Source organism: Nesterenkonia sedimenti, assembly GCF_012641515.1.
In the GTDB taxonomy this organism is placed as follows: Bacteria; Actinomycetota; Actinomycetes; order Actinomycetales; family Micrococcaceae; genus Nesterenkonia; species Nesterenkonia sedimenti.
The window spans coordinates 1-57,671 of the sequence record NZ_JABAHY010000013.1; the positions used below are offsets into that span (position 1 = coordinate 1).

Here is a 57,671-nt window from a genome sequence, read left to right on the forward strand (position 1 = left end):
CCCAGCGGGGTGGAAGACGAAGTCTGGTTCCACGAACTCGACGAACCAGGTGCCTACGACGGGGTCGCCACCGGCTGGGACGTTGGCCCACCACCTGACTGGGCAGTAGACGATGCCGCCTAACCCCTGCTTGCCCACCCTCCACCGCTCGGCTCCCCCCTCAACGGAGCCGGGGATGGAGGAAGGCAGTGGTGGCCGGACGTGCCACAAGAACTTCACTACCTGGCCCCGGAAACGGACTGGCCGCTGTAGCTTGAAAATTCCATAGTGACCCCGAAATGGGCCGGTGTGATTCACCTGGCGTTCACCCAGTAGACTGGTGATATGCCTTCTTCGACGCAGCGCCGTCAGGTGAGCGTTCGCACCACCCCCAAACTCGTTCCGTTCTTGGTAGGTGCCCTCGCACTTGCCTTCACTGTGGCCGTCATCGTGGTCTATACGACTCCACAGGACCCCAATTACGGCACCGGTGCCTCGATCGGTTACATGACTTTCATCTTCACCATGCCGGCACTGGCCCTGGCCGCCACCGCATGGTTGATACTGGAAAAGGTTCTGCGCAAACGGCGCACCACCTATGACATCGAACCGCTAGGAGAGCGCTGAGTATGGCCCGTGGTGACGGACGCCTGAACCATAACCTCCTGGATGAGGATCCACTCCCGCAGGATGAATGCGGCGTATTCGGAGTTTGGGCGCCCGGCGAGGAGGTCGCCAAGCTCAGCTTCTACGGGCTCTTCGCCCTCCAGCACCGCGGACAGGAATCCGCCGGTATCGCCGCAAGCGACGGCAACCACATCCAGGTCTACAAGGACGTGGGGCTCGTCTCCCAGGTCTTCGACGAAGCCACACTCAACGCGCTGCGCGGACATATTGCCGTCGGCCACTGCCGGTACTCAACCACCGGTGGCAACCAGTGGTCCAATGCCCAGCCCACCCTCGGTGACACCCCGCATGGGACCGTCGCACTGGGCCATAACGGCAACCTCACCAATTCCGCGGACCTCCACGAGCAGATCGTCGCCCGCCACGGTGCAGCCAAATTCGGCGAACTCGCCCAGGGCAACACCACCGACACCGCGCTTGTCACCGCACTGCTGAAGGACCAGCCCGGAAACTCCCTGGAAGAACAGGCCCTGGCCCTGCTGCCCACCCTCAAAGGCGCGTTCTGCCTGGTGTTCATGGACGAGAACACCCTCTACGCCGCCCGCGACCCCCAGGGCGTACGCCCCCTGGTCCTGGGCCGGCTCAACAGCGGATGGGTAGTCGCCTCCGAACAGTCCGCACTGGCCACCGTGGGTGCCTCCATCATTCGGGAAGTCGAACCCGGAGAGTTCATCGCTATCGACGCCGACGGCGTCCGCTCCCACCAGTTCGCTGAATCGGCACCGGCCCGCTGCGTCTTCGAATACGTCTACCTCGCCCGGCCTGATGCCAATATCAACGGCCGAAGCGTCTACGAATCCCGCGTGGAGATGGGCCGGCAGCTGGCCCGGGAAGACACCCACGACGCCGATATCGTCATCCCCGTTCCCGAATCCGGCACCCCAGCAGCAGTCGGCTACGCAGAAGCCTCCGGACTGCCCTTCGCCCAAGGATTCATCAAGAACGCCTATGTGGGACGAACCTTCATCCAGCCCAGCCAGACGCTGCGTCAGCTGGGCATCCGGCTGAAGCTCAACGTCCAGGAGCATGTGGTTGCCGGGAAGAAAGTCGTCGTCGTCGATGACTCCATCGTCCGCGGTAACACCCAGCGAGCCATTGTGCGGATGCTCAAGGAGGCCGGTGCCGCGGAGGTCCACGTGAAGATCTCCTCCCCGCCGATCAAATGGCCCTGCTTCTATGGCATCGACTTCGCCACCCGTGCCGAGCTCATCGCCAACGGAGCGACCATCGATGAGATCACCCAAGCTGTGGGGGCTGACTCCCTGGCCTATATCTCCGAAGAGGGCATGATCGCCGCCACCGGACAGCCCCGCTCCAGCCTGTGCACCGCCTGCTTCTCCGGGGAATACCCCATTGAACTGCCCCCGGCGGATAAGCGCGGCAAACTGCTGCTCGAGCAGCCCTCCCTGCCGGGGATGCCGCAGCGACGCCCCCAGACCGGCTGCGAGCCCGGCCCCGATGCCGAGTTCGAGCTGGACTCCGATTGGGATGAAGAAACCCCACTGCGCGAGGAGGTCCTCCAGTGAGCAAGGCCGGTGCCGGAGCCCCGGAGAACCAGACCGCGGAAAACTCCGCTCCGATCACCTACGCCTCCTCCGGTGTGGACACCGAGGCCGGTGACCGCGCCGTGGAGCTGATGAAGGCTCATATCGAGGCCACCCACACCCCACAGGTAGTAGGCGGCTTCGGCGGGTTCGCCGGACTCTACGACGCCTCCGAGCTGAAGCGGCTGCCCCGGCCCCTGCTGGCCACCTCCACCGACGGTGTCGGCACCAAAGTGGCCATCGCTCAGGCGATGGATATCCACGACACCATCGGATACGACCTGGTCGGCATGGTCGTCGACGACATTGTGGTCGCCGGCGCCAAGCCCCTTTTCATGACCGACTACATCGCCTGCGGGAAGGTGGAACCGGCACGTATCGCCGCCATCGTCTCCGGAATCGCCAAGGCCACCGCCGAGGCGCAGACCGCCCTAGTCGGCGGGGAAACCGCAGAACACCCGGGACTGCTGGGTGAGCATGAGTACGACGTCGCAGGTGCCGCAACCGGTGTGGTCGACGCCAGCGCAGTTCTGGGCCCCGAGCGGGTCAAAGCCGGTGACGTGATCATCGGTATGGCCTCCTCCGGCATCCACTCCAACGGCTACTCACTGGTCCGCCGGATTGTTCGGGAAGCAGGCTGGGCCTTCAGTCGGGAAGTCCCCGAATTCGGCCGGACCCTCGGGGAGGAACTGTTGGAGCCCACCAAGCTCTACACCGCCCCCTGCCTGGATCTGGTGCAGAGCTTCAACGGGGATCCTGCAGAGACCGAGATCTCCCCCGATGCGCCCATCCGCGGGTTCAGCCACGTCACCGGCGGTGGCATGGCCGCGAACCTCGCCCGAGTGCTGCCCGCGGGCCTCATGGCCACAGTCGACCGGTCCACCTGGTCCTGGCCGTCAGTATTCAAGGTCATGGCAGACCTCGGCCGCGTCCCGCAGGCTGACCTCGAACGCACCCTCAACCTCGGTGTCGGCATGATCGCCGTGGTCGCCCCGGAGAAGGCCGATGCCGCGGTGGCTCACCTCAACAGCGCCGGGCAGAAAGCGTGGATCATGGGTGAGGTCAGCGAATACACACCGGAGGATGTCGCCGAGGCCGGGCAGGACTTCGTCCAGGGCGCCAAAGGCGTCGACGGCGGCGGCGTACTTCTCACCGGCAGCTACCACGACTGAGCCCAGCCGTCCCGTAGGTCAGGGCCGGGCAGGCTCACACCTCAGTCCTCAACACCTACGGCTTCAGCCCAGGCATCCACCAAAGCGGGCCCCGCCTCACCGAGTGGACCCACCACATACTCCAACTGTTCATCGGAGAGCGGCTCAGCGTCCTCCACTGCGGTCAGCACCTCATCCACGGTGGAAGCCATATCCCCGGTGGTGGTGAGGTAGTCCGGGATATCCAATTCGGGGTCCACTGTCCCCACCAGCGGGGTGCCCACCGCGGCGATCCTCGGGAACACGCTGCCGGGGATTCCCACGGCCACCTCAGCCCGGGCTGATGCCTCTACCGAACCTTCCTCGGCGATCTCGAACTCATCCCAGAGGGATTCGTCCTCACGGGGGTGCAGGCCCACCAGGATCTCGTAGCCCTCCTCATCCAGGGCATGGGCTGCATCCAGCAGCAGTTCTGCCCCCGGTGCGGCGCCGCCGGTCTCATCGGGGTGGGTGACACTGGTCAGGATCAGCACGGTGTCCGCCTCAGGCTCCCACTCAGGGGTCTCATCCATTTCAGGAACCCCCACCACCTCGATTTCTTCCTCCTCCACACCGAGGTAGACGGCGAAGGTCTCCTGTTCGGCATAGGAACTGGCCGTCACCCCAATGAGCCGGTCACGGATCTCCTCAGCATGTGGGGCCTCCTCCGGACGGAGATAGGCGGTGCTGCTGGCCATCAGCGGGAGATCCTCGAAGGCCTCGGCGACCTCTGCCGGCCACTCCTCAGCGCCGTTAACCACCAAGAGGTCATAGTCCTCAGGGTCAGCCTCATTCAGTGGGACGGAAGGGACCGAGGCCTCCTCATCCACTTCAGACATATCCGGCACGATGAGCTCAATAGTTCCGCCGCGTGCCTCAACATCATCGGCCACATGCTCTACGTGATAAGCACCCCAGGGCTCATTGGTGGCCACGGCAACCCGGAGCCCTTCCCCCTCATCACCCTCGTCAACCTCGTCGTCGCTACCCTCATCCTCAGCAGCCTCATCAGAATCAGCGGTCTCCTCCGTTGAGGCCTCCGCAGTGTTCTCCTCCTCGGTGGTCTGATCAGCCCCGTCATCGCAGGCTGTCAACAGCAGAAGCAGGGTCGGCAGGGTGATCAGAGTCGGGATCTGTGTCGAAAGGCGCTTAGTTGAGGTCATGAGCATTGATCCTGGTCCAGTTGTATGAACCGGATATGAACCAGTTCCAAGCGAAGTGTGAACACCCAGCCCCTGGTCAGCCCCAGCCGGAGGCCTTCTGCGGGGACCAGGCAGAATAGTGGGTGATGATTCCGCTTTTTCTGGACTGTGATCCCGGTATCGACGACGCCGTCGCCATCAGCTATCTGCTGTGTCAGGAGGATGTCGACGTCGTCGGTATTGCTGCCACCGGTGGGAATGTGCCCACCGGTCAGACAGTGCGCAATGCCCTGGGCTGGCTGGAACTGGCAGGGCGCAGGGATATCCCCGTACATCCCGGGGCCGAGGTTCCGCTCAAACAGCTCCAGGAGGGTGGGCTGCCGCTCTACGCCGATGACACGCACGGGCCCCAGGGCGCCGGGCACGCCCAACTGCCCGAGCCCCAAACCGCAGCCTCCCCGATCCCCTCAGCTGAGGCATGGGTCCAGGCCGCAAAGGCCCACCCCGGGGAACTGATCGGGGTCCTGACCGGCCCCTCCACCAACCTCGCCCTGGCCCTGCAACAGGAGCCGGAGCTGCCGCGGCTGATCAAACGACTCTTCGTCATGGGTGGGGCCTTCAACTACCGGGGGAATACAAAACCCACCACAGAGTGGAATATCGACCACGATCCCGAGGCTGCCCGGGAGGTCTTCGCGGCCTTCGGTGTGGCCGAGCACCTGCCGCTGATCGGCCCCATTGAGGCCACCGAGGCCGTGGTCATGACACCAGATCGACTGAGCCGGACCCTCAGCGGGGCGCCCCGGGACCAGTGGCACCAGCTTCTGGAGCAGCTGGGTGAGGCCCTGCGGTTCTACTTCGAGTTCCACGAGTTCGACGGTCACGGCTACCTCGCCCAGATCCACGATCCCTTTGTGCTCGCGGTGGCCCTGGAATGGGCCCGAGGGAGGCGCCCCGGGAGCCTGCCCTGGTGTGAGACGGCCGTCACCGCAGTGGATGTGGAGACCACCGGAACTCTGACGCGCGGGGAGACTGTGGCAGACTGGCTTGGCCGTTGGGGACGCCAACCCAATGCCGAGCTCATCCGGCGGATCGACGCCGAGAGCTTCCTGAATCACCTAGAGACCACCTTGATGAGAGGACCCGAGTATGTCCGAACCCGATAACGGATCTGGGCAGGGGTCCGCGCCAGCCGCGGCCCCCGGAGAAACCCCGAAAGTTCGTTTTGCCAGTACCGGCAGCCAGTACTTCGCAGTGCTGGTCTCCCTTCTTGCCGCCTTCTACCTGATCTCCAATATCGCCGCCACCAAACAGATGGACTTCGGCGGTTGGGTGGTCGACGGCGGTGTCTTCCTCTTCCCGCTGACCTATCTCATCGGCGGGATCATTTCAGAGGTCTACGGATTCAAAGCCGCCATGCGCGCGGTGCTCATCGGATTCGCGGTCATGGTTATCGGCGCCATCGTCTTCGGCCTGGTGACCATCTCCCCGGCAGTCAGCGACTCCCATAACCAGGAGGCCTTCGAGGTGCTCTTCGGCTGGGACGGGGTCTATATCCGGATCCTGGTGGCCTCCCTGATCGGTTTTCTGCTGGGCCAACTGCTGAACTCTGTGGTGATCGTGCAGATCAAGCGCCGCTTCGGTGAATCCAATCTCTGGGCGCGGATCATGTCATCGACAGTCTTCGGCCAGGTGGTCGATACCTTCATCTTCGGGCTCATCGCCTTCACCACCTTCCCGATGTTTCTCAACGCAGTACCGGGGGTGGATCTGTTCCCGATGATGACCTGGTCAGCATTCGCCAGCTACTTCCTCTTCGGCGTGCTCTACAAATGTCTCGTAGAGTTCGCCCTCTTCCCCGTCACCTACACCGTGGTGCGGATGCTGAAGAAGCGCGAACCCAGCTACCGGCACTGAATCACCCGCTCGGAAACCACCCCAAGAAGGAGAACACCCCCTGATGACAACCCCTGAACACGCCTCTGGGCAGGGGTCCGCGGCAGCCGCGGCCCCCGGAAAAACCCCCAATAAGATTCCCGCCCCGTGGTGGACCAATGCAGTCATTGCCGCCGGCGCCCTCGTCATCATCGCCACCTACATCGTGGTGCTGATGACCCAACCGGCCACCCTGGGCGAAGACTTCGGCTTCACGACCCTATGGGTGATGCTGGGATACCTCGCTGGCGGCATCCTGATCCTGATCGGCACCCTGCCGCGGATTCCGCGCAGCATTCTGGGCCTGATCCCGCTGGCCATCGCCATCAACATCACCACCGGTCAGATCGTGGGCACGATGACGGCCATCCCCCTCTATCTCGACGCCCTGGGCTCAGTGGTGATCGGCATTCTCGCGGGGCCCGCCGCCGGGGCACTGACCGGTGTGCTGACCAATGTTGTGTGGGGTGTGACCATCAACCCCACCGTTATCGCATTCACCGCCGGGGCCGCGTTCATCGGTGCCGCAGCCGGTTGGGCAGCCCAGCTGAAAGCCTTCCGGGCCATCTGGTGGGCAGTTCTGGCCGGAGCAGTAGCCGGTATTCCCGCCGGTGCACTGGGAGCGCCGGTGGCAGCCTTCGTCTTCGGCGGCGGCCTCGGCGTCGGCACCGGTGGTGTCGTGGCCACCCTCCAGGCAGCGGGACTGGAGATGTTCTACGCCACCACAGTCCAATCGCTGCTGTCGGATATCGGCGATAAAGCCATCATCTTCGCCCTGGCCTTTGTGATCCTATGGGCGCTGCCCAAACGGCTGCTGCGGCGCTATCCCTTCACCCGGCATTCCGTCCTCCGGCACTGAGCAGAGGTTTATCCGCATTGTCCGGCGCTGAACCTGCTCGGGTCACCTGGCAGCAGCCGAACCAGTTGACCGGCGGTCTGCACCCAGCCACTGAACTCGTGCTGCTGGGCTGTGGGCTGCTACTGGTCTACGGGGTGCCGTCCCCGGTGGTTCCGGCTGCGCTGTTGGTCATCGCCGGGCTGGCCGCTGCCTTCTCACCAAGAGTGGGGTTCGGCCGCTGGCTGCTGACACTGACCTTTCTGGCCGGTCCCATGCTGGTGATGGTCGGCATCATCCAGGGGCTGTTCTACCCCGGTGCGGATGTGACCGTGCTCTGGGAATGGGGACCGGCGGCCGTGACCGTGGAGGGTCTCTCCGTCGCAGCCCAGCTGTGGCTGCGAGTAGCGGCAATGATCGGGCTCTGCGCGCTCTTCGGTTTCGCCACCGATGCTTCCCGGGTTTTTGACGGGATGATCGCCCTGCGAGCGCCCCTGACCTTGGCCTATATCTGTTCGACGGCGATGAGTCTGATTCCGCTGCTGGGGGCTCAGATTCACCAGGGGCTGCAGGCTCGGGCGGCCCGGGGCTGGCCCACTGACCGGTTGATCACGCGTATGCGGTTACTGCCGGGGATTCTCACCTCGGTGATCATCACCTCCCTGACGCAATTGGATCAGCGCCATGATGCTCTGGCCCAGCGTGGATTCGGCAGCAGTCGCCGGCCGACCCCCGCCCGGTCCTATCCCAATGGGACATTACAGCGAGTGGCTCGCTGGGTGGCACCTATGCTTGTTGTGCTCCTGGTGGCCGCGGCGCTGGTGGATATGCTGCCGCTGCCCAGCGCCAGGGAGATTCTGGAGGTGCTCGGTGTCTGATCCTCAGAGGGAAGTTTTGCTGGAGTTCGACGAGGTCGGCTTCTCCTTTGACGACCAAGACTTCACCGGCGCCAGCCACCCCGTGTTGGCAGGGGTGGATCTTCTCCTGCGTCGGGGGGATTTCCTGGCCGTCTTAGGTCCCCAGTCGGCGGGAGCATCAACGCTCTGTCGGCTGGCCGCCGGTCTGCTCACCGTTGAGGGGCAGACCACCGGCCAGATCACCCGCGGTGGTTCGGTGGCGATGCTCGGTGATGACCCCGAGGCGCAGCTGAGCGGTATGACCAGCTTCGCCGCCGATGAGATTCGCCTTCCTGCGCGCCTACACGGCATCGAACTGCAGGAGGCCGACGGGCGGGCCGAGCAGGCCGCTCGGGCGCTGGGGATTACCCACCTGGGAGCTCGGCGCCTGGAGACGCTCTCCGGGGGTGAGCGACAGCTGACTGCCCTGGCTTCCCTGATGGCCCTGCAGCCGGATCTTCTGATCCTGGACCAGCCTGCCCTTGCCCTGGACGCCCCGGCCCGGTCCCGCCTGGTGCAGGCACTTCAGGAGCATTGTGCTGCGGGTGGGGCGGTTCTGGTCACCTCCCACCAATACGACGACGTCGCGGCCGCTGCTGATGAGTTCCTCACCATTGATCAGGGGGTCACCTCGGCGAATTTCCCCGTGGAAAGTCTCCCCCAGCATGGCGTATGGCAGCCCAGAGCCGGGGTGGCGGGAACTCCAAGCACTGCCGACCCGGAATCCTCGGAGGGCTCCGGGGCGTTCCCTGGTGCTGCCGCTGGTTCCCCGGTGCTGGAAGTCGCTGATCTCACTGTCTCCTTCTCTGGGAGGAGGGTGCTGGACGCAGCGCAGCTGAGTCTCAGTCCCGGGGAGACCATGGCTGTGCTGGGTCCGAATGGTTCAGGGAAGTCCACGCTGCTGCGCACGATTGCTGGTCTGCACAGGGCTCCCAATGCCCGAGGCTGGTTCCGATCCCGGCGCGGGCGCAGTAGTGGTTCGGCACTTGAAGTCTCCGGAAGTATCCGCCTGACCGGCCAGGAGATCTCGGAGCTGCCGGCTCATCATCGGGTTCCCCAACTTGCCTGGGTCGGGCAGGATCCCGGGGTTCAGCTCTCGGCGCCAACTGTGGTCAAAGAGCTTCAGCGTGCGCTGGTGGAAGAGCCTAGCCCCAAGCAGGTGGAGGAGGTCTTGGCGATCACGGGACTTACCGGACTGGAGACCGAGCATCCCTATGACCTCTCCCCCTCGCAGCGAAAGGACCTGGTGATCGCTACCGCCCTGCTGCTGCAACCGGCTGTACTGCTCCTGGATGAGCCGACCCTGGGCAGGGATGCGTCTGCGATGGATCAGTTGAACCGGATGGTGGACAGCTTTACCGGTGCCGGCGGGGCGGTGCTCCTGACCACCCATGACCATGTCTGGGCGGGGCATATTGCCCAGAAGGTTCAGGCCATCGACATCACTTCCACCAACTGAAGTCACGTGGATCCCCATGCAAAAGCTGAGTGAAAAATCCTGGCCGCGGACCCTGAAAACCTGAGGCTGGTGCTTCAGCATCTTGACGGGGATCCAGGGGTACCGAGCACCTCAGGACAGGTGTGAACAGCGGGTGAACTGTGAGCCTGCGCACGGGCAATGCCCAGTGTTGATTCTTACGTTCGCGGTGTCTATGAAATTCCCTCGCACACTGAAGGGGATGACCCACTGATGTCTGAGAAACTCAGCCGCCGTCACGCACTTGGCCTCACTGCCGCCGGAACCACAGCCGCCCTACTGGGCGGGATCAGCATGGCAGCTCCAGCCTCCGCGAACGACCGAACCACGGGACTGGATACCTACGCTTTGACGATGCACTTACCCGCGCCAGCGATGGCACCACAGTGATCCTGCATATCTGGCATGGTGCTCTCCCAGGGATCACTGGTGCCTATGGCCACTACCTGGTGGCTAAGGGCACCGCCTCCGGAGGCTATATTGCCACCTCGGACCCAGACCAGCCGGACCTGGGGATCTATGGGTATACGAGGTCCGAGCTCCAAGCCGCTATGAACCCAAACTTCGATAATCAGCGAGCTCTCATTATCTGGTACAACAGCTGAGCTTGAGTGGGCTAGGGGTTTTCCTCTGTAGGCCCTAGCTGCATGATCTGCTCCACCAGCCTGGCCCGGACCTCGGGGGTGAGGTGATTGGCGGTCATCGCCTCGTAGAACCACATACCGTCGGCGGCCAGTTTTGCCAGGAAACCACGGATGGCGTCGTCGTCGGTGGTTTGGGGGGCTTTGGGCGCCCACCGGTCCGAGACTGCCTCCCAGTAGGCGTAGAGCTCTGGATCCTCTGATGCCTCAAGCTGGAGGATGAGCTCAGCACGCTCGGGGTTCTGCGAGGTATGGGTATAGGCGGCGAAACGCTGCGCCTCGGTGAGCTCCTCGGCCGGCGCTCCGGCCTCAGCCTCCATGGCCGCCTCCCATTGGTAGGCCACGTACTCATTCAGGGCGCGGAACAGCTCCTCCCGGGAGCTGAAGTGATAGAGCAGCCCGCCTTTGGTCAGCCCCGCCTCGGCCGCCACGGACTCATAGGAGACAGCCGTGACACCATCGCGTTGAACTACTCGTTTGGCGGCCTCCAGGGCCTGCTCCCGCTTCGATTCCCGCATCAGCACACCACCCTAATGGTTATCCGGGAAGGCTTGGCTTTCGGTGCCGGGGGTGTAGCGGCGCAGCAGCCAGGCGCAGCCGATGGCGCCAAAGAGAACGACGACGCCGGTGGCCACCAGGACTGAGAGGTAAGCGGTATCGAAGGCCTCGGTGGCGGCGGCGACCACAGAGGCGTCGTCGGAGGTCAGCGCCACGGCCGGGGCCTGTCCCACCCATTCCTGGGACTCCGCCGGCAGGGTCAGCGCTCGGGAGTAGGCGAAGGTCAGCAGCGAGCCCATTGTCGCCACGGCCACCAGGCCACCGAATTCATAGGAGACCTCCTCCAGGGAGGCCGCCATTCCGGCCCGGTGCGGGGGAACATTGCCCATAATCGCACTGGAGGCCACCGACATCGAGGCACCCAGACCCACACCAGCCACGATGAGCCCAGTGATCAGCAGCGGCAGGGAGTCCTGTACTGCCGCGGCAATGCTGATTCCGGTGCCGATGGCCGCGGCACCGATACCGCCAGCGATCAGCACCAGCAGACCCACTCGGTGCAGCACCGCCCCGCCGAAGAGCGCAAAGGGCATCGATGCCAGGGCCAGTGCGGTGACCAAGAGCCCGGCCTCCAGGGGAGTGAAACCCTCCACCAGCTGATAGCGCTGGGTGATGACCAGTTGCAGGCCCATAATCGCGAAGATAGAGGCTCCTGCGGCAACCACTCCCCCGCTGAATCCGCGGTTGCGGAAGACGGCGAAGTCCACCAGGGGTTCATGGTCGCTGCGCATCAGGCGCAGTTGGCGGCGCACGAAGATCGTTACCGTGGCCGCACCCACCACAGTTGCGACCAGGGCAACTGGGAGGTTCAGCGGGGCCTCGGCCCAGGTCTTGATGGCCAGCACTGAGGCCGCCATGCCCACCAGAGCCTGAGCGGAGGAGACCGCGTCCCAACGCCGGTTGGGGTTGGTGAGGTTTCGCGGGCCGATGAGGATCATCAGCACACTCGCCAAGATCACGATCGGGATATTGACCAGGAACACTGATCCCCACCAGAACCATTCCAGCAGTGTCCCGGAGACTACCGGCCCGGCGGCCATACCAACTGTGGCCGTGGCGGCCCAGATGGCGATGGCGATATTGCGTTCGCGTTCGGCGGCGAAACTGATGCGGATCAGCGCCAGAGTCGCCGGCATCATCGCCGCAGCACCCACACCGAGCAGGAGGCGGCCGATGATCAGCACCTCCGGGCTCGGAGCGAAGGCCGCAGTCAGGGAGGCTGCACCGAAGATCACCAGCCCCACCTGAAACACGCGCTTATGCCCGAACCGATCCCCCAGCGCACCGGAGCCCAACAGGAGACCCGCCATGGTCAGGGGGTAGCCGTTGATGATCCAGAGCTGCTGAGAGCTGGAGGCCCCGAGATCCTGGCTGAGGATCGGCAGGGCCGTATAGAGGATGGTGTTGTCCAGGGCAATCAGCAGCAGGGCGGAGGAGACGATGCCCAGCACTGTCCAACGTTGCCAACGGGACAGTGAGGTATCGGGGGCGGTGGTCTCCGCAGTGACCCCAGCAAGACGCAGTGCGCCGGTGTCAGTGTTTTCGGGGTCCCCGTGCAGCCTGCGGTTGACGATCACAGCCAAACTTTACTATTCGTACGGTAAAGTTTGCGAGCTGTGACAGCCCGGACCGCCAGGAGGCCTCAGCTACCGGCGCTTGCGGATTTCGCTGATCAGTTGCGGGAGCACATGGTTGAGGTCGCCCACCACGCCGAAGTCGGTAATCTCAAAGACCGGGGCGTCCTCATCCTTATTGATCGCCACGATCCGCTCCGAGGTCTGCATGCCCGCCTTCTGCTGCACGGCCCCGGAGATGCCCACCGAGATGTAGAGCTGCGGGGAGACCGTAACACCGGTCTGGCCGATCTGCGCGGAGTGATCCATCCAGCCGGCATCGGTCACCTCACGGGAGGCCCCCAGTGCCGCACCGAGCTCATCGGCGAGTTCCTCGACCAAGCTGAGGTCGCCGTCGACACCGCGGCCTGCGGCCACCACAGTGCTGGCCTCGGTCAGTGCAGGCCGGCCGGTGCTGGGCACCTCGGTGGTCTCCAGAATCTCGACCAGCCCAGAGGCACTGACCGGCAGCTCCACCACCTCGGGGGCCTGGGCTACTGCAGGCAGGTCGGCGGAGGTCGTATTGGACTTCAGGGTGGCGATCAGTGGGGAGCCCTCACTGAGCTGGGCGGTAGTCCGCCAGGTGCCGGCCAACACGGTCTTGGTGGCCGCACCGGAGCCGGTCACCCCAGTTGCCCCGGTGATGAGTCCGGTGTCCAGGGCTGCTGCAGCCCGGGCCAGCGCGTCGACGGTATCCGGGGTGTCAGGTCCCAGGATGAGGTCAGCCTGCAGTTCCCCGGCGGCGGTCTGGACCAGCTCTGCCAGGGCGGGGTCCGGGGCGTGGATTGGTGTCTCGCCGGTGAGCACACCGGTGATGCCGCTGACGGCCAGCGGTTCGGCACCGTTGGCGGGCAGTTGACCGGTGACGATGACGACCTCGCTGCCCAGGGCTGTGCCATGGGCCAGCAGTTCGGCCTGGGCGCCGGTGAGCTGTTCGTCGACACGGTCGAAGACGATAAGTACCGAGGTCACAGCAGACCCTCCTTTTCCAGGTAGTCAGCCAGCTGGGTGCCGGCGGTGCCGTCGTCGTGGATGATCTGGCCTGCCTCCCGCTCAGGGCGGGGTTCTGCGGCGATCAGGGAGATCTTCGACTGCACGGCGATGGCAGTCAGCCCGAGGTCGGCCAGGCTCAGGGTGGTCACCGGTTTCTTCCGGGCCTTCATGATCGCTTTGAAGTTCGGGTACCGGGGCTCATTGGCCTGATCGGTCACCGAGACCACTGCCGGTAGGCCAGCGGCGACCTTCTGCCGGGTATTGCCCGAGACCCGGTCGACGACGACGCGGTCACTTTCGACGGTGAGGCTTGTCGCCTGGGTGAGGGCGGCCAGTCCGCCCAGCCGCTGTGCCAGCTGGGCGGGGACCGCACCGGATTCGCCGTCCTCACTGGCCATACCGGTCAGCACCAGCAGTTGGGAGTCGGCGTCGTGATTCTTGTGGATATGAGTGATGGCCCCGGCGAGTGCGGCGGAGGTCGCGTAGATATCGGCTGCGGCCAGTTGCTCGTCGTCGAGGTGGAAACCCTCATCGGCACCGATCTGCAGAGCCTTTTTCAGGGCGGTGGAGGCACCGTCGGGCCCCATGATCAGCGCGGTGACGCGGACTGTGGTCTCCGGGGCTGACTTCTCCAGGGCTTCACGGATCTGCAGGGCCGCCTCGATGGGGTATTCGTCCAGTTCTCCCAGGACACCCTCGGTGCGCTCCACGCGGCGGTCCTCGCCGATGGTGCGTTCCAGTTGGGCGTCGGGCACCCATTTGACCAGGGTGAGGATATGCAGTGAACCCGGCATGAATCCCTTCCGTTTTCGACAGTTCGCAGGCCTGATGGCGTGTGGTCAGTGCTGTCCCTCATGTTCCCATGAATTGGGGGTAACTGCCGCCTCCAGCGGGGGCAGAGTGAAGCAGATCACCGGCGCAGTGGAGCCCGGTAGGATCGCCGGTATGAATCAAGGTGTTGATCTGGCCGCGGCTGTGAACCGCTGCGCGGTGCTGCGCGAACCCGGTGTTGTTGTCATTGAGGACCGGGAGGTGCCGCAACCTGGCCCCGGGCAGGTCGTGGTGGCCATTGGTGCGGTGGGCATCTGTGGTTCGGATGTGCACTATTACGAGCACGGCAGGATCGGGGATTTCGTGCTGCGTGAGCCGATGGTGATCGGTCATGAGTCGGCCGGGACTGTGGTGGCAACCGGCGAGAACGTCGACCCAGCTCGGGTGGGGGAATTGGTGGCCTTGGAGCCGGGGGTGCCGTGTAAGAGCTGTGCCCAGTGCCTGGCCGGGCGGTATAACCTCTGCCCGGATATGCGGTTCTTCGCCACTCCCCCGGTGGATGGTTCGATTGCGACCTTTGTGGCCGTGGATGCTGGTTTCGCCCATCCTGCCGGTGAGGGTCTGAGCGCTGAGCAGGCGGCAATGGCGGAGCCGGTGGCTGTCGGTGTTTGGGCTGCCCGGAAGGCGCAGGTCAGTGTGGGAGATTCGGTGCTGATCACAGGTGCTGGCCCTGTGGGGCTCTTCGCTGCCCAGGTGGCGCGGGCCTTCGGGGCTTCTTCGGTGACGCTGACGGATCTCAGCGACTACCGGCTTGAGGTGGCCGCCGAGCTGGGCTTCGCCACCCGTCGGGCTGATGAGTCAGGCTCGGGACAGAACTTCGATGTGCTCTTGGAGTGTTCGGGTGCCGCCCCGGCGTTCCGCTCTGGGATGCGAGCGCTGGGTCCCAATGGGCGTGCGGTCGTCATCGGGATGGGTTCAGATGAACTGCCGCTGGAGGTTGCGGCCCTGCAGGGTAAGGAGCTGACCGTCCAGGGTGTCTTCCGGTACCGGAACTGCTACGCCGCTGCCCTTGAACTGCTGCGATCTGGCGCGGTGCAGACTGCCCCGGTGCTGACCCATCGCTTCGGCCTGGAGGAGACTGAGGCCGCCCTGACCCTGGCCCGCCGGGAACCCGCCTCCCTGAAGGCTGTAGTCGTCCTTTAGTTAGCTGCGACTTCAGGACTCAGCGGCCACGGGGAACCAGCCGCTGCAGCTGGGTGACGTGGCGGGGTTCGAGTTCGGCAATACTGCTGACTTCCAGCAGTTTCATGGTGCGCACGATCTGGTCGGTGAGGATGTCGATGGCGCGGTCGACTCCGGCGCGTCCTCCAGCCATGAGTCCGTAGAGATATGCCCTGCCGATGAAGGTGAACTTCGCACCCATCGCGATGGAGGCGACGATATCGGCGCCGTTCATGATGCCGGTGTCCAGGGCGATGTCGAGGTCATCGCCGAGTTCCCGGACCACCTCCGGCAGCAGGTGGAAGGGCACCGGGGCGCGATCCAGCTGCCGGCCGCCGTGATTCGACAGCACGATGCCGTCGACACCGAGGTCAGCGAGCTTTTTGGCATCCTCTACGGTCTGCACACCCTTGACCACGAGTTTTCCGGGGAAAAGTTCACGAATTTCGTGGAGGTCCTCGAAGTTGATGGACGGGTCGAAGACTTTGGCAATGAGCTCGGAGAGCTGACCATCAGTCGAGCGGAAGGAGGCGAACTCCAAGGGTTCTGTGGTCAAGAAGTCGAACCACCACCAGGGGCGTGGCACCGCATTGGCGATGGTCTTCAGGGTCAACGCAGGCGGGATCGAGAAACCATTCCGCCTATCCCGCAGCCGGGCCCCGGCGATGGGGGTGTCCACCGTGAACAGCAGGGTGTCGAATCCGGCGGCTGCCGCCCGTTCAGTCAAGCCATAGGAGATGCTGCGGTCGTTCATCACATAGAGCTGGAAGAAGTTCCGCCCCTCGGGATTAGCGGCCTTGACGTCCTCAATGCTGGTGGTGCCCAGGGTGGAGAGACTGAAGGGGATGCCGGCTGCCCCGGCGGCACCGGCTCCGGCGACCTCCCCGAGAGAGTGCATCATCCGGGTGAAGCCGGTGGGGGCGATCCCGAAGGGCAGGGCGGAGGGACCGCCGAAGACCTCACAGGAGGTGTCCACCTCGGAGACATCACGCAGAATCGCCGGGTGGAACTCCACATCCTCGAAGGCCTGGCGGGCGCGGTCCAAAGAAACCTCGCCCTCGGCCGCGCCGTCCGTGTAGTCGAAGGCGGCCTTAGGGGTGCGGCGTTTGGCGATTCGCCTGAGGTCCTCGATGGTCAGAGCCGCCGAGAGGCGCCGACGGGAAGCGTTGAAGTCGAATTTCTTGAACTGCAGCAGCGGTGCGAGATCCTGAGGTTTCGGGATCCGACGTGCGACTTTTCTGCGCTGAGGCTGCTCATCCACTATTGGCTCACTTCCCATGACTCACTTGATGAGCCGCGGGGCCCCGGCTCACATTCTTATGTGATGCACATTACCGGAGGTTAGCGGTCGCGGCTGTCAGCGCAGGGCGGCCCAGGCGTCAGCCACCATATCGGTGATGCTGCGCTGCGGGGCCCAGCCCAACTCCTGCAGAGCCCGTTGACCTGAGGCCACCAGAACTGCCGGATCTCCGGGGCGGCGGGGATGCTCCACGGCGGGGATATCGATTCCGGTGACCTCGCGGACTGCGGTGATGACCTCACGGACAGTGGTACCCGTGCCAGTGCCGAGATTGTAAACGGCGTGGTTGCCCGGTTCCGCAGCTTTGAGCGCTCGGAGGTGGGCATCTGCGAGGTCCACCACGTGGATGTAATCGCGGATGGCGGTCCCATCCCGGGTGGGGTAATCGGTACCGAAGATCTTTGCCTCTCCGGCATCACCGAGAGCCACTTTGAGCAGATTCGGGATGAGGTGGGTTTCGGGGTCGTGACGCTCACGCAGGCTTCCACTTGCTCCTGCGACATTGAAGTAGCGCAGGCTTACTGCCGCCATGCCGTGGGCAGCAGCCTCAGCGGTGAGCATATGGTCGATGGCCAGTTTGGATGCCCCATAGGGGTTAGTGGGCATCGCCGGGGTGTCCTCGGTGATCTGGCCTACCCCGGGTTCACCATAGACGGCGGCCGTGGAGGAGAAAACCATGCGCCTGACCCCTGCGCTGCGCATTGCGTCGATCAGCCCCAGGGTGGCCACGATATTGCCGTGCCAGTAGCGCTCGGGGTGGGTGACGGATTCTCCGACCAGGGATTTGGCAGCGAGGTGGATGACGGCGTCGAAGCTTGAATCCAGGATTTCCCCGGCTTCGGTGATCTCCCCCTGGTGCCAGGTTGCTCCGGAGAGCACCGAGTCCTGGTGGCCAGTGGTGAGATTGTCCAGGACCTCTACTGTGTGCCCTTCAGCCAGCAGACGGTCGGTGACTACGGACCCGATATATCCGGCGCCGCCGGTGACTAGAACCTTCACGGGCACTAGCTTAGAGCGCCCGGGCTCAGACTGCGATCAGCCAGGCGGCTAGCAGGGTCACCGGCAGGGCGAGTACCGAGGTGGAGACGATCACATCCTGCGGGACGATCACCGGCATCCGGTAGTGCAGGGAGAACAGCAGAACGTTCTGCGCGGTGGGAAGGGCGGCCATGGCCACCACGCCCAGGAGGTCGCTGCCTTGGAGCCCGAAGACCAGACCGCCCAGCAACAGCGCAATACCGGGCATCACGAGGACTTTGCAGAAGGTGGCGACCAGACTGTCGGGCAGTTTGTCCCGGTTAGTGAAGGGACGCTGACGGTAGAGGGACATGCCGAAGATCAACAGCATCAGCGGAATCGAGGTCTCACCGATCATTTCCAGTGGATCCCAGATGACTGTGGGCAGGGTGATCCCGACCAGGGAGATTGTGGCCCCGATGAGCACACCGATAGTGGTGGGGTTGAAAACCGAGGCCAGGATCATCTTGGCCCGCGAACCGCCGGGTTCCTGGCTGGCGCGGCGTCGGGAGATCAGCCCGAAGATGGTCAGATACATCGGGGCCTGGACTAGCAGCTGGGCCAGGAGGAAGGCGACCACAGGTTCGGTATTGCCGACCACGTAGAGGGCGACCGGTATACCGATATTGCCGATATTCGCGTACGAGGACGCCATCGCACCTACTGCGACATCCTCGGCTTTTCGGCTGGCCAGCAGGGCGTAGATGGTGAAACAGGCGGCAGTCAGCAGGGCGACCGCAAGCGCCAAGGGGGTGTAGAGTCCGGCAACTGCTTTGACGTCGGTGGTGGAGACGACCACCACCATCAGGCAGGGGTTGGTCACGTAGTAGACCAGGGGGGTGATGCCTTTTTGGATGGTGATGGACATATCCCGGGCTAATGCAGCAATTGCCACCCCGACTAGCGCCAGGACGGCCACCACACTGAATCCGAGGACGACTCCACCCACCCCAGCAGTGTATGCCTGCCCCGGGTCGCGACCCCGGGCCGGGTGCCCCTTTAGAGACCCATCTCACGTCGAATCATTGACCGCGCCTCTTGCAGCGCCGGGTAAAAGCTGTGAGGCCACGACTCATCCGTTCGTTGGGATGGCATGGTCACACTGAGGGCTGCTGCCACACCGGTTTCGGTTTCACTGACCAGGGGCACGGCCACGCAGCGACAACCTGCGATGAACTCCTCATCATCCACCGCGAATCCGAGGTGACGCACTCTGTCGACGATCCGCAGGATCTGATCAACATCGGTGACTGTGTTGTCAGTCAGACGGGGCAGAGCGACGGCGGAGAGCCGTCGGCCCACCTCAGCATCGGAGAGTGTACTCAGCAATGCCTTTCCAATGCCTGTGGCATGGGCGTGCAGTCGCATACCGACTGAAGAGGCCATACGCATCGGATGTGGCGACTCCCGGATGGCGATATAGACATTCTCGATCCCTTCGAGCCTGGCCAGCTGAACAGTCTCCCCCAACCGGGCGACCAACATTCCCATCGCATCCGAGGCAGCTTCAACCAGCCCCCGGTGGCCGTCATAGGCATTGCCTATCTGCCATGCGTGCAGGCCCAGTTGGTAGCGTCGGTCTGCTTCTGAGTACTCCAACCACCCAGAGTCGACCATGGTCTGGAGCAGCCCGTGGGCGCTGGCCTTGGGTATACCGAAGGCGACGACGTCTTGGAAACGCACCTGACCCATTTCGGCGACGTAGTCCAGCAGCGCCAAAGTACGTTCAGCTGATTTCACCATGCTCTTAGGTTAAGCACCCATCGGCAGAAGCGTGGCACCGATCAGTGCCAGGATCAGCACAAAGACCCCGGTGATGGACTGGGCCAAGGTGTATGTTTTCAGCCCGCCGGTCAGGGAGAGCCCTGGCAGTTTGGCGGTAACCCAGAAACCACTGTCGTTGATATGGCCCAGGGTCAGGGCTCCGGCGAGCATCATCGTTCCCGTTTCGAAACCCATGATGGAGCCTGCAGCCAGGGGGTTCGGTGTCGGCGGAACCAGGGTGTGCCACACCTGCGCCCAGGGCCACGGAACCTATCGCCAGTGGAAGAGGCTTGTTGGCTTCCTTGGCGATGGGAATCGCCAAGGGCACCAGGATGACGAAGGTGACATCGTAGAAGACCGGAATGGACAGTAGGAAGGCGGCGACGGCGAGCCCGTACATGGAGAACCGCTGCGAGGTCAGTCCAACCACCGTACGCGCGATCACCTTCGCGCCACCGGAGTCCGAGAGGAGTTGGCCCAGGATGATACCGAAGCCCACGGAGAGGCCGATGCCGGCCATCAGGCCCCCGAACCCTTCTGTGGTCGCCTCTGCCAGCTCTGGCAATGGGACCTGGGTGGTCAGGCCCAGCAGGATGGTGCCGATGATCAACGACATGGCGGGGTGAAGTTTGATCTTGACTATGAGCAGAATGATGACGGCAATGCTCAGGGCTAGCCAGAGTAGATCAGTCATTATGAGCTCCATTGCTCTGGTGGTCACTGCAAATGGGTGCAGTGGTCCCGCCGAGCGGCGTGGGGCCTCTCTCGACTATGAGGATTAGTAGGTGTGGTCAGATGCGCTCAGCCATGGACCACCGCCTCGTCCAGTTCCTGCCGTTGGGGCTGGCCCAGGCCATCGATGCCGATTTCCATGACATCGTCTGGTTTGAGGTAGTCGTATTTGCCGGAGATGGCCACGCCCTGGGGGGTTCCGGTGTTGATGAGGTCTCCGGGTTCGAGAACCATGTAATGGGATAGGTGGTGAACGACCTCTGGGACCGAGAAGATCATGTCCGAGGTGTTGGAGTCCTGGCGGCTTTCGCCGTTGATACGGGAGAAGAGACGGAGGTTATTGGCCTCAACTTCCTCGGCGGTTACCAGTTCCGGGCCGACCGGGTTGAAGGTCTCCGCGCATTTGCCCTTTGACCACTGACCACCGGACTGTTTGAGCTGATAGTTGCGTTCGGAAACGTCGTTGCTGATCACATACCCGGCGATGTGCTCTGCTGCTGCATCCGGCGAGGAGAGGTACCGGGCGCGCTTGCCGATGACGATGCCCAACTCAACCTCCCAGTCAACGGTCTCAGCCCCTGGTGGGATGACGACCTCATCGTAGGGGCCCACCACGGTGTTGGGATGTTTGAAGAAGATAATCGGAACCTCAGGTGGCGGGGATCCGGATTCGGCGGCGTGGGCAGCATAGTTCTGGCCGATACAAATCACTGCGGTGGGCCGGGCGATGGGTGCGCCGACTCGGAGCCTGTCCGCGTTCTCCAGCAGTGGAAGCTCGCCCTGGCCCAGGGCATTGTCCACCCGCCCAGCAGCCACGGCGGAGCCTTCGCTGAGAAAGTCTCCATTGATGTCCTCGGTGAGTGGACGGAGGTCGTAGTAGAGACCGTCGACGCTGGCAACAGGGATTTCTTCTCCCACGGGGCCCAGTCGCATGAATCGCATAGGGATGTGGTCCTTTCTTCAGTATTTGGGTGAAGTCAGTGGCTATAGGGGCGGATACGTTCGACATCGGGGTTCAGTTCGACACCAAAACCTGGAGTGTCCGGAACTTTCAGCTTTCCGTTTTCGGGAACGGGTTCGTTCAGCAGCAGAGGGGAGAACATCGGCACGATCTCTTCTGCGGTTTCGTGCATCATGAGAAATTCGGAGAACGGACTGTTGGTCCGGGTGACCACGAAGTGGTACGAATACACCGAGGATCCGTGCGGGACCACCATGGTGCCGTGGGCATCGGCCATGGCGGAGATCTTCAGCAGCTCAGTGATACCCCCGCACCATCCGACATCGGGCTGGATGATGTCGACTTCGGTCTCCAGCAGCTGTCGGAAGCCCCATCGCGTTGCCTCGTGCTCTCCGGTGGTGATGAGCATGCCTTCCGGAGCCCGGCGCTTCAGTTCGGCGTATCCCCAATAGTCATCGGGGATCAGAGCCTCTTCCATCCACCTCAATCCATGCTCGGCTGCCCGGTGTGCCAGCCGAACGGAATAGTCCACATCCAGTGACATCCAGCAGTCGTACATCAGCCAGAAGTCTTCACCGACACGTTCTCGCATATCGGCGAGTTTCTCGAGGTTCTTCCGCATTCCCTCTTCGCCTTCGGCTGGTCCGTGCTGCAGGGGCATTTTGCCGCCGATGAAACCCAGCTGCTGAGCGATATCGGGCCTTGCCCCGGTGGCATAGAAGGTCAACTCATCGCGCACTGGCCCGCCGAGCAGCGCGTAGACGGGTTCATCTCGGAGCTTTCCCAAGAGGTCATAGAGGGCGAGGTCCACTCCACTAATGGTGTTCAGAACTACTCCACGCCGACCGTAGAAGAGGGTGGAGCGGTACATCTGGTCCCAGATGCGCTCGAGGTCGGTGACATATGCGCCTTCGAGGAATCGGGCCAGATGTTTCTCCACGATCCATGCGCCGATTTCACCCGCTGTGGTGACCGAGAAGCCGACTGTCCCATCATCGGCCTCAATCTCGACCACGAGGGTTCCGAGGACGTTGATACCGAAGCTCTGCCTGGACTGGCGGAATTCAGGGTAGGCCGACATCGGGGTAGCAATATGGTCATCGATCCAGTGATAGCCGGATTGGTCGTGGTAATCGGCGCCTTTGCCTCGGGTGGTGTAGGCGCGCACCTGTGCAATCTTGTGTTTCACAGCGAGGGAATCCTTTTCAGTTCTGCTGATCTTCGTTGAGCATGACAAGTACTTTGCCGGGAGTGTCGCCGCCTTCGGCGAGGTGGGTGAACTCCTCCTGGGCTGCACTCATCGGCACTTTTCTCGAGATGAGTTGGGCTGCCTGTGGTGGTGCTTGGCCCATCCAGTCGGCAGCGTCACTGAAGTCCTGGGCTGTGTAGGTGAAGGAGCCGATGAGGCTGCGTTCTTCGGTGCTGATCTTGAACGCTTCGAGACTGATCTTGGGGGCGCCCATTCCGACCAGGCAGATATTGGCCCCCAGCCGGGTCGCACTCAGTGCCAGTCGCAGGGTGGGATCGATGCCCACAGCGTCAATGGCGAGATCCGCGGGGCCGGAGAAGTGCTCGATGATCTGCTCGGCGGCATCCTCAGCCGAGGCGTTGACAGCATGGGCTCCCAGCTGGGTGATCAGCTGCTGACGTGACTCCATGATCTCGGTGACCGCAATATTGGTCACTCCCGCCATCTGCAGCGCCAGGACAACCGACTGGCCGATGGGCCCGCCGCCCAGGACCAGAACGTTCATCCCGGGTTCTGCCTGGGCCCGGCGTACAGCATGTACCGCGACTGCCAGAGGTTCGATCAGCGCACCCAATTCGATAGGCATTGACTCCGGCAGGGCCACCACATTGCGGGCAGGAACAGTGATCTTCTGTGCGAATGCGGCGGTGATCTCCGGAGTCACACCGATGACTTTTTTCCCGGGGCTCATCTGCTCCTGGCCACGGTATTTCTCCAGGTCAGCCTCGGGGACAACCACCGGGTTGAAGGTCACGACTTGCCCGATACTGACGTCGACGACGCCGTCTCCTACGGCAGCCACCCGTCCGACTGACTCATGTCCCATGATCTGGCCGGGGAACCGCCGACCGTTCTCTCCGGTGAAGCCGTGGAAGTCCGAGCCACAGATACCGGTGGCCACTACCTCGATGAGTACCTCCCCGGAATCGACCGGGGGATCGGCCACCTCGACAACTTCCATACGGTGGTAGTCCTGCAGCTGTACAGCCTTCATTCAGTCAGCTCCTCGCAAGCACTCGGGGCAGCCAGCTGGCTGCTCGGGGTCCCACACTGAGCCCAAAGGACTCAAGTTCGTATATGTGAACCTGGGGTCAGAGTGGTGAATCGCGGGAAGTGTATGCGAGTGTCCTGAGTCACACAAGCCTGACAGGGAAACGAGTCACTCCATCAGATGACCGCCTCTACGAATTACGGGTGTTCAACTGTCGTGACGCCTTGGCGTCAGCCTTGCCAGCTGGGTGACATGCTTGGGTTCGAGCTCATCGAGAGTGCGGACTTCCAGGAGTTTCATCGTGCGCACAATCTGGTCGGTGAGGATCTGGATCATGCGGTCAACGCCCGGGCGACCACCGGCCATCAGGCCATAGAGATAGGCCCGGCCGACGAAGGTGAACTTCGCACCCATGGCGATGGAAGCCACAATATCGGCGCCGTTCATAATCCCGGTGTCCACGGCGACTTCCAAGTCCTGACCGACTTCGCGGACCACCTCCGGCAGCAGGTGGAAGGGCACTGGCGCCCGGTCCAGCTGCCGGCCGCCGTGGTTGGAGAGCACAACGCCGTCGACGCCGAGATCGGCCAACTTCTTGGCGTCCCCCACAGTCTGCACACCCTTGACCACCAGTTTCCCGGGGAAGAGTTCCCGGATGACTTTGAGGTCCTCGAAGTTGATCGAGGGGTCCATGGCCTTATCCAGCAGCTCGCCCACGGTCCCACCTGTGGAGCTCAGCGAAGCGAACTCCAGGGGCGGGGTGGTCAGGAAGTCGTACCACCACCAGGGCCGGGGGATGGCATTGGCGATGGTCTTCAGCGTCAGCGCCGGCGGAATCGAGAACCCATTGCGCTTATCCCGAAGCCGCGCACCCGCCACCGGAGTATCCACAGTGAAAAGCAGAGTGTCGAAACCGGCGGCAGCAGCTCGTTCAGTGAGGTCATAGGAGATCTGCCGGTCTTTCATCACATAGAGCTGGAAGAAGTTCCGGCCCCGGGGATTGGCGTCCCGGACATCCTCAATACTCGTGGTGCCCAAGGTGGAGAGGCTGAAGGGGATACCGGCAGCACCAGCGGCACCGGCTCCGGCAATCTCACCCTCGGTCTGCATGAGGCGCGTAAATCCTGTCGGCGCGATGCCGAAGGGAAGCGATGAGGGCCCGCCGAAGATCTCGCAGCTGGTGTCCACCTCTGAGACATCCCGCAGAATCGCCGGATGGAACTCCACATCCTCAAACGCCTGCCGCGCCCGTGCCAGGGAGAACTCACCTTCGGCCGCACCCTCGGTGTAGTCGAAAGCCGCCTTGGGGGTACGCCGTTTGGCGATCTTACGAAGGTCCTCGATGGTCAGCGCCGCTGAGAGCCGACGTCGGGAAGCATTGAAGTCGAACTTCTTGAACTGCATCAGCGGTGCCAGATCGGCAGGTTTGGGCACTCGACGCTGCACCCGGCGTCGGGTCTCGTTCTCAGTGCTGTCGCGGCCAGGACGGTTAAACATGCATGCTCCTCTTTCGACGACTCCGGCGTCGTCAGCTCTCAACCTCGCGGCTAGTGGATGACCGGTTCACTGTGACCCCTGCCACCGAACGGGCGATCACAGGCTAACTCAAACTCGGATCCAGCCGCAGCCGCTACGCTAGGTTCATGACGGGACTTGATGCCCATACGGAGCAGATCATTATGCTCGCCTGGTCGCGGATTCTGGGGCTGGCCGATGGCGAGCTGGAGTCTGCATCCGGACAGGATCGAATCGAGGCAGCCAACGACGACGCCGCAGCGGTCAGCCTCGTCCAGCTCTTCGGACGCACCGTTCTCTACGGACCATCGACTGTCCTACGTGATGCGCGTGGCTACCAAGATGAAGAACTGGCCCTGGAATCACAGCTGCTGGCCCTAGCCCGGGCCCACTATCCCGGGGCACGAATGCTCGGTGAGGCCCATCTGCTCTACTGCGAGAATCCCCCTGAGGTGCAGGGATCCGATTCAGTGGCAGTCTCCTTCGACCCCAAGCATGCCCAGGAACTGGCCAGCCGCTCCCCTGCCGATGAAGTGGCCCGCTCGGGCCTGCAGGAGGCTGAGTGGACTGCCGCCCTGGTGCGCGAGGCCACCGGGGAGGTAATGGCTGCCGCCAGCCGGGAGGTCTGGCAGGAGGTACTGGGTCATATCGGAATCCTCACCCACCCCGAACGCCGCGGACTGGGCCTGGGCCGGTTCGCCGCAGCAGTGGCCGTGGAGGAGGCATTCACCGAGGGGTTGATCCCACAGTGGCGGGCAGCAGCTGAGGAACCGGCCTCCCTGCGCATGGCGATCAGCCTCGGCTTCACCCCAGCCGGTCAACAGACCACAGTCGCGCTGTCCTGATCAAACCCGGCCCTGATCGAACCCAGCCCCGATCAAATCCAGCCCTGATCAGCCGCGGGGTTTCATCCTGGTGTTCGGCAGCGGTGGTGCTGGCAGCGGGGCCGACTGCCCCGGCGGGAAGTCACCGAACTGCGGGAAGGGTGTCCCATCGGGGTACTGCGTCCCGGCGAGCGCATCGCGGAGGTCACCGTGGACGGGATCACCGAGGGCGCCGTCGTCGACGTCGACTTCCTCCTGGGTGCCATCGGGCTGGGAGGCGGTCTCCGTGGTGATCTGTGTAGCGGGGGCTCCGGCGATCTTCTTCTGCAGGGGCGAGTCCTCAGCCGGGGCCTCGAAACCCATTTCGGCCTGGTAGTTCGCCCGGTAGCCGGCGATCTCCTCGTGGCTGCGGCCCACGAAGTTCCACCACATCACAATCTGTTCACCCAGGGGCTCACCCCCGATGAGCAGGGCCAGTACTGGTTCATCACCGGCCTCAATCCTCAGAGTCCGCGCCCCGGGGTCCACCACCGCAAGGTGATCCTGGGGCAGCCAGCAGCCGTTGAGACCGACATCCCCGGTGATGCGCAGCAGAGCATGCTCATGGTCGGCGGGCACATCGATCTCCAGGACCTGCCCCGGCTCCAATCGCAGCTCCGCCCCGGTCAGCGGGATATAAGTCTTCACCGGGGAGCGGTAGCCAAGCAATTCGCCGAGGAAGACTTTGGCCTCCCAACCCTGACCGCGCACCGGCTCCGGCCGGTGGGTGTCCAGACTGGGTTCGACGAACCGGTGCTCATCGGGGAAGGCGTACCAGAGCTGGGCTCCGTGCAGGACCTTGGTATCGAAGGTGGAGAACTCGGAGTGACTGATACCGCGACCGGCATTCATCATCGCGACCTCACCGGGACGCACGGTGGCCCAATTGCCGGCTGAGTCCATATGGTCAATCCGCCCGGAGAACAGCCAGGAGCAGGTGGCCAGCCCGGTATGGGGGTGCCGGGGCACACGCATGGGGGTGGCCTCGGTGAGGTCATCGGGCCCGTAGAAGTCCAGGAAGCACCAGGCCCCGACCAGGGAGCGGGCCCGCTGGGGCAGGGTGCGCCGGACGTTCATGGCCCGGGGTCCGCCGAGGGGAACCTCGCGGGGTTCGAGCAGTTCAACACCGGATTCGGTCCGGGTGATCCCGGGGCTGAGCTCACCATTCTTCGGTGCGCTGGGCCCCGGGACCTCATCGGGGGTGTAGGGCCCGTTGATGCAGACCTGTTCTTTGGGCTGGGTCTCGGTGTTGCTCATGGCAGACCTCCTGGCTGCATCGCGGCACTCAGATCACAGCCAGTATTTCAAATTTGAACCAGTCTGCCTAGCCTGAGCTCCCACGACCAGATCTCACTGATCGGCGAATTGGTCGATACAGCTCAGCGTAGCGTCTTCAACACTGGGATCGGCCAGTTCCTCGAGGCTGGCGAGGTAGTCCTCGAGCACCTGGTAGGCGTTCTCGAGACCCTGGTCCTCAGCCATCTCAACCCAGGCCGACTGCAGGCTGTCCTCAGTTTCGGCCTCCCAGTTTGCGGTGACCTCCTCGTCCCAGCGGTCGAACCCTTCGAGATTCTCAGCCTCCAGCATGGGCGGGCACTGCTCGGCAGCCTGGTCGAAGAAGGCCTCGGCTCCGGCACCGGCGGCCAGCTCAGCGGCAACCTCGTCCACAACTTCCTGCAGATCCTCCGGCATGGACTCGTAGGTCTCCAGGTTCAGCCACATGCCAAAGGCGGAGTATTCGCCGAATCCGGGATCGGTCCAATACGGCAGCAGTTCATTGAGCTGGTAGTTGACCGGGAAGTCGATACTGGCGGCGATTGAGTCCACGACCCCACGCTCAACACCCTCATAGGCCTCATTGGCCGGCAGGGAGACCACATTGACCCCCTCCCCTTCGAAGAGCTGGATCGCCAGCGGCCCGGAGGCTCGGGTGGAGAGACCGGAGAGATCCTCGGGGCTCTCCACCGGCTCATGGGTGCCGATCAGCATCCGGCCCACCGGCCAGGTCGCCAGGTGGTGAAGGTTGTTATTGGTCATCACTGCCACCGCGTCATCGTTCTCCCGGTGCAGATCGTGCAGGGCGTGGGTGATGCCCTGCCAATTCTGACCGATGAACGGGATGGAGACCACTGAGGTGGAGGGGAAGTACTGCGGGGTGTAGTCGGGGATGGTCACCCCCAGATCTGCCCGTCCGTCACCGACGCAGTCAGCGATCTCGGTGGCGTCACAGAGGGAATAGGCCTCAGTGCGTTCGATCTCGATGCGCCCTTCACTGCGTTCCTCGAGTTCATCAAGGTACCAGTCCTGAACGGCGGCATTGGCGGTTCCGTCGAGGGCGGAGGTCACCAGGGTCAGGGTGACCTCGCCTTCGGCCCCATTGCCCTCGCCCCCACCGACTACACCTTCGGAGCAGGCGGGGAGCAGGGCCAGGGCGCCGACGGCGGCGGTGGCGGCTAAGGCTTTGGAGCCTTTGGGAAATATAGACATTGCGGGGTTCCTCTCATTGGTGGAGCAGCTAATTCATCAACGACGGCAAGAACAGGGTGATACCGGGCACCAGGAACAGCACGGCGGTCACCAACAGATCCATGACCAGCAGCGGCATCACACCTTTGAACACGGTCTCCGAGCGCACCCGGGAGGTGCCTGCGATGACGAAGGTGATGATGCCCACCGGTGGGGTGACCATTCCGATTTCGATGAGTTTGACGATCATGATGCCCAGCCAGATCCCGTCGAAACCCAGCTCGGTGGCGATCGGATAGAGCAGCGGCACGGCCAGCACCAGGATCGACATCGACTCCAGGAACATGCCCAGGGGGATCAGCGCCAATAGCAGCAGGGCCATGATCAGCATGGGGTTCAGCGGTAGGTCAGTGACCCATTCGGTGACCGATTGAGTGACCCCCGCGGTGACCAGGAACGCGGAGAAGATCCCGGAACCGATGATGATGAAGAAAACCATCGACGTCGACTGCGCGGTATCCAGCAGGGAGTCTTTGAATGCGGTGAAGATCTGGCGCAGCCCGCTGCGGCGCTTCTCGATGATCAGAATCACCAGGGCGGTCAGCGCCCCGACGGCGGCACTTTCGGTGGAGGTGAAGATCCCGGAGTACATCCCACCCATGACCACCAGGAAGATGATGACCACATGGACCAGTCCGCGCCAGGGCAACTCCCGCAGGTTGGTCGCTTTCTGCTCCAGTTCGCGGCGAGCCTCCTCCACGGCGGCACCGAGGGGTTCGCCGTCGCTGTCGGTGTCCTGGTTGGTCTCCCGGCGGGCCAATTCGGTGCGGACCCGCCGCTGGCCGGCGATCATGATGTAGATGATGTAGCTCAGTGCTGAGAGCAGTCCGGGGATGATCCCGGCGGCCAGCAGGGCGGCCACCGATTCGCGGGCCAGCACCGCGTAGAGGACCAGGAAGGTCGATGGCGGGATCATCACGCCCAGGGTTCCGGCGATGGCGACGATACCGGTGGCCAGACTGGAGGGGAACCCTGATGCTCGCATTTGGTTGACCGCCAGGCGGGAGACTGTCGCAGCAGTACCGATGGAGGATCCAGAGACCGCGGAGAACCCGGCACAGGCCATCACGGTCGCCACTCCGAGTCCCCCGGGTGCCCGCCGGGCGAAGTAATTGGCCACGGCGAAGACATTGGAGGCGATATTGGCCCGGACTGCGAACATGCCCATCAGGATGAACATGGGGATAATGGTCAGGGTGAAGCTTGCGGTATCGGCGAAGGGCACCGACCCCAGGGTGTTGCTGCTGTAGTCGGTCCCGCGCAGCAGCATCAGCCCGATTCCCCCGGAGAGCCCCAGGGACAGGGCCACCGGCATCCGGATGCACAGCAGCGCGATCAGCAGCCCCAGGGTGATGAGGACGACGTGATAGATCTCCATAGTGGTCCTTTCGCCTCAGAGACCGGCGCGGTCGTCGATATGGGCCGCCGGGGTGCGGGGTTCAGCGCCCTCGATGGCCGCGGGCAGGATCTCCCGGCCGCGCACTGCCCGCAGCAGGTTGATGACGCAGACCAGCAGGAAGGCCGCCAGCCCGATGACGATCACCCACCTCAACGGCCAGATCGGCCACTCCACCAGCCCCATACGGGTTTCGCTGCGGTCAGTGGAACTGACCGCCCGCTCATAGGTGGCGAAGGTCATCCAGGCGGTGAAACCGGTGGCCAGCAGCCACACCACCACCGTCAGGATCCGGTTGACCCCATCGGGCAGCCGGTCGGTGACCAGAGAGACGGCCACATGCGCCCCGGAGGCTCCGGCCCAGGCCAACCCGAAGAACACGGCGACCACCAGGGCTGATTCGGAGAGCTCGACCATGGCCGGCATACTGCCGCCGGTGATGTAGCGGGTGGTGACATCGGTGACGATGGCAGCCATCAGCACCACGATGGCCAGGGCGGCCACCACTCCCATGGCCCTGCTGATGACGACGACGAGGCGTTCCATGGCTATCTGCTCACTCAGTCCTGTTTCCAGTGGCGGTAGGCCTCGGTGTGGTCCACATTGCCCAGGCTCTGCAGGGCGGTGTTGAACTGTTCGGCCACGGCATCGCAGACCGGCGCCCGGTGCCCGACGGCCTCTTGGAGGCTGCGGGCGATGCCGATGTCTTTGGTGATCAGTGGCAGGGCGAAGCCGCTGGCATAGCGGCCCTGAACCACATGGGGTCCGAGCACATGGCTAGTGATGAAGCTCTGGCCGGTGGAGTCATTGAGCACATCGACCATCACCGCTGGGTCCAGGCCGAAGCGTTCTCCTGCGGTCAGCGCCTCGGAGGTGGCGGCCACTGCCGCACCCGCCACGAAGTTGTTCAGCGCTTTCATGGCATGGCCGGTGCCGAGTTTGCCGGTGCGGTAGATCGCCCGGCTCATCGCCTCAATCACTGGTGTGGCCCGGGTGGCGGCGTCGTCGTCATCTGCACCCATCATGATGGCCAGAGTTCCGTTGACGGCTCGTTCCCGGGCCCCGGAGACCGGGGCGTCGACGAGGTGGATGCCATGCTGGGCCAGGCTCCACCCGGTCTCCACTGTTTCGGTGGGGTCCGAGGAGCTCATATCCACTACGACAGTGCCGGGGTTCAGCGGGATGGCCAGCTCCCCGGTCTCGGTGAGCAGAACCGAGCGGACAATTCTGCTGGTGGGCAGCATCAGCACCAGCAGGGTGCAGGCCGAGAGCGCCTGGGACTCGGCGGCCGGGTGGGTCTGTTTACCGGTCTGGGTCTTGATCTCCTCGGCCAGCTCAGCCGGGCGTTGGGGGTCGGCGTCGTGGAGGTAGAGCTCATAGCCGGCGGCGGCGATATTGGTGGCCATGGGGCTGCCCATAGTGCCCAGGCCGATGAAGCCGACCGTTTCTGTCTGGGTGTTCATACGGTGGTCTTTCCGGTGGATTCCCCGTCGAGGTCCAGGGAGATGCCTTTTTCGGCGAAGACCTCCTCTAGGGCTTTGAGTCCGTCCACGGCGGCGGGAATGCCGCAGTAGAGGGTGGCGTGGACGGCGATTTCGCGCAGCTGCAGGGGTGTCACACCGTTGGCCAGGGCCCCACGGGCGTGGATGCGGGTCTCATGGGCCCGGCCGGTGGCTACCAGCATGGCGAAGGTGATCTTGCTGCGGTCGATTGTGGTGAGGTGGTCACGCTGCCAGATATCCCCGAAGCAGTTGCGGGTGACGAAGTCCTGGATCTTGTCGTTGAGATCAGTGGTGTGTTCGGTCTGGCCCTCGGCGCCCTCGGGTCCGAACATGTGGCGGCGCTGGGCGATGCCGACCTCGTACAGATCGTCCTTGATGACCATGAGTGTGCGTTCCCTTCCACGGCGCATGCGCCGGATTGAATATGACTGCCATCACATTCTTGCCCGGGGTGGGCGGGAACGTCTTGTCATCAAGCGCACCTCAGCTGATCCAGGGGCGCACAGCTTTGTTTCTCCAGGTCAGAAGAGGGTTCGATGGCGTCGCCCTCCGTTGCGAAGGGCTTTATTCGGCCAGATGCGCAGCCCGGTAGGTCCGTGGTGAGGCTCCGGTGTGGGCACGGAAGACTTTGCTGAAATGGCTGGCGTCGGTGAAGCCCCAGCGTTGGGCGATCTGCAGTACCGACAGTGATGCCTGGGCCGGATCGGAGAGGTCCAGGCGGCATTTCTCCAGCCGGCGGGAGCGGATATATCCGGAGACGGTGATGTCCTCTTCGCTGAAGAGGTACTGAAGGTAGCGCACCGAGACGTAATGGGCTTTGGCCACGGTGGAGGCGCTGAGCTCGGGGTCGTAGAGGTGTTCGTCGATGTAGAGCTTGTAGGCACGGAGCTCCTCGCGGCGGGAGTGGCCCTCACCGCTGGAGTCCTCGGGCAGCTGGGCGTAGACAAAGGCTGCCAGCAAATCCAGGGTGGAGCGCAGCAGCCTGGCCCCGGTGACCCCGGAGAGCTCATCGAGGTGTTCTGCCACATGCTGCATAAACGGCGAGATCATCTGCCCGATCCCCTCGTCACCGGGCAGCCGCACCGCGGTGATCCGCCGGATCAGCGAGAGCGGGACATTGAGACTTTCCAGGGGGAATGCCATGACCATGCACCGCAGCGGCGCGGGAAATTCGAGGCTGTAGGGGCGGGAGGTCTCGTAGATGGCGAGGTCCCCGGCGCGCAGTTCAGCATGCCGCTCCCCCTGGGTGAGGTAGCCGGTGCCCTGCATCTGCAGGCTGAGTTTGATGTAGGGTCGCTCGGTGCTGTCGATCAGCTCCGGGGCGCGGTGGACACGGTGGGGTTCGGCGATGATTTCACTCAGCGAGGCACCTTCGATGCTGCGCCAGGTGATAGTGCCGCTGAAGCTTCCCTCTGCGGAGACATTCACGGGCACCAGGCGGTTTCCGGCTGCGGCGCGCCACTCCTCGAGGGTGGTGGCCACCGCCCGGTTGACCGGGGCTTGCGCCGCTGGGCGTTCAAGCATGCTCTGTGTCATCTGCGCCTCCATCCGCTGTGATCCGAGTCACGGTGCTGATTGGTGAGTATACGCCTGCCAGCTCGGGGTCTACAGCGGCAGCGGAGGAGAACGACGACGACGGCTGGAAGCTAATCTGCGCGCCTGGCTTTGAACAGCGGCAGCAGCTGAGCCTCGAGCCGGGGTTTAGCGCGACCCCAAATGGACTCCGGCGGCACCTCCCTAGTGGGCGTCCGATCAATCTCATGCATATAGATCGCATGGCAGTTGCGAGCTACTGCCTCCCAAGAAATAGGCACATTGACAGTAAGTTCATGCTCGGTGGCCTCGTAGAGAATATTGGCGCATAGGCGGATGGTTCGATCTCCCTGCGCCAGATTGCGCCATCTACTGGGATTGTCCTTATCAAACCCCGCACGCAGGTAGATGGCAGCGTTCTCGGGGTTCTTTATGTAGAAGTCACACCGCTGTTTATACATCTCCATGATTCGCCGGAGGTAATAATCGGCATCCTTGGCCTCCGAGGGAGTACTCATGGTCAATTCAAGGTCGCGGGCTTCGATATGGGCTAACAACAAATCCATGCGATCGCCGTAGACCATCAGCAGAAGCGCATCTTTGGAACCCACATAGCGAAAGAGGGTGGCACTGCCAACCCCGGCCTCAGCGGCGACCTCCTCCATGGTCACGTCGCGGATGCTACTGCGCTCCAGTATCCGCTCTGCAGCTCGCTTGATTTTAAGCATCCGCGCCTGCTTCGAGGTCTCTCTGGCCGTGGCCATATTCTTCTCCTCACATCGGGGCGGGAAGCCGCCCCATATTCATAGCATATGAGAGCTGTCTCTCATACCCGGGGAAGCGCCATTCCGACACAAAAAGCCCAGGTTTCCACAGAATAATCCTCGAGTGACTTGACTCACATCCGATACATTCCTATGGTGTGGAACACAATTGATAGTCAACTATCAAAATATCTGCAGCCAGATGAGGGCATGAGGCGCATGCCGATTCCTCCCCCAGGTAGTGACAGGAAAGGTACGGAGATGACCAGTCGCACGATCGTTCTCGTTCCCGGCACGGAAGGATCCGCTGAAGAATCCTTTTCAGGCTTGAAACCCCTGCTGGAACGGGATCACAGCGTGCATCTCTTTGACTTCACCTCCCCTGATGGGCTGGAACCGGAACAGACCCTGGCTGCCTATGTCGAGCAGCTGCATCAGCTCTTGGATTCCCTGGACGAAAATAAGGTCGATCTCCTGGGCTATTCGCTGGGTGCGCATATCGCTCTGCATGCGGCAAACCATGACTCCGTGGAGTCCCTGTGTCTGCTGGGTGGCTGGTTGAGAACTGATGCCCTGCAGCGCGAACGGCATGACCTCTGGTTGGAGCTCTACGACCATGACCCGCAGTTCGCTGGGCGGCTATCCCATCTCATGCAGTTCTCCCCTAAGTACCGCGCCTTTCTCTCCCAGCAGCAGACGGCAGTGACGCTGACACCACTGGTTCCCCATGAGGAGATTCGGCGGCGAGTGGAGGTCAACCGCGTTCTGGATTCCACAGCTGCGGCCTCAGGCACGACCGTGCCGACCCTGGTCATCACCGGCACCGAGGATCAGAAGGTTCCGGTCAGTCACGGACGGGAACTCTACGGAACTCTGCCGTCGTCGTCGTTGGTGGAAATCAACAGTGGTCACGCCATGCTCCGCGAGCGCTTAGGCCAGGTCTACGGGGCCTACAGCGATTTCCTGGCCGGGGCCACTGCGAACCGTTCACCAGTAGGCGCATTGGTGCCCTGATCCGGATGTACTGAACCCGAAAGGTCTTCTATGAACTCCTCAACTGTCACAACACCGGTGCTCATCGTCGGAGCTGGCTTCTCCGGGATCGCCTTGGGCGCGATGCTCAAGCGCCGGGGTATCCATGACTTTCAGATCATCGACCGGGAGCAGGATTTCGGCGGCACCTGGTACAGCAATACTTATCCGGGTGCGGAATGCGATATTCAGTCTCATCTGTACTCCTTCTCCTTCCGACTCAATCCGGACTGGACCAAGACCTATGCCTCCCAGAGCGAGATCTTCGCCTATCTGCGGAAGGTCGCTGAGGAGGAGGGTCTCTATCCACATGCTCGGTTCGGGCACTCCGTGGAACGCGCTGAATGGCAGCAGGACGAGGGTGTGTGGAGGGTTGAGACCGGCAGCCTGACCTTTGAGGCACAGCAGGTGGTCTTCGCTACTGGGCATCTTTCTGATCCGCGGGTTCCTGAGGTGCCGGGGTTGGAGAAGTTCTCGGGGAAGACATTCCATTCGGCCACCTGGGATCACGACTATGACCTCCGGGGTAAGAACGTTGCTGTGGTCGGCACGGGCGCCTCGGCGATTCAGGTGGTTCCGGCGATCGCCGATGAGGTCGGTTCCCTGAAGGTCTTTCAGCGCACTGCCCCGTATGTGATTCCGCGGTTGGACACTGTCTACACCGATGAACAGAAGCGGATGTTCGCCAAGGTTCCGGATTCGGCCAGAGATCTGCGGGAGTTCCTGTTCTGGTCCAATGAGATGCGGTTCCTGCAGCGGATGCTGGTGCCCTCCTATCTCCAGGAGGTCGAAAGTATCGCTGCTGGTCACCGGGAGAGGCAGATTGATGATCCGCAGCTGCTTCAGCGGGTCACCCCGGATTACACCATCGGCTGCAAACGCATCCTGCTGTCCAATACCTGGTATCCGGCCCTGCAGAAGGAGAATGTGGAGCTGGTTGACCATGCGGTGACCGCCTTCGGGGAGGATGCCGTGGTCGATGCCGCCGGTGGTGAGCATGAGGTGGACTGTGTGATCTTCTGCTCCGGGTTTGAGGCCGCGGAGCTGCCGATCGCAGCGAAGGTTCGCGGCACTGACGGAACCTGGCTCAGTGATGTCTGGACCGAGGGCAGCGAGGCCTACGGGGGCATGGCCGTCAATGGGTTCCCGAATATGTTCCTGATGAACGGTCCGCATGTGGGCCTGGGGGCGGGGTCGGTCATTTTCATGATCGAGACTCAGGCGAAGTTCATCGCCGAGGCCGTGGAGCATTTTCAGCGGGAGGACCTGCGAGTCCTGGAGGTCCGGGCTGAGTCGCAGCAGGAGTTCATTGAGCATGTGGAGCGGCGTTCGGAGGGAACGGTCTGGACTGAAGGCAATTGCCAGTCCTGGTATCTGGATGCTCGCAGCAACCGGCTGACCACGATCTGGCCAGATCAGATGAACCGCTACTACGCCGAGTTCGCCTCCTTCACACCAGGAGACTTTCACTGCGTAACCACACGAGACCTTCAAGCTCAGCCAGCCTGAGAACTCAGCCCAAGCATCGCAATTTCTAAAGATTGGAACTACCGATGAAACGGAAGACAGTTGATAAGGCTCTCGTAACGATTGCTGCGGGAACCCTGGCACTTACTGCCTGCGGACCGGGAGAAGCATCCGCGGACGATTTTCCGGAAGAACCCATTGAAATCGTCGTCCCCTGGGGCGCCGGTGGCTCCTCTGATGTGGCCGTTAGGGCGTTCGCAGAAGCATATGAGGAAGCAAACGGTGACCAGATACTCGTAGTGAACCGTCCCGGCGGTGGCTCAGCCATCGGTGCGGCTGAGGCTGCCCGCGCGAATGCTGACGGATACACGATGCTGCACTCAACCGCCTCGACGTTTATCACCGTGCCCCTGCTTGAAGATGTCAACTACGGACCCGATGACTTCAAGTCAGTGATTAGCCTAGGAGACCAACCCGTCATCTTGGTCGCGAACCCTGATACCAACTGGGAGTCTCTTGAGGACGTTCCCATGGACGAGGAGCTTGTTATCGCCACCACTTCCCCTGGCAATGTTCTTCACTTGATTGCATCGAACTTCGTGGACGAGGCCGGAGGCAGCAGCAGCCACCTCCCATTCGACTCATCGGGCGAAACCACCCAGGCAGTGGCCAACGGCAATGCGGATTTGGCAGCCGTAGAGGCCAACATCGCCTTGCCACAGATTGAGGCCGGTGAGGTAACGGCACTGGCTGTCTCATCCAGCGAACCACTTGAAGAACTACCCGAGAGCGAAACCTTCTCGGCACAGGGTTTTGAACGCTCCCATGACCGCTACTCGCGAATGGCGCTGTCAGTTCCAAGCGATACGCCTGACGAAATCATCCAAGCTCTGCAAGAAGGTGGTGCTGAAGCACTGGAGACGTCGACCTGGAACGACTACGCGGAGACAACCATGCTCCAGCCGCCAGCTTATGAAGGTGGTGATTTCATGGACAGCTACATTTCCAATGAGACCGACTGGACCCGAGAATCCATGGAACCAGCCGGACTCGAACCGCAGGAGTGACCTTGAACTGTTGTAGGGAGGGAGAGCTCTTGTGACTGCCACCGTAAACGGGATGAAGTCCCACATAACCTCCCAGTGGCCCAGCGTCCTGTGCTATTGCCTCATTTTGGGAGCCTTCGTCATCGCCAGTTTAAGTGCCCTATCACTTGGTCTGGGCAGTCTGGCATCTCCTGAAGCTGGGTTGTGGCCCTTTCTCACTGCAGCCCTCGGCTGCCTTCTGACGTTGGCTCTAGTGCTCAAAACCGTGGTCCGTCCTTCTAGTTCAGCTACAAAGAAGTTGTTCTCTGACGTGTCCTGGGGCCCTGTTGCAATCTTCATCGCCGCGATTTCTGGCTTTCTAGTCCTCTACCCCATCGTGGGATTCCTGATAGCCGGCATTCCCATGGCCTTTGTGCTGCTCAAGTACGCTTCTGGCGCCTCATGGGTGACGTCCATAGTCACAGCGTGCATTGTCCCGGTCGCGCTGTACTTCACATTTACCGAGTTCCTCAACGTCCGCCTGTAACGGGCTTGGACATTCACTCAACCCACGCGATCCAAAAGGAGGAGACGTGGAGTTCATCGACGGAGTTTTTGCGGGGTTCGAAGTCGCACTTACCCCCATGAACCTGCTCTATGTGACGCTGGGGGTCACCCTAGGGACTGTTTTCGGCCTCTTGCCTGGAATTGGTCCCACCGCAGCTGTGGCACTCTTACTGCCGCTGACCTTTACGATGGACCCCGCAGCAGGCGTCATCATGCTGGCGGGGATCTATTACGGCAGCATGTACGGGGGCCGGATCCCCGCCATCCTTCTTCGCCTACCAGGCGACGCATCCTCGGTGATGACGACCCTCGACGGATATCCCCTCACTCAGCAAGGCAGGGCCGGAGCGGCCCTTGGTATTACTGCCATCGGGTCATTCCTGGGCGGAACCTTCGCAATCTTGGGGCTGGCGCTGCTTGCCTCAACCCTCACCCAAGTCGCCAGAATGTTCGCGTCCCCAGAACTCTTTCTCCTCATGCTCTTCGGACTGGTCATGATTGTCATCATCGGTTCCGGGAAACTTCTCAAGAGCCTGATCATGGCCCTCATTGGCATAACCATTGCGTCGATCGGGATGGATCCCATCTCCGGTACGCAACGACTAACCTTCGGATCTTACGAACTGGCTGCCGGCATCGGGATTGTTCCCCTAGCTATCGGACTCTTTGGTATCGGTGAAGTACTGAACAATATTTCTCGGAGAAACAGCGCCCCTCTCAAACCCCCTCGGATGAAGCGCATTATGCCTACATGGGCAGACTGGGTGACTTCTAGGATGGCTATTCTGCGGGCCTCTGTCCTGGGCTTCTTTGTAGGCGTCCTGCCCGGTGGGGGCGGGACAGTGTCGTCGGTTCTCGCATACGGCACAGAGAAGAAGCTGTCCAAGAACCCAGAGAAGTTCGGCAAAGGCGCCGTGGATGGTCTAGCGGCTACCGAAACCGCGGATAACGCGTCTTCCAACTCAGCGTTTGTCCCACTCTTGACCCTCGGGGTTCCCCCCAATCCTGTTCTAGCCCTGATCTTTGGCGCCCTACTGCTTCAGAACATCACCCCAGGTCCTCAACTTGTTGAAGACCACCCCGATGTTTTTTGGGGTGTGATTGCCTCGATGTTCATAGGCAACGTCATTCTCCTGGTGCTCAACCTTCCGATGATTCGGGTTTTCGTCTCAATCCTGCGAGTCCCCCAGGCAATCCTGGCCCCCGTCGTCGTCCTGATTGCCATCTGCGGGGTCTACGCGATCAACAACAGCATGTTCGACGTCCTTCTGATGCTGATTTTCGGAGCCGCGGGTTTCCTGATGAGGAGATTTGACTTCGACCTGGCACCTCTCATTCTGGGGTTCATTCTCGGACCGATGCTCGAAGTTGAATGGCGCCGATCCATGATCATGTCAGGCGGATCTGTCGATATCTTCTTTACTCGTGTCCCCTCTCTCACCATCCTGCTCCTGCTTGTCAGCGCAATTCTGATAGTGGCTATCGGGGCGTTCATACGCCGTCAACGTTCCGTCAATAGCAGTTCAGATGAGGGAACTGTCCCCACAAACAAGGAGGAAGTATGACCGAGCGAGTGCTTATCACCGGTGGTGGTGCTGGAATCGGTGCGGCGGTGGCCGAGCGTTGCCGCGAGGAGGGTTACCAGCCGATTACTGTTGATCTGCGGGGCGGGGATATCACCGCTGATCTCTCTGATGAGGGTCAGACCCGGGCTGCGCTGAAGGAGGCGCTGGCTGATGGTCCGATTCACCGGCTGGTCAATAATGTCGGCGCCATTGATGTGGCTGCGGTGGAGGATGTCACCCTGGAGCAGTTGGACCGTGCGGTGCGGATCAACCTGCAGTCGGGGATCCTGGCCACCCAGGCGCTGGTACCGGGGATGAAGGAGCGCGGGTTCGGTCGCATCGTGAACATCGCCTCTCGGGTGGTGCTGGGTAAGGAGGGCCGGACCACCTATTCGGCCACCAAGGCCGGAATAGTGGGGGCCACCCGCACCTGGGCTCTGGAACTGGGGCGGCACGGCATCACGGTCAACGCCATCGGCCCGGGCCCGATCCGCACCAAACTCTTCGACGATGCCAACCCACCTGGCGCCCCGGCCACCGAACGGATCATCAACAATATTCCGGTCCAGCGGGTGGGCGAGCCTGAGGACATCGCGCATACGGTCGCCTATTTCCTAGATGCCCGGGGAGGATTCACCACCGGGCAGATGATCTACGTCTGCGGCGGCCGCACCGTCGGCAACTCCGCGATCTGACCCCGACCTCAGCACAGCACCTAGGCCGCTTGCCCTTCCCATCGGATGCGCTCATAGAGGCGCAGGTCCACCACTCTTACACTTCCAGTACCGGTGGAGTATAATTTTTATACATTGAGAGGGGTCCGGCAGTGGAGTTTGAGTTCGATCCAGCAAAGAGCCGAGCGAATTGGGAAAAGCATGGCATCGACTTCAGTGAGGCGCAGCGACTGTGGGAACTTCCCATCGTTGAGGTTCGTCTCAACTACCCATTAGAGGAGCGTTGGTTGGTAGTGGGGAAGCTGGACCAGAAGTACTGGACCGCTGTCGTGACGCATCGAGAGTCTCGAGTGAGGCTCATATCTGTCAGGCGATCCCGAGCAGAGGAGAAGAAGCTTCATGAGCAAGCAGTCAGCAGTTGAGGAATTTGACCGGAAGTTCGACGCCGGAGAGGACATCTCCGATTACGTGGATTGGTCAACCGCACGCCGGGTAGATCCGGAGCCGAAGCGCGTGAACGTGGATTTTCCGCAGTGGATGGTGGATTCGCTGGACAATGAGGCAAAGCGCCTCGGCGTCACTCGCCAGTCTGTGATCAAAGTATGGATTGCTGACCGCCTGGAAGAACGACGTCGGAGCGCCGCGTAGGTAACGACTCGCGGATAAAAGCCAGGCACAAGCAGCGAGGAGAGACCCGGGGACACCAGAGTGGAACAGACCGGAGCATGGCCGGGACACCACCCCCTGCCCATCCTCAGCATGGCAGCGATTCACAACTACCGCCGCCACTCAGAAACCGGGTCGGTGGATCGAGGCTAAGGACAGCGCTCTTCTCGATACTCGCGATCAGCTCTTCTACTCCGCCAAGCTGGCTAGCCCGGGTAGTAATCTCCTGGTAGAGACCGAGATTGCCCATCGGCTTCCTCTCGCTTTGCGATCCATCTTGTCGTCTTGATACCTGTCATCATAGACGTCGAGAGGTTGTCTAACCCGCTAGGGCCCGAAATCGCTGTGGCCCCGGAAGCGGTCTTGACCTTCCTGACACACACCCCTCAACCCTACGATTAGTGCCCCACCCCAGAAACAAAAACCCCGAAATCACGCCGGTCCCGGCAGACGAAAACCCTCAACGAGCAAAAGTGGCACAAGTCAGGTCGTAGCCCGTTGCGGCCGCTCACTATCTTCCCATCTCAGAGGGGCATTCCTTCTATCACCCCACCTCCCTCAGCCTCTCCTCAGCGGTGGATCGATGTTTTGGTGGGGTCTGAATCCTCCGAAGCTCGAACGCGCTCTAGTTCGTCCCCGAGGTTCGAAGGTGAGGGCCGATATAACCCACGTAGATTTTCCCTTCACTACTGCAGTCCAGATAATGCAGCCTCGGTGACTTGATGCCAATGGGATGCAGTCTGAAGTGGGCTTGCATATGCGCGTACCCAGATTCTGAGACCGTCCTAGGCACGGGCAGCAAACGCTCATCGCCGTACTGGCTCATAGTGGTCTTGCTTTCACCAGCGGCGTGCCTCTTTGGCGAGACTGTCGTGTATTCGACTGAGGGACGGGTCTCCAGGTATGTCCTCATATCTCCCTGGAAGTCACCCTCTTTTTTCGCCCGCAGATAGTCGGCCAGCGTAAGCAGGCTCATCCATGCGGCTTGTACTGCTTGCCCCTGTGTATCGATCTCGTCGAGATCCGCGGTTAGGTCGTGATCTCCTGTGAAATACACACCAAGGGTCTCGAGCTCTGACATCATCTCAAGCAGCTCCCCAAAGTTGCCGGGAGCCTCATCCCTGGTGATAGAACTGTAGAGTTCGCTGTATGCAGCTTCACCTTCCCCGGCGTCAGCCAGCTGAGTTTGAAGCCACTGCACCTGCTTGCGGAGGTGCTGCGCGTCCTGCTCGACCTGAGCAATGTGCAAGACGCTGTCTCGTAAGTCATCGTGGGCGACATTCCGCTCTGCCTCTAAATTCGCAGCCCGTTTAGTATTCTCATGAAGGCGAACTTCAATCTCGGCTATTGCCTCCTCATTGGCCTCCACATAACGGTGAGCAAGGCTTTCCACGACGTCCTCTGAGAAGAGTTCAACTTCCAGCAGTTCCTTCAACACAGTGAGATGGCGAAGTTCATCTTGGGTGAAGCCGAACTCTTCATCTTCAGAATGTGCTGATTCGAGCCGCGCGAACTTCTGACGAGTCTCTTCGTTGCCTTGCGTCAGGCCCTGGAGTAGCCGTAGGTTCTCTGCCTCGGTGAAGGCAGATTGTGCTGCACGCACTTGGCGAGGTGCACCGCGCCGATTACCGATGCTGCGAGCTATGGTACTGAGCCGCCGGGCCACAGCCTCAGGTTCCAGCTGACTTAACCGCTCTGTTCCAAAGAAGCGGTGTCGGCGTGCATCGTTGGAATCGCCTAGATTGAGTGCGGGCTCGTAGGTTCTGATTGTCCACCGCCGAGGAGCAAAGCTTTCTCCCAAGCGCTCTTCCAATCGATCTGTCGCCTCAGGAGCCAGCACTACGAACTGCGCCAACCCCAAAGTCTTTCGCGCCCATTTCTCAGCCCGAGTCCGGAACTCCTCTTCAATACCGCTATCATCGGGAGCACTATCGGTCCCGGCCACGAATGCCGGCAATTGTCGGTTGGGGTCGACGAGGTACTCGTAGAGGCGATCAGCTGCCGCTGCATCTTCGATGATGCGGAACTTGAGAGGTGAGTCAGACAGCGGACCTGGGGCCTCCAAGAGCTGCCGGACGAATCTCGGGGCCTGAGCAGGCTTGTCACCGTCGGACCAGATTTTGACCCACAGCCACGCTTCATCGGGCTCAAATCCGAACACGACATCTGTGTGGAAGTTCAGGTTCGGCTGCTTCTCCACCATTCGCAATCGGTGAAAAGTGCTTCCGCTTGATTCCGTCGTCAGAGTGTCTGCGAAGCGGTCCTCCGATCGATGTGTGGCACTTTTGCCGAAGGTGAGGTCAGTTCTTTTCTCCTCAAGCCACTTGTTCATCACCTCAAGAACTTCAATACCAGCGGAAGCCGGGAAAGAGAGAAAAGTTCTGTAGGTAATAAACTCGTCCGCGTCCTTGGGCTTCACGCGTTCTTCACGGCGAGCCCGTCTAAAGACCGGCGTGCGGTAAGTGAGCCCGTCGCTGGGTCCACGTGAAGCGAGCAAGGCTGGCGTTGGAGCCCTGGGAGCAGTATCCCCAGCAGGAGGTGACTGCGTCCTTTCAGCCTGAGCCTGGCGTTTCTGCTCGAGTGCCCGATCCGCCTGTGCTCGGCGCTCTTCGATCAATGCTGGGTCATCAGGCAGTCCACGAAATGGGCGATCCCGGAATGACCGGAGCTTCTTCACTCCGGGGGTATCCGGCTGAGCCGCCGGGAGGTGATAAAGGAACAGGCTCACACGTCGAAGGACCGCTCGGCGAACATCTCGCTCCGAGGATTGTATGGCCTCATCAACATCCCGAAGCAGTTCGTTCAGCAGCTGATCAGAAGTCTTTTGTGGCTTCTTCGTTTTGTGAGGCGTGCTCTTACTTTGGTTGGACCGGTTAACGCGCTTCGAGCGGGGTGCAGTGCGAGGTGCAGACGGTTTCGGGGTGGCGTGCCGTTGCTCAGGACGCACGGGAGTAGGTTCGGGCCGCTTTTCTTCACGACGCTTTTTGGGGAGTTTCCCGTAGGGGTCGTTCGTGAACTTCTCGAAGAAGTTCCGCTCAGAGGCAGACAGCAACGGACCACTTGAACGTAGCGCTTCACGAGCCTTCGACGCAAGCTTGTCCGCCTCATCTCGTGTGCCGTTGACCTGCAGTGCCGACACCTTCTTGATTAGACCCGAGTAACGATCAACTCGGCGCACCATGCCATGTTTCATGTGGCGGCCCCTCTCACCGACTGTTGCCCGTATCTGAACACATTTTGAGACCCCTCAGTGCTGTTCGAAGCCAGTGTTGTTGGGGTCGAATTTGAGGGTGCGAGCGTTCTCGCTGATGGTTCGGACCTCGGACTCCTCGAAGCCAGCTTGCTTGCAAGCTTGAATGTCTATTGTGATCTCGAGTCCAGCCTCGGCGCCGGCCAGACGATCGATGATTTCGCGAGTCACGTTGCTGATATCCCGTGCGTAGCGATCGGACGAGACTGTAACTGAACCGAAGAACCTGCGAGGTTTGGTATCTGTTTCGGGGGCTTTGACTGCGAGAGATGGAGTCGCCTGTCCAGTGTCGACTCGGGATACGGCAGGCGTTTCAGTGGCGCCTGGAAGCTCATCAATGGTGCTTTGTAGGCGGTCACCTTCAGCTTGACGTTGGGCACGCGAGTAGTCGACTAGAAGGGTGCTATCCGTGACCTGAATAGTGGAGCTATCACTCACTGGAGGAACAATTAGACCCTGGTATCGACCGGTATCAGGGTCTTTGCTTGTCGCAATAGCAAAGCGTTCACTATCTACGAGGATCGTACCGAGAGCCCGTTCGACAGCAGCGTCGAGAACTTCCCGACGCACCAATCGAGGCATGTAAATATAGCGAGTGAAATAGGCCCACAGTTCACCAACGGCCAGCTCAGCAGTTTGGTTCCAGATGTTTGACAACTCCTGGTGCAGCGTTGCTCCGAGGATCTCAGCGCCGAATTCGGTGACCAGGAGATCTTCACGGGCCAATTTCGCACTAACACGTTCGGACAGTGCACGCCCTCCGGAGTCGGGTACCCGGTCAGCGTTGGTCTCGAAGGGTCTGGTGGGGTCGTGCTGTTCCGGGTAGAGCGCCCACACGTAGGTTTCGCGGATCTTGTCGTTGACGGTCTGGTCCAGGTTGGTGACCTGCTCGGTAGCTTGCCGGTTCTGTTGGGCTGAGAGGTTCAAACCCTCGCTGCTGGCCTGGACCTTCTTCCACCCCAGGTACGTGCGAGTGACCGCTTCCAGGCCTTCGAGGTTGTTGGTGTCGGCCAGCAGGAAGACGAGGGTGTTGCGGTGGGTGCGCTGGCTGGCTCCTTTGGTCTCCACCGCGTTGCGGACCCACTGGTGGGCCTCTGAGTCTGCGCCGTCTTGTTTCCGTCGGGAGTAGCGGGGGTGGACGATGACCAGGCGGGTGTCCTCCAGGTCGGGGATGTCCGCGCTGGAGTCAGGGGCGATGTGTACCCGGTCGAAGTGCCCGCGGGTGCGTTCTTCTGCCCGGAGGCGGGCGGCGATTTCGTTCCACACGGTTTCCTCGTCTTCGCGCAGCCGCTCGGCGTAGTCCCGGGCGGTCTTGGCCACCGAGGGCTGGGTGTCGAACCAGTAGTGGCCCTGTTCTTCGTAGAAGTAGGTGGACCGCTGTGCCAGCTGGTCCAGGGCCGCCCCGAAATTGCCCAAAGTGTCGCCAGGGGCAGCGGTGCCCAGCCAGAGGTACTGCTTGTCCAGGCCTTTGCGTGTGCTCTTCACCCGGGGTGCGGCCCCCATGAAAATGGTGCGGGCCAGCCGCTGGGTGATGAACCGCTGCCCCAGGGTCGGGCGAGCCAGGTCAATCTGCTGGGCAGTGGAGGACGGGCCATCGATGTCAGAGTCAATGATCGGCTTCCACTGGTCCTCAAGGTACTGGGTCAGGTCGGTATTCACCGTGGTGGTGTCCAGCGGGACATTGCCGGGCAGGATCAACGGTGAGGTGTCGTTGGACTTCCACAGTTCGTGCACGATGGATGAGACCAGCTTCAACACACCACGAGTCCGTTGGAATCGCTCCAATGCAGACCAGTCCTCGTAGAGTCGATCCAGCAACTCAGGATGAATGGGATAAGAGGCACGAATACGCTTCTCGTACTCATCATTCGGCGAAGCCGCCGCCCGCGGGAACAGTGCGGTGTTATTCCGGTACATAGTGGTGAAGGCCCGAGCAGTCGTGGCGATCTTCTTCAAACCCTCCCCGCCTACATCCTGAAACAGACGACGCCGCACAATCTCGAAAGACTCATCCTTGCTGGAGGGGCGCCACTGATCTGCCACCCGGCGGATCACATTCTGCAGCCGATCCAGAGCCATCTGGCCGTTGTTGCCGCCGACCTCGATATCAGCCCCAGCCCCTGCTGATCCGGTATCCGAGGCTGGAATGGAGACCACCAGCATGGCCCCGGGGATGGAGCGCACAATCTCAGTCAGCGACTGGGCGAAGGTGAACTGGGTCTCGAAGCTGCCGGCCGGCAGTACCTTGTCCCCCACCAGCTGCCGGGCGTAGGCGACCCACTCATCGATCAGGATCAGCGCCGGGCCATAGTGCTGCAGCAGGGTGCGCAGGGCCTCCCCAGGGTTGGTGCCAGCCTGATCATGCTGGGCGATGATGTCATAGGCCTCCCGGCCACCGAGCTGCCAGGCCAACTCACCCCAGAGCGTGCGGACCTCGGTGCCGTCCTCCTTGACGGTGGGTGACCCGGCCTGGAGATAGGTGCCCACCAGTGCGACCCGCTTGACTCCCAGGCTGGTGAGGTCAGGCGAACCGACGGAGTCCACCAGGTCTTGGACTTCCTGAGGGAGCTTGTGCGCGGGAGTGCCGCTGAACAGGTGGTACAGCGCCAGCATGGAGTGGGTCTTGCCGCCGCCGAAGTTGGTCTGGAGGTTCACCACGGGGCTGGCGTTCTTATCGCCGCTGAGCCTGCGCACCGCCCGGGAAAGCAGGTCGTGGAGACCTTCGGTGAGGTAGGTGCGGGTGAAGAACTCCACCGGGTCCCCGTATTCGGGGCTGGTGGCTTCTCCGGTGCGGACCAGGTGCAGGTCGGCGGCGAACTCGCTGGCGGTGAATTCACCGCGGGCGACGTCGTCATGGGGCTGGATCACTTCACGCCAGGGCTGCAGCCCAGCCCCCGGATCTAGGGAGACCTGGGTCTTCTTCACCTGTTTGCGGGTTTGGTCTTCGAAGACCACACGTTGGAGATCATCGCGCAGCTTCTTGACGTCTTGTGCTGAGTCGACGGCGTCGGCCGCTGAAAGCAGCCGCACCATGGTGTCCAGGGCTCGGGCAGTGTCGTCGCCGGGGATGTTCTTCGCCTGCCCGTGGAAGAGGTCATTGCGCATGTCGCGCAGTTCCTGGGCGTAGCCCTGATGGGTACGGGAGAGCACGTCCTTGAAGTGGTAGCCCTGCTCGGTAATAGCCCGTAGCTGGACTTGGACGTCGTCCTTGGCGAACTCGAAGACGCGTCCGCCTTTGCGCTGGGCGATCTCCAGCGCCCACTTTGCCGGCCAGTCGGGACCGCCGAAGGCCTTGCTCATCACCTCATCGACCAGGTCATAGAGCCCCTCGGAGAGATGGTTGAAGCCTTTGAACAGGCGTTCTGCGTTGGTGATCGCCATAGTGGTTCCCTACTTAGTCGTTGCTCTCATCGTGTGCGGTGGTGATCTGTGTACGAGCTAGGCGCTCTTGTGCTTGGTGATAGATCTGGGTGATCCGTTCCAGCAGCTCTTTCTTCGGAGGCAGCGCAGTCCAGTACTCGGCCACCATGATGCCGTCCTTGTGCAGTTCCAGGAGCTCGATCTGCTCTCGGCTGGCTTCAGTGCACAGGATCAGTCCCAAGGGTGTTTCTTCGCCCGGTTGACGTTCGTGCCGGTTCAGCCATTTGAGGTACAGGTCCATCTGGCCCTTGTAGCTGGCTTTGAAGTGACCCAGCTTCAGCTCTACCGCGATCAGCCGTTTCAGCGGCCGAGAGAAGAAGAGGAGGTCGAGGTAAAAGTCGTCATTGCCGATGGGCATCCGCTTCTGCCGAGCAACGAACGCCCAGCCGTCTCCTGTTTCCAACAAGAAGCTCTGCATGTCCCGGGCAATGGCATCCTCGAGATCCTGCTCCGCATAGGCGTCTGGGAGTCCGAGGAAGTCCAGAAAGTAGGGATCGCGGAATGTGTCTGCGGGGACGACAGCGCTTCCGACGGTCTGTACGTTGGCGATCTCTTTGCGCTCGTACCCCTGGCGGCCGATGAGGTCTCGCAGAGCGCGAACGCTGAGTCTCCCGGAGATTGCCTGTTGGGCATAGAAATCGCGAGCTTGCGTGCTGGGCACTGCGATGAGAACGGTGAAATGGGTCCAGCTCAATTGTCGCCCCATTGATGCGACAATCTCGGGGTCGGGGTACACCTGCGAGAACTGGAGCATCCGATAGAGGTTCGCCCTCGTAAACCCGCGGCCGAACTTGTCTGTCAATTGTCGTGCCAGTGATGCGACAATCTCTTGATCGTAGCCCGCACGATTCTCGTGGAGGAGCTCGACGTCGATCAGCCGCCCGATGTGCCAGTGCATAAGAGTCAGGTGGAGGTTCGCCTGAGTAGCGACGGCACTGCGGGTCTGGTCAATGAGCGTGGAGACACGATCAAACAGCGTGCCGTCAAGGCTCTGAGCTGCCTCTACTGCATTCTGCAGCGGCGTCAGCTCTGTGTTCTCTCCGCTCATGACATATCAATCCTCGTCGAAGTCGAAGGTTGGCTGCGAAGATGTGGGGCGCTGGGCTTCCAGACGCTGGGCCTGCTCAGTGACGTCGCCCCAGGAGCTGACCAGCCCGTTGAAGAGGATCGCGTCCTGGGTGTGATTCTTCTTCTCTGCCTCATGGAACAGCCAGAAGCCCAGTTCTTTGACCGCATCCAGGCTGAGACCGGCTTCGCTGACGTTAACCAACCTCTCCGCTACCTTGTCGGAGCCGTCTTTGGCCAGTGTGGCGGCCAGCCGCACGGTGGCTTCCCAGACGCTGATGCGGTCATCGGTGGTGGCATCCCATTCACCTTCAAGTTCTGAGGGTGGCAGCAGGCGGGCCTTACCGCCCTTGGCTTCGAAGATGCCGCCGCGCTCCAGGGCCCCAATGTTGGTGTCTGAGGAGCGGGCGAGCTGGTCGGCCACGCCGGAACTCTCCCGTGTCCAGCCGTACTGCCGGTACCACTTCACCGCGAACCGAGTATCGGGGTCGAAGTCCGACTCATGGTCCCCGATAACCTCATCGAGGGTGGCGTTGATCAGTTGCAACGCGTCCTTCACACTCATATCGGAGCCATCAGCCTCGCGGACTCGTGAGTACCGGGAGAACACCGAGATTCCGGGGCCGATGGCGGCCTGTGCGAGGTCGACCGGTGCGATGGTGCCTTGAATCAGGGTGCGAAGGGCACTCGGGAGTTCGGCTTTCAGAGCACCGACGAATGCTCGCCGCGTAGTGCTCGGCGCACCCGCGGGTCGCGGGCGACAGGCCAAGACGATTGAAGATGCCAGGGCATTCGCGTTGGAGCCGATCAGACGCCCTGTCATTTCCGTGCGCATAGGCCAGGTTGCTGTTATCTCCCAGCCTGAATCGATGAGCCCGTCCAACAGTGTGTGCCATCCTGTCGAGGAAGTGCCAGCATCGCGAGTGTCCTGCTGTTTATATGCGTAATAGACAGTGAGTGGAACATCTAAGTTGGCGCCGTGGCGAATGCGCGTAAAGACCTGATTGAACCCATCGATGAAGAACTCCTCTGCGCCAGCTCTACCGCCATGCCGGTAAGGGTTAGCGACCAGTTCCTCAGATTTTGGACTGAGCATGGTGCCGACAGTTTTGGAGTGGATCTCGAGGAGCGTGTGGCGAAGCCACACGTAAAAGAAATCTGATAGGTCGGAATACCCAATGTTGTCGTAGTAGGGAGGGTCCGTAGAGACGACCACCCCGGGGTAATCTCGAGTCGAAGCGTCAGCTTGATCAATTTGGCTGGAACATTGAGCGGGAAGCCGATCTATAGCATCGGCCATGGCTGAAATCTGTGTAATGAAGCCGCCGGAGCGACCTGAGAAAACATTCGCTTCAGCGTAGTCCCAGACCATTGGAATGGCCTGACGGGAGAAAACGTTCCTAATTTTCTGTAGGCTGCTGTCCCATCCGCAAATTGAGGATGAAGAATTCGCTTCTCGACTTACCGCAAGCGCCATGTAAGTCGCGATAGCGTCTGCGTAGGCTTCGGCTTCAGTGCCGCCGTTCTCCAGGCGTTCGCCATGGTCCAGGCCAGCCGCGAGTGCGTCGTTCAGTGCGCGTTCCCGAGCCTCCTGCACGAGGTCGCTGAACGTAGTCAGCGCCACCAGCTGTCGATTTGTGAAGAGATCAGGCCATCTCGTCATGCCGTAGCGATAGACGTTGATCCGCCCGGGCCAATCGAAAATTTCGCCATCTGGGACGTCAACGGGGGCAGGGACTTCTGCCACATTCTGTTGGTCGGTGGACGGAGAAATATAGAGACGGCCGCGGTTCCCTTCAGCCACGACAGCCATAAGCTGTGCTCCCATACGCCCAGCGCGGGATTCTGACCGAATGTAGTTGTAGTCAATCGGTGTGCCATCTGCAATCGATGTGGCACCTTTCCTCCCGATCGTTCCATCCGCATCGCCCTTTGGCCCCTCGGCGTCGTGTCTGACCTCGTAGCGAACCTGGCCATCTACGACCTTGGCGTCGATCCAAGCTTCCTTGCCCTTCTTTTTGCCGAGCCACCAGGAACGGACGAGGGGGACTTCAATGGGGTTCGCAGGGTTGGGACTCTTCACGGTGCGGGCCCAGATCCAAGCAATCACGGTGTGCTCGGTACCGTCCGGGTGCTTCACCTTGGGATAAAGGTGACCGATGCGGCGCTGGGCTTCATCGCGCATCCACTGACCGTAGTAACGCACATCCTCGGCCAGCCCTTCGGCTCGCCGGTAGGAGCTTGACTCCTTATCCGGTGAGCCGGGGTGGATGGGCTGTTGGTCGGCAAACTTCGGGGGAATCTCGATGAGCGCCTTGTTGATCAGCACCGCCAGAGGGTTGAGATCACTGGCGTGTGCTTCCAACCCCAGGCGCTGCGCCTCCAGAGGGATGGCCCCGCCCCCGGCGAAGGGGTCCAGAACCGCGGGCAGTTCACCGTTGTTGGATTTGCGGATCTCCTCCCGCGCCTGTGCCAGCAGCTTCTCATCGTTGCTGTTCTCCCAGACCACCAGTTTCTCCATCAGCTCATGGAGTCGAGCGCGCTCGGCGTCCTGGGCTTCCTCAGTGGGGAACTCCTCAGGCCGGGCGGAGGGGTCATCGACCAGCTGGGCGAAGAGCACCGCGCGTGCTGCAGAAATCGGTCGTCGGGCCCAGTAGAGATGCACCATTAACGGGAGACCCTTGCGGATCGATTTCTTCTCTCGGGCCGCAGCGAAATTGATTGCCTCCAGAGGCAGCGAGACCTCGATGAGTTTCTTCTTCGGCGTGGTCGTCACGTTCCTGCCTTCGTTGCTGGTGTGCTGGTCTGTTGGGGAGGTGGTCACTGTGGTGGTCCTCCCTTGGTCCAATAATCCTGCCACTCCTCGTTGATTGAACGAGTGGTCGCCGCAGGCTCGAAGTGGTTGAAGGCGTCCAGTACATAGCGGAGCCTGTCATGTTGGGGACCGTCAGCGGAGACCTCCACCAGCGCTAGTCGGTGGCGCTCACCCTGGGTCTGGGCGAACGTGACCTCGTTGGCCGTGATCGTGAAAGTGTCTGAACCTTGGATGCGGCCTTTGACCTCGATGTAGTGGACCCGACCACTGGCATCGGTGGAGCGGATGTCGTAGCCGGGGTTGTTCCGGGCCATCTCCTCCGGGTGTCTTCCCAGTGCGCGTTCTGCTGCCATAACGGCCTCGACAGCACGACGTTCGACCTCTTCGGTGTGGCGGGCGAAGGTCTGCGCCTCTCCTGAGTGCGCTGCAGCAATGACGTTACTGGGGACGATGAGTGCCGAGCCGCGGATCACCGCAGGTGCGGCAACCAGATGAGTGGCGGCGTCGAGCTCTTCAAGGCGCCTGTTAAGCCGGTCCTCCAGGTCTTGTGCTCGCTTGCGTGCCGTCTCGGCACGAATTCGCCCGATGTTGCCGTCACGTTCCTGGGTTTCGAGTCGCATGGATTCGCGGTCCCAGTAGTTGATCTCTGCCAGGAGCCTCTGGTTGACCTGCTCACGGGTGCGCGCAGTCTCGGCTTCCACTCGGATACGCAGCTCTTCCATTCGCGGCTGCAGGCCCTCACGGTAAGCCCAGGAACGGATGGTCTTCTCATGGTTCTGTCGCATCCAATCGTTGCCCATGATCTGCGTGATTTGGTGCTGTTCGGCGTCGTCGGGCCTGTCGAAGTCCAGGTATGGCGGTGCTGAAGGAACCGTCACCGTACCGTCCTGCTCCAGGACGGGGTAGTCGAAATGGTGCGAGACCGGGCGCGAATCAGTGGCGGGCTGCTCGATGCGCTGCTCCACACTGAACATCAGTGCCGGTGCCGCAGCCTGGTTGGAGCGGCGGTCCACCAGAACAGTGCCCTGTCTGAGGACCTCGCCCAGGTCCTCAATAGTGGCCTCAATGGCTGCTTGAAGCAGCGGGTGTCCGGGGGCGATCAGCGCAGCCTGTTGCTGGCCCTCCGGATGAACGGCTGCCTGTTCGAAGGTGACCCGTTCGTACTTCTCGGCCACCGGCGCCCAGCGGTTGAGCCGACGCGCAGTATCGACAACTCGTTGAGGAACTTGGGTGATCTGGTACCGGTGCTGTTCCCGTCTGCGGATACGGCCACCCAGGCGGGTGAAGGCGGACATGAAAAACGCAGCGATGTACCCCGGCTGAAGACGCCGCTCACGGGCCTTCTCCATGCGAGCACGCACTTCCTCCAGATCTATGGAGCTGAACATCTCTGCGTGCAGTGCCCGTTCCGCGACCATCTCTTCGAGGCCGTGGGCCACGCTGGTATCAATGATGCGTTCCAGCTGGGCCTTGGTCTCAGGCTGATCTCCATACCGGACGGCCTGGATCAGCAGGTCGCGCAGTGACTGTTCCTGGAATGCGTCTGACTCCCCGAGTACGTTGAAGAGGTTGCCGTTGTACGCCTTGTCCATCTCAGCGATCTTGGTCAGAAGTCGGGCAAAGACGTCACCTTCGCGGGTGTCTTTGGCGACCATGTTCCACAGGTGACAAACCTCTCTCTGGCCAATTCGGTGGATGCGCCCGAAGCGCTGTTCGATCCTGTTGGGATTCCACGGCAGGTCATAGTTGACCATCAGATGGGCTCGCTGCAGGTTCAGTCCCTCACCGGCGGCGTCGGTGGCAAGCAGCACCACAGCATCAGGGTTGTGAGTGAAGTGCTCCCGGGCAGCTTTGCGTTCCTCCCGGGGTGTTCCACCGTGGATGGTCAGGACTGCATCGGCCCGGCCGAGTTGTGCGGCGATTTTCTGGCGTAGGTAGTCCAAGGTGTCGCGGTGCTCGGTGAAGATGATGATCTTGCGGGCCTTGCCGGAGTCATTGTGGACCAACAGTTGCTCATCCAGGATGGCGCGCAGCTCTACCCATTTCTTGTCCTCGTCCTGGTGGCGGACCCGGCGTGCAGTGCGAATCAGATCTTCGAGGATGCTGATCTCTGCGCGCAACTCAGGAATGGTCTGGGCTGCGGTGGCGAGGTCGACCACTTGGTCCATCTGTTCTTCGAACTCAGCGCGCTCCTCCTCGGTGGCTTCCTCATCGAGGTCTTCGAAGTCTTCAACGGAGAAGGACGGCAACTGATGGCTGGGTGTCGGTGGCGGGTAGGAGCGGCCAGTCTCGTGGAGTCGCTGCATCTCGCGCAGTCGGTCTTCAAGCCGGTGTTGGCGGCGTTCCAATGACTTCAGGATCGCCTCGGGGCTCGATGCCAACCGCCTCTGAAGCACGGTGAGGGCGAATCCCACATTGTTGCCACGTTTCTTGTCGCCCTCTTGGGCGATCCGTTCAGCCCGGCCCATTTCAGTACGCACATAGTCGGTGACCTCTTCGTAGAGCTCCCGCTCGGCGTCGCTGAGGTCATAGTGGACTGTATAGGCACGGCGTTCGGGAAAGAGAGACTTGCCTTCGAAGGTCAGCAGGTCCTCTTTGACCATGCGACGCATAAGTCCATCAGTATTGGTGCGGTGAATCCCGTGTCGGAACTTGCCGGCGAACCTGTCACGGTCCAGCAGTGACATGAAAAGCTGAAAGTCCTCTTCCTTGCCGGCGTGGGGAGTCGCGGTCATCAGCAGGAAGTTGTGTGCGGTCTCAGAGAGCAGCTTGCCGAGTTTGAAGCGTTTGGTCTCCTCAACATCACCTGCCCAGGAAGAGTAGTGGGCTGACATTCGGTGTGCCTCGTCCACGATCGCCACATCCCAGGAGACCTCGCCAAGCTGTTCGCGCAGATCCTCGTTGCGGGAGACCTGATCCATACGGACGATCAGATACGGGTGCTCGGCGAAGACATTGCGGCCATGTGCTGCATCGACCATGTGGCGATTGAAGACCTCGAAGTGCAGATCGAACTTCTGGGAGAGCTCCTCCCGCCATTGCTCCACCAGGCCACCGGGGGCGACCACGATCGCCCGTTCACAGTCCGACCGCAAGATCAGTTCCTTCAAGTACAAGCCGGCCATGATGGTCTTCCCTGCACCGGGATCATCAGCCAGCAGGAATCGCAGCGGAACCCGGGGCAGCAGCTCCTCATAGACTGCGCGGATCTGGTGGGGCAGAGGGTCAACGTCAGAGCTGTTGACTGCGGCCATCGGGTCATAGAGCGCGGCATACTTGATGCGCAGCGCCTCAGCGGCGAGACGGAATTCGTCTGGATCGGCGTCAAATGCTGGCGCGGTGTCCGGATCCGCTACTGCTTCAAGCTGTTCGGCTTCCTCCGGAGTGATGGCACGTTCGCCGCGGTTACCGTCGTCGTCCTTGTAGAAAATCTCCACGAGGGAGTCGTCGATGTGCTCGAGGCCGATCAGGGTCACACTCTTGCCAGGCATCAAGCCGCGAATCCGCTGACCCGGACGTAACGCGTCAAGGCCCATCATCCGACCTCCCCTCAGAGCTCCGGCGAGTGAATCTGTTTCCTCAGAGCCTACCGGCTGGGTCAGACATCACGTTCGACGCAGATGAGGCCCCACGCGCAGCGGTTAAAACCTGTTCCCTGCACGCGGGGCCGCAAATGTGGCACAGAAGTGTTTACAGGCCTCAGTCCTGGGCGACCTTGACCTCGACATCGATGTTGCCGCGGGTGGCCTTGGAGTAGGGGCAGAAGTCGTGAGCCTTCTTGGCCAGCTCCTCCGCCTGTGCCTTCTCCAGGTTCGGCAGGACGACCTCAATGGTGGCTGCCAGGCCGAAGCCGCCGTCGTCGTCGGCCCCGATGCCGACCTTGACACCGATAGAAGCATCAGTGGTGTCATAGTCATCACCGGCGACCTTCTTCATTGCGCCCAGGAAGCAGGCAGCCCACCCGGTGGCGAACAGCTGCTCGGGGTTCAGACCCTCACCGGAGCCGCCGAGCTCCTTCGGCGGAGCCAGGGTCACATCCAGTGCCCCATCCTTAGTCTTGGCCTGTCCCTCGCGGCCGCCGCCGGTGGCCAGAGCCTCCGCGGTGTACTTCACGTCTACTGCCATGATGATGCTCCTCTCAGTCGGTTCCACCTATAGCCCACCATAGGTTTAGCGCACTGGCTAGGGGTGATCATTCAGCTGTGCGCACAGCACCGGCTGAGAGTGGCAGAATTGGGGCCTATGCGTGACAACTGCGCCCGCTGGCTGGGCCCCGGGGACCCCGAATCGCTATCCGCAGCATTGGCCACCCGGTTTACCCAGGTGTTTGAGCGGGAAGCTGAGGGGGTGTGGTTCGCCCCGGGACGGGCGAACCTCAACGGCGAACATATCGACTTCCACGGCGGCCGCTGTCTGCCCATGGCCCTGCGCCACGGCACCTATGTGGCGGCTGCTGCCCGTGAGGACGGGCTGCTTCGGGTCCGGACCCTGGACTCCCAGCTGGATTCCGGCATCATCGAAATCCACGACGACGCCGGCTCCCCTGCCGAGGCCAACTTCCCCTCCTGGACCACCTATGTCTGGGGTGTGCTGCAGTCCCTGCGGGAATGTGACCCCGAATATGACGAACTCCATCTGCGCTCCGGTTTCGGCGCTGATGTGCTGATCCGTTCAACCCTGCCCATCGGTGCGGGGCTCTCCTCCTCGGCCTCCCTGGAATGTGCGGTTGCCCTGGCTCTTGTGGGCACCGGCTCGCCCCTGGGCGAGGAGCACGGCGGGGAGGACTTCACCCGGGCGCTGACTGATGAGCTGCGCGCCGTTCTGGCGCAGGTGTGCATCCGGGCGGAGACCGAGTACGTGGGCGCCGGCACCGGCGGGTTGGACCAGACTGCCTCCCTGCGTGGCGCTGCGGGGAAACTGGTCTCCCTGGACTGCCGGGACTTCACAGTAAAGCGCAGCGATATCTCCTTCCTGCTGCGCGACTACCGGTTCATCGCCGTGGAGACCGGCCAGCCCCATGAGCTGGCCGATGGTCGCTTCGCCGCCCGAAGGGCTGAGTCCGAGGCCGCTGCGGCACTCCTCGGCGTGAAGCAGCTGCGTGAGGCTCTCCCGGAGAAGCCGAAGAAACCCAATGTGGAACTGACCTTGGAGGAGTTCGACCGCCTCGTGGATGAAGGCGGCGATCTCGGTGGTCACGATGCCGGCGCCTGCCGCCGGCGGCTGAAACATGCGCTGACCGAGATGCTGCGCAGCGAGAAGATCCACAAACTCCTCTTCGGCGAGGCCCACGGCGTGGACGATACAGCCGAGATGATCGGTGACCTCATGGCCGGCGGGCACACCTCAATGCGCGACTACGCCGAGGTCAGCTTCGAGGTGGCCGACCGAATGGTGGAGACAGCGCTCTCAGCAGGTGCCACTGGTGCCCGACTGATCGGTGGCGGCTTCGGCGGCAGTGTGCTGCTGCTGGTGCGGAAGAACCGCGTGGATGCAGTCACCGCGGCGCTGACCAAGCTCTCCGAGCAGCTGCGTTTCCTCGACGCCGTGCCCTCGGCCCCAGCCCGAGCAGTCTGACTGGGCCGACTGGACTGCCTAGCCCATGCTGTCAGCAGGCTGGGCGAGGTAGTCGACGATCTCCTCCCGGAAATCACCGAACCCTTTATAGGTGGCGAGATCCTCCGGAAGTTCTCGGAGGATGCTGGCCAGCTGATCCCGCCATTCCGGGATCTCACGGATCTCGGCCAGCGGCAGGATATAGGTGCGGATTGCGAATGCCACGGTCCCGGTCATGGGCAGGCGGACGAAATGCTGAAGTTCATTGCGAAGCTGCAGACTTCCCCAGTCCTCTTCCTCCACCAGTTGAGGGATCTCTGACTCCCACTCCCGGTAGGTCTCCAATGAGGTGTCCAGACGCTCGCCGCGGTGCTTGGAGGTCGACCAGTTCAGCCGGCGGTAGGCCTGACCCGGCTGCAGCTGACGCATGAAGATCTCAGCCCGCCGGGTCATACCTTCTGCAGTCATCCGGGGCACTGGCCCGTGGATCTCGGTCATCGACATCCCCACATTGAAGGAGACACTCCAGGAGGCTGCGAAGGTCACCAGTCCGGCATCGAAGAAGAGTTCTCCGTCCCGCTCGGTCAGCAGCACGAGGTCATCGGGGATTTCGCTGGCCAGAAAGGTCAGGGGGTCGGTGGGCAGGGACTCCTCCTGACCGAAGGTGAACGCCTGGTCAGTGCCCAGGAGGTCATTGCGCCAGTGGAAGTTCTTCCCCTCCTCCCCCAGGTGCATGGACTCGGGGTAGGCGGCTGCCATATCCCGCAAGTAGTAGAGCAGCAGATCCCAGCAGGCCATCTCCATACCGGGCAGAACCCGCCGTCGCTCAGGGTGGGCAGCAATCACCTCACGGCGCTGTTGCATCAGCTGGGTGTAGTCACTGCCGCCGAGGTCCACAAGATGCTCTCCCCAACCGCCGGTCGCAGTGGTTCTGCGGACCCTGGCCGGTTCCACATTCACCGAATACCGGAAGTCTG

General features: G+C 62.0%; 48 protein-coding genes and 1 pseudogene (1 of these 49 running past the window's edge). 19 read left to right on the forward strand and 30 right to left on the reverse strand.

All coding sequences use genetic code 11. The features are described 5' to 3' along the window. The first annotated feature begins 324 nt into the window (after nt 1-324). From HGQ17_RS11860 to purM, 3 genes are read left to right on the forward strand one after another with little or no spacing between them, the layout of a single operon-like run. Entirely contained in the window at nt 325-606 is a 282-nt protein-coding gene (locus HGQ17_RS11860; protein ID WP_168888160.1) for a hypothetical protein, read from the forward strand. Nucleotides 607-608: 2 nt separating this feature from the next. After that, nucleotides 609-2,192, forward strand: a complete 1,584-nt coding sequence (gene purF / locus HGQ17_RS11865; protein ID WP_168888161.1) for an amidophosphoribosyltransferase — start codon at nt 609-611, stop codon at nt 2,190-2,192. Continuing rightward, nucleotides 2,189-3,382 (forward strand): phosphoribosylformylglycinamidine cyclo-ligase, encoded by a 1,194-nt coding sequence (gene purM / locus HGQ17_RS11870; RefSeq protein WP_168888162.1) that lies wholly within the window; start codon nt 2,189-2,191, stop codon nt 3,380-3,382. The genes purF and purM overlap by 4 nt, the downstream gene beginning before the upstream one ends. Before the next feature lie 41 nt (nt 3,383-3,423). Here purM and HGQ17_RS11875 read toward each other — a convergent pair whose 3' ends face one another. Further along, on the reverse strand, nt 3,424-4,563 hold the full coding sequence (locus tag HGQ17_RS11875; protein ID WP_211090640.1) for a hypothetical protein: 1,140 nt from the start codon (nt 4,561-4,563) through the stop codon (nt 3,424-3,426). Nucleotides 4,564-4,688: 125 nt separating this feature from the next. On the opposite strand from HGQ17_RS11875, the gene HGQ17_RS11880 reads away from it, so the two are divergent. Genes HGQ17_RS11880 through HGQ17_RS11900 form a run of 5 tightly spaced genes read left to right on the forward strand, consistent with a single transcriptional unit; the run spans nt 4,689 to nt 9,667 of the window. Next, nucleotides 4,689-5,708 carry a nucleoside hydrolase gene (locus HGQ17_RS11880; protein WP_168888163.1) on the forward strand — a complete coding sequence of 340 codons (1,020 nt, stop codon included), beginning with the start codon at nt 4,689-4,691 and terminating at the stop codon, nt 5,706-5,708. Further along, nucleotides 5,692-6,459 carry a queuosine precursor transporter gene (locus tag HGQ17_RS11885; RefSeq protein WP_168888164.1) on the forward strand — a complete coding sequence of 256 codons (768 nt, stop codon included), beginning with the start codon at nt 5,692-5,694 and terminating at the stop codon, nt 6,457-6,459. Before HGQ17_RS11880 ends, HGQ17_RS11885 begins: the two co-directional genes overlap by 17 nt. A gap of 43 nt (nt 6,460-6,502) precedes the next feature. Then, complete coding sequence (locus tag HGQ17_RS11890) at nt 6,503-7,336, forward strand: histidine kinase (protein ID WP_168888165.1); 834 nt, start codon at nt 6,503-6,505, stop codon at nt 7,334-7,336. Between the two features lie 17 nt (nt 7,337-7,353). Next, nucleotides 7,354-8,190: an energy-coupling factor transporter transmembrane component T family protein gene (locus HGQ17_RS11895; protein WP_229503527.1), complete on the forward strand. Its 837-nt coding sequence runs from the start codon at nt 7,354-7,356 to the stop codon at nt 8,188-8,190. After that, a complete protein-coding gene (locus HGQ17_RS11900) occupies nt 8,183-9,667 on the forward strand; it encodes an ATP-binding cassette domain-containing protein (protein ID WP_168888167.1) in 1,485 nt (494 codons plus the stop codon). Before HGQ17_RS11895 ends, HGQ17_RS11900 begins: the two co-directional genes overlap by 8 nt. A 634-nt stretch (nt 9,668-10,301) precedes the next feature. On the opposite strand, the gene HGQ17_RS11905 is transcribed toward HGQ17_RS11900, so the two are convergent. The 4 genes from HGQ17_RS11905 to HGQ17_RS11920 all read right to left on the reverse strand — a co-directional run bounded on the left by HGQ17_RS11905 (nt 10,302) and on the right by HGQ17_RS11920 (nt 14,284). Then, nucleotides 10,302-10,844, reverse strand: coding sequence for a TetR/AcrR family transcriptional regulator (locus tag HGQ17_RS11905; protein ID WP_168888168.1), 543 nt, complete (start codon nt 10,842-10,844; stop codon nt 10,302-10,304). Between the two features lie 12 nt (nt 10,845-10,856). Then, nucleotides 10,857-12,461: an MFS transporter gene (locus HGQ17_RS11910; protein ID WP_324615275.1), complete on the reverse strand. Its 1,605-nt coding sequence runs from the start codon at nt 12,459-12,461 to the stop codon at nt 10,857-10,859. A 69-nt stretch (nt 12,462-12,530) separates the two neighbouring features. Further along, nucleotides 12,531-13,469 (reverse strand): electron transfer flavoprotein subunit alpha/FixB family protein, encoded by a 939-nt coding sequence (locus HGQ17_RS15745; RefSeq protein WP_168888169.1) that lies wholly within the window; start codon nt 13,467-13,469, stop codon nt 12,531-12,533. Continuing rightward, nucleotides 13,466-14,284 (reverse strand): electron transfer flavoprotein subunit beta/FixA family protein, encoded by an 819-nt coding sequence (locus HGQ17_RS11920; protein ID WP_211090641.1) that lies wholly within the window; start codon nt 14,282-14,284, stop codon nt 13,466-13,468. Before HGQ17_RS11920 ends, HGQ17_RS15745 begins: the two co-directional genes overlap by 4 nt. Nucleotides 14,285-14,435: 151 nt before the next feature. Between HGQ17_RS11920 and HGQ17_RS11925 the strand changes: the two genes are divergently transcribed. Beyond that, entirely contained in the window at nt 14,436-15,464 is a 1,029-nt protein-coding gene (locus tag HGQ17_RS11925; protein WP_168888170.1) for an NAD(P)-dependent alcohol dehydrogenase, read from the forward strand. A 19-nt stretch (nt 15,465-15,483) separates the two neighbouring features. On the opposite strand, the gene HGQ17_RS11930 is transcribed toward HGQ17_RS11925, so the two are convergent. The 10 genes and pseudogenes from HGQ17_RS11930 to HGQ17_RS11975 all read right to left on the reverse strand — a co-directional run bounded on the left by HGQ17_RS11930 (nt 15,484) and on the right by HGQ17_RS11975 (nt 24,993). Continuing rightward, nucleotides 15,484-16,743, reverse strand: a complete 1,260-nt coding sequence (locus tag HGQ17_RS11930; protein ID WP_324615276.1) for an alpha-hydroxy acid oxidase — start codon at nt 16,741-16,743, stop codon at nt 15,484-15,486. A 96-nt stretch (nt 16,744-16,839) separates the two neighbouring features. Further along, nucleotides 16,840-17,781, reverse strand: coding sequence for a UDP-glucose 4-epimerase GalE (galE, locus tag HGQ17_RS11935; RefSeq protein WP_168888172.1), 942 nt, complete (start codon nt 17,779-17,781; stop codon nt 16,840-16,842). A gap of 25 nt (nt 17,782-17,806) precedes the next feature. Then, entirely contained in the window at nt 17,807-18,748 is a 942-nt protein-coding gene (locus HGQ17_RS11940; RefSeq protein WP_168888173.1) for an AEC family transporter, read from the reverse strand. Between the two features lie 50 nt (nt 18,749-18,798). Further along, nucleotides 18,799-19,542, reverse strand: coding sequence for an IclR family transcriptional regulator (locus HGQ17_RS11945; RefSeq protein WP_168888174.1), 744 nt, complete (start codon nt 19,540-19,542; stop codon nt 18,799-18,801). A gap of 9 nt (nt 19,543-19,551) precedes the next feature. Further along, nucleotides 19,552-19,812, reverse strand: a complete 261-nt coding sequence (locus tag HGQ17_RS11950) for a GntT/GntP/DsdX family permease (RefSeq protein ID WP_168888175.1) — start codon at nt 19,810-19,812, stop codon at nt 19,552-19,554. Nucleotides 19,813-19,873: 61 nt separating this feature from the next. Further along, nucleotides 19,874-20,269: pseudogene (locus HGQ17_RS15925) on the reverse strand (GntT/GntP/DsdX family permease); the annotation flags it as partial. 95 nt (nt 20,270-20,364) lie between these two features. Further along, on the reverse strand, nt 20,365-21,237 hold the full coding sequence (locus tag HGQ17_RS11960; protein ID WP_168888176.1) for a fumarylacetoacetate hydrolase family protein: 873 nt from the start codon (nt 21,235-21,237) through the stop codon (nt 20,365-20,367). 35 nt (nt 21,238-21,272) lie between these two features. Then, on the reverse strand, nt 21,273-22,445 hold the full coding sequence (gene rhmD, locus HGQ17_RS11965) for an L-rhamnonate dehydratase (RefSeq protein ID WP_168888177.1): 1,173 nt from the start codon (nt 22,443-22,445) through the stop codon (nt 21,273-21,275). 16 nt (nt 22,446-22,461) lie between these two features. After that, on the reverse strand, nt 22,462-23,499 hold the full coding sequence (locus HGQ17_RS11970; RefSeq protein ID WP_168888178.1) for a zinc-dependent alcohol dehydrogenase: 1,038 nt from the start codon (nt 23,497-23,499) through the stop codon (nt 22,462-22,464). A 204-nt stretch (nt 23,500-23,703) separates the two neighbouring features. Next, nucleotides 23,704-24,993 (reverse strand): alpha-hydroxy acid oxidase, encoded by a 1,290-nt coding sequence (locus HGQ17_RS11975; protein ID WP_168888179.1) that lies wholly within the window; start codon nt 24,991-24,993, stop codon nt 23,704-23,706. A 146-nt stretch (nt 24,994-25,139) separates the two neighbouring features. Between HGQ17_RS11975 and HGQ17_RS11980 the strand changes: the two genes are divergently transcribed. Continuing rightward, the gene (locus HGQ17_RS11980) at nt 25,140-25,856 is read left to right on the forward strand and encodes a GNAT family N-acetyltransferase (RefSeq protein WP_168888180.1); all 717 of its coding nucleotides are present in this window, start codon (nt 25,140-25,142) and stop codon (nt 25,854-25,856) included. Between the two features lie 48 nt (nt 25,857-25,904). On the opposite strand, the gene HGQ17_RS11985 is transcribed toward HGQ17_RS11980, so the two are convergent. The 8 genes from HGQ17_RS11985 to HGQ17_RS12020 form a co-directional block, all read right to left on the reverse strand. Continuing rightward, a complete protein-coding gene (locus HGQ17_RS11985) occupies nt 25,905-27,131 on the reverse strand; it encodes a pirin family protein (RefSeq protein ID WP_168888181.1) in 1,227 nt (408 codons plus the stop codon). Between the two features lie 93 nt (nt 27,132-27,224). Then, entirely contained in the window at nt 27,225-28,361 is a 1,137-nt protein-coding gene (dctP, locus tag HGQ17_RS11990) for a TRAP transporter substrate-binding protein DctP (RefSeq protein ID WP_168888182.1), read from the reverse strand. 28 nt (nt 28,362-28,389) lie between these two features. Further along, a complete protein-coding gene (locus tag HGQ17_RS11995; RefSeq protein ID WP_168888183.1) occupies nt 28,390-29,778 on the reverse strand; it encodes a TRAP transporter large permease in 1,389 nt (462 codons plus the stop codon). A 15-nt stretch (nt 29,779-29,793) separates the two neighbouring features. Continuing rightward, nucleotides 29,794-30,342: a TRAP transporter small permease gene (locus HGQ17_RS12000; protein ID WP_168888184.1), complete on the reverse strand. Its 549-nt coding sequence runs from the start codon at nt 30,340-30,342 to the stop codon at nt 29,794-29,796. Between the two features lie 14 nt (nt 30,343-30,356). Beyond that, a complete protein-coding gene (locus HGQ17_RS12005) occupies nt 30,357-31,259 on the reverse strand; it encodes an NAD(P)-dependent oxidoreductase (RefSeq protein ID WP_168888185.1) in 903 nt (300 codons plus the stop codon). Beyond that, nucleotides 31,256-31,708: a carboxymuconolactone decarboxylase family protein gene (locus HGQ17_RS12010; RefSeq protein WP_229503529.1), complete on the reverse strand. Its 453-nt coding sequence runs from the start codon at nt 31,706-31,708 to the stop codon at nt 31,256-31,258. Before HGQ17_RS12010 ends, HGQ17_RS12005 begins: the two co-directional genes overlap by 4 nt. Nucleotides 31,709-31,862: 154 nt before the next feature. Beyond that, entirely contained in the window at nt 31,863-32,834 is a 972-nt protein-coding gene (locus HGQ17_RS12015) for an AraC-like ligand-binding domain-containing protein (RefSeq protein WP_168888186.1), read from the reverse strand. Between the two features lie 110 nt (nt 32,835-32,944). Beyond that, nucleotides 32,945-33,595 (reverse strand): TetR/AcrR family transcriptional regulator, encoded by a 651-nt coding sequence (locus HGQ17_RS12020; RefSeq protein WP_168888187.1) that lies wholly within the window; start codon nt 33,593-33,595, stop codon nt 32,945-32,947. Nucleotides 33,596-33,856: 261 nt separating this feature from the next. Here HGQ17_RS12020 and HGQ17_RS12025 point away from each other — a divergent pair, with 261 nt between their 5' ends. The 8 genes from HGQ17_RS12025 (at nt 33,857) to brnA (ending at nt 40,573) form a co-directional block, all read left to right on the forward strand. Then, entirely contained in the window at nt 33,857-34,609 is a 753-nt protein-coding gene (locus tag HGQ17_RS12025) for an alpha/beta fold hydrolase (protein ID WP_168888188.1), read from the forward strand. Between the two features lie 30 nt (nt 34,610-34,639). After that, nucleotides 34,640-36,136 (forward strand): flavin-containing monooxygenase, encoded by a 1,497-nt coding sequence (locus tag HGQ17_RS12030; RefSeq protein WP_168888189.1) that lies wholly within the window; start codon nt 34,640-34,642, stop codon nt 36,134-36,136. A gap of 44 nt (nt 36,137-36,180) precedes the next feature. Beyond that, nucleotides 36,181-37,161: a Bug family tripartite tricarboxylate transporter substrate binding protein gene (locus HGQ17_RS12035; RefSeq protein WP_168888190.1), complete on the forward strand. Its 981-nt coding sequence runs from the start codon at nt 36,181-36,183 to the stop codon at nt 37,159-37,161. 31 nt (nt 37,162-37,192) lie between these two features. Then, entirely contained in the window at nt 37,193-37,666 is a 474-nt protein-coding gene (locus HGQ17_RS12040; protein ID WP_168888191.1) for a tripartite tricarboxylate transporter TctB family protein, read from the forward strand. Nucleotides 37,667-37,712: 46 nt separating this feature from the next. Beyond that, on the forward strand, nt 37,713-39,251 hold the full coding sequence (locus HGQ17_RS12045; RefSeq protein ID WP_324615278.1) for a tripartite tricarboxylate transporter permease: 1,539 nt from the start codon (nt 37,713-37,715) through the stop codon (nt 39,249-39,251). Next, nucleotides 39,248-39,946, forward strand: coding sequence for an SDR family oxidoreductase (locus tag HGQ17_RS12050; protein ID WP_168888192.1), 699 nt, complete (start codon nt 39,248-39,250; stop codon nt 39,944-39,946). Before HGQ17_RS12045 ends, HGQ17_RS12050 begins: the two co-directional genes overlap by 4 nt. A 131-nt stretch (nt 39,947-40,077) precedes the next feature. Continuing rightward, nucleotides 40,078-40,347 carry a BrnT family toxin gene (locus HGQ17_RS15930; RefSeq protein WP_168888193.1) on the forward strand — a complete coding sequence of 90 codons (270 nt, stop codon included), beginning with the start codon at nt 40,078-40,080 and terminating at the stop codon, nt 40,345-40,347. Next, nucleotides 40,325-40,573 (forward strand): type II toxin-antitoxin system BrnA family antitoxin, encoded by a 249-nt coding sequence (gene brnA, locus HGQ17_RS12060; protein WP_168888194.1) that lies wholly within the window; start codon nt 40,325-40,327, stop codon nt 40,571-40,573. The genes HGQ17_RS15930 and brnA overlap by 23 nt, the downstream gene beginning before the upstream one ends. A 643-nt stretch (nt 40,574-41,216) precedes the next feature. Here the strand turns inward: brnA and HGQ17_RS12065 are convergent. The 6 genes from HGQ17_RS12065 to HGQ17_RS12090 all read right to left on the reverse strand — a co-directional run bounded on the left by HGQ17_RS12065 (nt 41,217) and on the right by HGQ17_RS12090 (nt 55,266). Further along, nucleotides 41,217-43,784 carry a hypothetical protein gene (locus HGQ17_RS12065; protein ID WP_168888195.1) on the reverse strand — a complete coding sequence of 856 codons (2,568 nt, stop codon included), beginning with the start codon at nt 43,782-43,784 and terminating at the stop codon, nt 41,217-41,219. A 54-nt stretch (nt 43,785-43,838) separates the two neighbouring features. Continuing rightward, nucleotides 43,839-47,222, reverse strand: a complete 3,384-nt coding sequence (locus tag HGQ17_RS12070) for a DUF499 domain-containing protein (protein ID WP_168888196.1) — start codon at nt 47,220-47,222, stop codon at nt 43,839-43,841. Nucleotides 47,223-47,235: 13 nt separating this feature from the next. Continuing rightward, nucleotides 47,236-48,309 (reverse strand): PDDEXK nuclease domain-containing protein, encoded by a 1,074-nt coding sequence (locus HGQ17_RS12075; protein ID WP_168888197.1) that lies wholly within the window; start codon nt 48,307-48,309, stop codon nt 47,236-47,238. A gap of 6 nt (nt 48,310-48,315) precedes the next feature. Beyond that, nucleotides 48,316-51,102: a DUF1156 domain-containing protein gene (locus HGQ17_RS12080; RefSeq protein WP_168888215.1), complete on the reverse strand. Its 2,787-nt coding sequence runs from the start codon at nt 51,100-51,102 to the stop codon at nt 48,316-48,318. A gap of 44 nt (nt 51,103-51,146) precedes the next feature. Then, nucleotides 51,147-54,632, reverse strand: a complete 3,486-nt coding sequence (locus HGQ17_RS12085; RefSeq protein WP_229503531.1) for a helicase-related protein — start codon at nt 54,630-54,632, stop codon at nt 51,147-51,149. 208 nt (nt 54,633-54,840) lie between these two features. Then, complete coding sequence (locus HGQ17_RS12090) at nt 54,841-55,266, reverse strand: organic hydroperoxide resistance protein (protein WP_168888199.1); 426 nt, start codon at nt 55,264-55,266, stop codon at nt 54,841-54,843. Between the two features lie 117 nt (nt 55,267-55,383). On the opposite strand from HGQ17_RS12090, the gene HGQ17_RS12095 reads away from it, so the two are divergent. After that, nucleotides 55,384-56,715, forward strand: a complete 1,332-nt coding sequence (locus HGQ17_RS12095) for a galactokinase (RefSeq protein WP_168888200.1) — start codon at nt 55,384-55,386, stop codon at nt 56,713-56,715. An 18-nt stretch (nt 56,716-56,733) separates the two neighbouring features. Here the strand turns inward: HGQ17_RS12095 and HGQ17_RS12100 are convergent, their stop codons facing one another. Next, nucleotides 56,734-57,671, reverse strand: the 3' portion of a protein-coding gene (locus tag HGQ17_RS12100) for a heme-dependent oxidative N-demethylase family protein (RefSeq protein ID WP_168888201.1). It continues 58 nt past the right edge of the window; only the last 938 of its 996 coding nucleotides appear in the window; its start codon lies off the right edge, out of view; it ends in the stop codon at nt 56,734-56,736.

Bases quoted from the DNA above. Each gene is read 5' to 3' on its own strand.
- HGQ17_RS12015 (WP_168888186.1), bottom strand. From the start codon at position 32,834: ATGACACAGAGCATGCTTGAACGCCCAGCGGCGCAAGCCCCGGTCAAC.
- HGQ17_RS12065 (WP_168888195.1), bottom strand. From the start codon at position 43,784: ATGAAACATGGCATGGTGCGCCGAGTTGATCGTTACTCGGGTCTAATC.
- purF (WP_168888161.1), top strand. From the start codon at position 609: ATGGCCCGTGGTGACGGACGCCTGAACCATAACCTCCTGGATGAGGAT.
- HGQ17_RS11860 (WP_168888160.1), top strand. From the start codon at position 325: ATGCCTTCTTCGACGCAGCGCCGTCAGGTGAGCGTTCGCACCACCCCC.
- HGQ17_RS11960 (WP_168888176.1), bottom strand. From the start codon at position 21,237: ATGCGATTCATGCGACTGGGCCCCGTGGGAGAAGAAATCCCTGTTGCC.
- HGQ17_RS12020 (WP_168888187.1), bottom strand. From the start codon at position 33,595: ATGGCCACGGCCAGAGAGACCTCGAAGCAGGCGCGGATGCTTAAAATC.
- HGQ17_RS11975 (WP_168888179.1), bottom strand. From the start codon at position 24,993: ATGTTTAACCGTCCTGGCCGCGACAGCACTGAGAACGAGACCCGACGC.
- HGQ17_RS11885 (WP_168888164.1), top strand. From the start codon at position 5,692: ATGTCCGAACCCGATAACGGATCTGGGCAGGGGTCCGCGCCAGCCGCG.
- HGQ17_RS11925 (WP_168888170.1), top strand. From the start codon at position 14,436: ATGAATCAAGGTGTTGATCTGGCCGCGGCTGTGAACCGCTGCGCGGTG.
- HGQ17_RS11970 (WP_168888178.1), bottom strand. From the start codon at position 23,499: ATGAAGGCTGTACAGCTGCAGGACTACCACCGTATGGAAGTTGTCGAG.
- HGQ17_RS12010 (WP_229503529.1), bottom strand. From the start codon at position 31,708: ATGCGCCGTGGAAGGGAACGCACACTCATGGTCATCAAGGACGATCTG.
- HGQ17_RS11945 (WP_168888174.1), bottom strand. From the start codon at position 19,542: ATGGTGAAATCAGCTGAACGTACTTTGGCGCTGCTGGACTACGTCGCC.
- HGQ17_RS11905 (WP_168888168.1), bottom strand. From the start codon at position 10,844: ATGCGGGAATCGAAGCGGGAGCAGGCCCTGGAGGCCGCCAAACGAGTA.
- HGQ17_RS11920 (WP_211090641.1), bottom strand. From the start codon at position 14,284: ATGCCGGGTTCACTGCATATCCTCACCCTGGTCAAATGGGTGCCCGAC.
- HGQ17_RS11995 (WP_168888183.1), bottom strand. From the start codon at position 29,778: ATGGAGATCTATCACGTCGTCCTCATCACCCTGGGGCTGCTGATCGCG.
- brnA (WP_168888194.1), top strand. From the start codon at position 40,325: ATGAGCAAGCAGTCAGCAGTTGAGGAATTTGACCGGAAGTTCGACGCC.
- HGQ17_RS12050 (WP_168888192.1), top strand. From the start codon at position 39,248: ATGACCGAGCGAGTGCTTATCACCGGTGGTGGTGCTGGAATCGGTGCG.
- HGQ17_RS12035 (WP_168888190.1), top strand. From the start codon at position 36,181: ATGAAACGGAAGACAGTTGATAAGGCTCTCGTAACGATTGCTGCGGGA.
- HGQ17_RS11985 (WP_168888181.1), bottom strand. From the start codon at position 27,131: ATGAGCAACACCGAGACCCAGCCCAAAGAACAGGTCTGCATCAACGGG.
- HGQ17_RS12030 (WP_168888189.1), top strand. From the start codon at position 34,640: ATGAACTCCTCAACTGTCACAACACCGGTGCTCATCGTCGGAGCTGGC.
- HGQ17_RS12075 (WP_168888197.1), bottom strand. From the start codon at position 48,309: ATGAGCGGAGAGAACACAGAGCTGACGCCGCTGCAGAATGCAGTAGAG.
- HGQ17_RS12005 (WP_168888185.1), bottom strand. From the start codon at position 31,259: ATGAACACCCAGACAGAAACGGTCGGCTTCATCGGCCTGGGCACTATG.
- dctP (WP_168888182.1), bottom strand. From the start codon at position 28,361: ATGTCTATATTTCCCAAAGGCTCCAAAGCCTTAGCCGCCACCGCCGCC.
- HGQ17_RS12095 (WP_168888200.1), top strand. From the start codon at position 55,384: ATGCGTGACAACTGCGCCCGCTGGCTGGGCCCCGGGGACCCCGAATCG.
- HGQ17_RS12085 (WP_229503531.1), bottom strand. From the start codon at position 54,632: ATGCCTGGCAAGAGTGTGACCCTGATCGGCCTCGAGCACATCGACGAC.
- HGQ17_RS11880 (WP_168888163.1), top strand. From the start codon at position 4,689: ATGATTCCGCTTTTTCTGGACTGTGATCCCGGTATCGACGACGCCGTC.
- HGQ17_RS12090 (WP_168888199.1), bottom strand. From the start codon at position 55,266: ATGGCAGTAGACGTGAAGTACACCGCGGAGGCTCTGGCCACCGGCGGC.
- HGQ17_RS11980 (WP_168888180.1), top strand. From the start codon at position 25,140: ATGACGGGACTTGATGCCCATACGGAGCAGATCATTATGCTCGCCTGG.
- HGQ17_RS11875 (WP_211090640.1), bottom strand. From the start codon at position 4,563: ATGACCTCAACTAAGCGCCTTTCGACACAGATCCCGACTCTGATCACC.
- HGQ17_RS11890 (WP_168888165.1), top strand. From the start codon at position 6,503: ATGACAACCCCTGAACACGCCTCTGGGCAGGGGTCCGCGGCAGCCGCG.
- HGQ17_RS12025 (WP_168888188.1), top strand. From the start codon at position 33,857: ATGACCAGTCGCACGATCGTTCTCGTTCCCGGCACGGAAGGATCCGCT.
- HGQ17_RS12070 (WP_168888196.1), bottom strand. From the start codon at position 47,222: ATGGCGATCACCAACGCAGAACGCCTGTTCAAAGGCTTCAACCATCTC.
- HGQ17_RS12000 (WP_168888184.1), bottom strand. From the start codon at position 30,342: ATGGAACGCCTCGTCGTCGTCATCAGCAGGGCCATGGGAGTGGTGGCC.